This window comes from Hyphomicrobium sp. 01T421, assembly GCF_056398805.1.
This window is the reverse complement of record NZ_JBFTQC010000001.1, coordinates 1979166-2036348: the sequence shown is the minus strand read 5'-3', so window position 1 is coordinate 2036348 and position 57183 is coordinate 1979166. Positions and strand designations below refer to the sequence as shown.

Sequence of the window (57183 nt, the reverse complement as noted above, 5' to 3'; positions counted from 1 at the left end):
ATATAGGGGCCGCGTATTTTCAAACTCCGCGAAACTCCGTCCGCGCATTCGTTCAGCTTCTGTCGACATTGGAGCAGAATCCTTCCGTCGGTTGGTCCGATCTCATCGACAAGACTACGGTTGAAAAGGAAACCGCACCGGCCGAAGGAGAAGCTGACGATGAACTCACCTCCATCCGCCTCTGACACTTCTTCTTTCGAGAAGCTGCATCCCGAAGTCCAACGTTGGATATGGGACAACGGCTGGACCGAACTTAGAGATATCCAGTCTCAAGCGATCCAGTGTCTATTGGGCAATGACAGCGATGTGATCCTCGCCGCGACTACGGCCGCTGGCAAAACAGAGGCAGCATTTCTGCCGATTCTGAGCCAGATCGTTTCGCTTAGGTGCGAAAGTTTCTCGGTCTTTTACATCAGCCCACTCAAAGCTCTCATCAACGATCAGTTTAGGCGCCTCGAGTCGCTTTGTGAGAGCCTCGACCTTCCCGTCATCAAGTGGCACGGGGATGCGTCCGCGGCGGCCAAGGAGCGCGCTCAGAAAAATCCAAGGGGTATCGTCCTGATCACTCCTGAATCGCTTGAATCGCTTCTCGTGCGGCGGGGCCCGCACATACGTCGCCTAGTCCAGGACATGAAATACATCGTCATTGACGAACTTCACGCGTTCCTTGGTTCGGAACGGGGCGTTCACCTTGCGTCGTTGATGAAGCGTCTCGACGCGCAAGTCGGCCGGTCAATCCGCAAGGTCGGTCTATCCGCTACGATTGGCGATTTTGCTGAAGCGAAGAGATTTCTAAACCCGGTCTCTCCAGATGAGGTGAATCTGATCCATAGTACGGTGGGCAATCCGGAGCTAAAACTGCAGGTGCGGGGATATCGCGAGCCTGATCCGAACTGGGAAAATAACAAGCCCGAAACCGATCGCCTTAGCTCGGCGAAGTCGAGGATAGTGGGCCACCTTCATGACGTTCTGCGGGGTAAAAAGAACCTCATTTTCGGATCGAGCAGAAAGGTCGTCGAATACATAGCAGATGCCCTCTTGCAACTAAGCGAGCAGAGGAAGGTACCCAACGAGTTTTTCCCTCACCATGGAAGTCTCTCGAAAACGTTGCGTGAAGATTTAGAGAGTCGCTTAAAGGAAGGAGAGTTGCCAACATCGGCCGTAGCTACGACCACGTTAGAGCTGGGCATTGATATAGGTTCCGTCTCCTCAGTAGCTCAGATTGGACCGCCCGCATCGATTGCGAGCTTGCGGCAGAGGATTGGAAGGAGCGGCAGGCGAGCAGGCGAAGCGTCTGTACTTCGAATTTATGTCGAAGAGCCCGATCGACCGCTGGAAGATAACCCGTTCGAGCGGCTACGCTTGGGCATTGTGCAATCCATCGCCGCTATCAATCTTCTCCAGGCGCAGTGGATCGAACCAGGTTCAAACAGTGGGCAGCACTTCTCCACGCTCTTGCATCAAACATTGGCTGCCATAAGAGAGCGCGGTGGCGCACGCGCGGATGAGCTATTCTCTCTTCTTTGCGGACCCGGGCCTTTTGCGCAGGTGAGCAAAGGGGAATACGTGACGTTGTTAAAAGCAATGAAAGATACAAGTCCTTCATTGATTGAGCAGTCGCCAGATGGCCTTATTATGCTCGGGCGCCTAGGTGAGATCATCACCGATAGATTTGATTTCTACGCAGTCTTTATGGCCGATGAAGAATTTCGGATCGTTAGCGATCAGAGGACGCTCGGAACGCTGCCAATCCTGAATCCGCTCCGTGAGGGCGATTATGTCATTTTCGCCGGTCGTCGCTGGATTGTCCTTGGCGTCGATGATCGAGCAAAGGTCGTCACAGTGAAAGCAGCTCCTGCCGGCCGTATACCTATCTTTCCGCCACAGGAAGGGCATCCGCTTCACGATCGCTTGGTTGCCGAGATGCGATCGGTATATCAGACCGATACAAACTATTCCTTCCTGGACACTACAGCGAAGGTTCTTTTGCAGGAGGGAAGGGAAGCCTACCGCGCTCTGGAACTGAATGCCCAGAGATTGCTGAATATAGGCGATACCGTGTTCATGTTCTTGTGGCGTGGAACTATGGCCACCGAAACTATGAAATTAGCTCTAGCCATGCACGATATTCGTACGAAGACCTGCAGCATCGGTTTGATGGCAGAACATTGCGAGCGCCAAAAATTCGAGATGGCACTCTCCAGAATTTTCGAATGTCCCCCTAGCGCACACGAATTGGCATTATTTGCTCAACCGCTACGTCGCCAAAAGTATGATGAGTATTTGCCTGACACTTTGCTCCAAGGGGCGTTTGCTAGAAACCAAGTAGACCAACCCTTCCTTACGTCATTGAGAGCCATTCCTGCGCCGAGGACTTAGTGCGCCCTCTTTAGTTGCCTTACGCCAGTCCCACGGCATTTCAAATTCGCCCCGCCAAATCCCGACTTTCCGAAAGTGTGCGTCGTTCTGCTGGGCAGCGTAGGCGCCATTCGAGTACCGAGGGAAATCAACGGCCATGCCCGTTTTCACAAGCCAAACACCTACGTCCTCACTTTTGACAGTGCATTTTGCAACTGTACGACCAAAGGAATCTTTATACTGGACGGCGCATTCTACTTTTTCCCCATCGAGGCGCTTCTTAAGCGCTTCTGTCGCCTCGGCACCGCAGTCCCACCCTTGGGTCCCGATAAAACACCGCTGAGAGCTTTCAACCGCGTCAACGCCCCAAACGCGAATTCGCGTCCCATCCAGATCGAAGGTGTCACCATCGACGACCACCGCCGAACCTGTGAGAGTCCGCGCCTCCACTGCTGATGTCGTGACGGGTGCCCACTGCTGAGGTTGTTCAGCTTCCAAAGTTGTGGGTGAGCGACGAACTCGAATTTCAATCCGTCTGCGCTTTTCGGCCGGAGCGTGCGAGTTGGCTGTGGAAATCTTGTCGCCGATATCAATCAATTGGGCTCCCGACAGGGGCAAGACTGAGAGACCCTTGAGCCGCTCGTCCTCTGTTAAGGCCTTCACGACCGATACAGCGCGTGCCAATCCTAATCCCGCATTGTCAGATGGGACAAGCTTGTCAGTTGACGTGCCTGATACGAAAGGCGCAAGCGACTTATCCAAATTCGAATATTTGGGAAGCAGCGATTGTTCATCGGTGTGTCCAACGACTTCAACAACATTAACGTCATATTCTTTGATGATCTGAACCAACCGATCAATAACCGTTCCAGATAAGGCCGACTTGAAATCGGGGGAGAGGTCCGCGCTGCCAGAGGCGAACGTGTATTTGTCAGCTTCACTGAGGATGATAATCGGAGGCCAATTGTGTTTCCCCTTGTTTGGCCCGGTGGGCTCCACGCCCTGAGTGCTAGATTTCTCAGTGCCGTCGGGGCCGGCCGAAGATGCTAAGATCTTTTCTTTTTCCGCTTCTGCAATGCCACGCTCAAGAATTGCGGGCGGGTCATTCGGGTCAATCTTCGATGCCTTGCTCAGGATGTTCTTCAGCCGCTCGCTGAGGACGGGATTCTCTTTCAGTTGAACTTCGAGTTTGGTGTTCTCGCTTTGAAGCGCAGCTATTTGTTTCTCTAATTCAATCTTTGTGGCAATCGCGACGTCTAATTTCTTTTCAGCGCCGCTGTCAGCACCTGACTTGGTGAAGACCTCTTTCAGAGCGTCTCTCTCTGCCGTTGTCTTAATATTCGCGTCTTGAAGACCGACAATCTGTGAGCTTAGCGCTAAAAGTAGCAGGAACAGCAGCAGCAGCAGCACTTCGGCCAGAGTCAGCCCGAGCACAAGGCCGCGACGATGTTCAAGATCGTTTGCAACTCCGCGCCGCATCGGTTCTTCCTCTAGGAACCAAAAAACCAGAAACGCCGTCGCCGGTTGGCGCGATGCGCAACATCCTCGATAACGTTGCCCAATCTCTTGAGCAAAGCCTCTAAGGATACTGCGAATTCCCCCAATTGTTCGTTCAAGCGCTCGTTTGGAAGAGACATTCCAGCGGCGCGATCACTGATTGTCTTGACGCTGCGCGACAGTGAGTTTGTTGCCTCTTCCATTGATGAGGCATGTCGACGATTGGTGTCGAGAGAGTCATCACCAAATTTCTTCAGATCTTGTTCGAAAGTCACGAGTGCCTCGACCTGTTTTTGGGTAGCTTTAACGCATTCCTGCTGAGTTTCCGTCATCGATTGGAGCAGTGTCGTGCGAAATACTTCAAACTCACGGATTGTCATTCCGAGCTGAGCTTTAAGTTCTGAAGCCGTGGTGGCAAGGTCTCTTCGGGCCGCTTCCTCAACGTCGTCTAGTTCGCTGCGCATTTGCAGGAAGACCACACGACCAACGATTCCGGTTATAGTAGTCCACAGAGCAATGCCGAAACTGGCCACCAGATCGTCGACCTTCACGCCCCCGCGAAATTGCATCAAGGCCGCTGATAGGCTGGCCAGTGTAAAGATAAAGCCTAAGTAGTAGAAGTTGTCTCCTAAGCGGTCGGGCCGCAGCCTGACTTGAGTAATTTGCATTGCAACCAGCCCATAGAGGAGCATTAGGGTCACGGCGAGAAGTGATATCTGATCGGATCGAAGGTCTATTGTTGCTTCGCCCCCAAACTTGTGGGTTTTGAGCCAGAGGATCGCTCCAAAGCCCAGCACGGCGACGACGAGAAACAAGCCCTTGTCCGGCATATCATCTACGAAACGCCGACGAGGCAATCTGCGCTCAGCCATCTCTAACGTTTGGGCAGGATTGGTGTGTGCCGACCCTACAGATGAGGGCGCTGGTTGCGAGTGATCAGCAATTTCAGACACAATCTTTCCCTCAAATTTTCAAAATGCGTTGATGTGGGTGGCGACGCCGCCAGACGAATTGATGAGTTGTTCCCAGAATTCCTGATGACCTCTACTCTGGATCGGCCTGCCATTACGCTTCGCGTCGCGCAGTAAATATAGGACGTCTGTCTCTGCCCCTTTTAGTTGAGGGCGTAGTCGCGCCCAGTCTGGAGTCTTAGATAGCGCTTCGTAATTTGAATCCGCGCGAAATTGCGAATAGGCGGGGCTGTGTTGGATCATGTCTGAGATAAGTGTTAGGTGCAGCGGAATTTGTCCGACATCGCTGCTGCCGAATGAAGTGATCGACGCTGCGCGAATGCTCTCGATTATCGGCGATGTTGGCAAGACTGAAGCGTGTAGAAGACTTTCAATAGAAGCATCGATCTGTGCGGCGAATTTTTCATCATAGGTTCGTTTAATGCGCTCGGGGTTGTCGATAAGCTCGTTAGCCTCTTCCGGTTTCCCAGGAGCGCAAAGAGATAGTTTGGGCTTGAGTTCGTCCGTCGTATTACCCTCGAAAGTATAGATATCGAAGCGGGTTCCGAAGGCTGCATGCTTTTTTATGCTGCCGAGTTGATCGCGGATCACCTGAGCTTGCTGGGGGGTGATCGGGTCGCTTTGGTCAATCATTATGACATGTATCGCCCTCGGAGCTGTAACGGGGCAATTGTCAGGACCGAGCGCCACTTTGGTAGCTTTTACCCACCACGAGAGGGCGCCAAGTCCAGCAATGAGCGCGACGCCAAGCATCATGAGCAAGATGCCCCTGATGCGATCTTGAGACTCTTTTTTTACCCGACGTCTTCTGCTCGCCACGTCATGACTCCGTCATTTGTGTCGGGTGCGGATACGCTTTGATCAGGGCCTCATACTCGCTGCTTATCGCCTCGGAGAGGCGCTTCAATTCAGCCAGCGCGACGGAGCTATTTGTTGGCTCTTGCTTAGCTTCGCTCAACGCGACCACGACTTCGGATTTGGTTAGAAAGTCGTAGGGTAATCGCCAATTCTGATCGAAATGGGCGGGGGGGGCGGACGACCGTGCCTGTATATTCGCCTGCCGATACTTGGCCAGTAGCAGCCGCGCCGCTCCCTCAACACCGGCTTCATATGCTCGAAACTGTTCGAGCATTGTTGTTCGCTGAGCGCGGATATTTGCGGCTGCTTGGGGGAACATCGGAATCCGTTGAATGCCATCGCTCAGCCGGGAAATGATCTCTTCCCGAGCATCTTCTAAGTCTTCGAACAGCAATGAATGTTCGTCGCTGTAAGCGTCACGGGATTGAGTGAAGCGACGTGTCACAGACCCATAGCCGGGGAATGGGTCGTCAAATGTGAAGCCCTTAAATATGGCTAACAGTGCGAACAGCATTCCCAACGCGAAAAGATAGACCGAGTTAAGATCGTGGATGGAAAGTGGGCTGTGCACGAATGTTTGCCATGCCACTCGTGCCGCCTCATCCTCGTTTATCGAGCTTGCAGTTGCCTCGCGAAGATGCGCTGCGAAGCCGTGTAGCGCTGTAAGCAACGCGATGCCGCCAACTAAGGTGATGAAGCCGAAGATCTTCAGAATAAAGTTATTGTGCTTAATCCACCGAGCTGGCCAAAGCCCCAAAGCAAACGCCGAGGTGACGTTTACAAGCGAAATTCCGATCGCTGTGCCGATGCCGCCGATGAGGCCGTAGTCGCTTCCCTTGGCAAAGAAAATGCCGTTTAGCCCAGTCTCTAAGGCTAGCAGCACAAACAACAGACCGAAACTCGTCCAGCGATTAGAGGGCGCCCGGGATGGGCGAGATAGTCGGTGCCGCGTTTTGAACTCTTTCAATTCTTGACGCGCCGCGAGAAAATGTTCTCGCAGCGGTCCAAGTTCTGCTTCGGCTTGATGGCTTATCGCTCTAAGATTTGTTATTGAGTCCTTTGCCTGCAATTGTAATCGAGTAAATTCGGCCTCAATCGAATAGGTCTCGAGTCTGACGGCGTACGACCGAAGATGATTTAGCAGATCGCCAGAATGCCAACCCCATTCGCTTTCGAGTTTTTGGACGACGGACTGTTCAACATCATCGAAGCTTTCGGTTTCGGTGCGAGGAATATTTTGTTTGCCATTCTTCTCGCCACGCTCGGTGAGTTCCAGCGTTTTTGCGATTTGATCAATATCGATAGGTCGCAGAAATCCTGGGACAATACCAGTCGGTCCCGAGCCCTCACCACTATTTTTCATGACCTCCCCCCGGAGTAATGGACCTCACCAAACTACAAAACACGCTACCGGTCTAGACTGGGAGCGGACGGCCGACATAACACGGCAAATAGCAATAGAAAAATTCTGGGGAGATTGGCGCTTGGAAAGCTCGGACCCGTCGAAACTCCGAGATTGGTAATTGGGATTGACCTCACCACTCGTGTGCCAATCGAGCATCGCCGTAGGGCAAAAGTCAGCCAGAAGAAACCGAAGACAAAGACCGCTCGAACAAAGCCCACGAAAGGAAGACATGAGAGGTAGGCAAATCAAAAATCAACTTGCTCGCAAGATCCCCTAATCCATGCGACCATCGGTTATGGGATTTCCGACCGTCTCCGAACACAACCGTACCAGGCTCTACCACTACCAGCCGTTCCACGAGGCCCACCTCAGGCGCTTACTCGTGGGCCATCGACTACACTTCTCCGATCCGCGATCCTTCAATGATCCGTGGGATTGCAAGCCCTATTTCCGGGTGGATCATCTCTCAGAGCCGAAGGAGCGGGAACGTCTTATCGAGTGGTATAAGGACGTCACGCGGAGGCATGGTCCCCGACTGCCGGAAGCGGAGATCGAACGGCGGGCCGCTCACTTCCGGGCGCATCCGGCGGAGCTGGCCGCAAAAGTGAGGGAATCCTCGCGGGCGATGGAGGAGGGCATCGGGGAGCAATATCGCATTTATTGCCTGACACCGCATCCGGATCACGAGTTGATGTGGGCTCACTATGCCAGAAGCCATACCGGCGTCTGCCTCGAGTTCGATGCGGCACACCCGATGATCTCGGTTGCGCAGGCGGTACGATATTCCAAGGACTATCCGGCCTTCGACATGGTGGCGTCTGAAGATCCCGCCGAAGTAGTCGCTCCTCTTTTCAGCAAGTCGGCGGCCTGGGCCTACGAGGATGAATATCGGCTTGTGTCCCAAGAACGCGCGCATGCCAGGGTCGGCGAGACGATCATCACCGACGCCGGTGATTGCAAGCTGCCTGCCGGCGTGTTGAAAGCAGTGATCGTCGGCTGCCTCGCTGATGAAGCCACGCACTCTGCAGTTCGCAATCTGGTTGCTGAGGGCGGTCGCGACGTGGTTGTGAAGCAAGTTGAGCGCGCCCGCGACCGGTACCAGCTGATCGTTGTCGAAAAACCAGGTGAAGCGATGATCGAGGAACACTCTTTTCCAGACTTGAAAGCCTTGCAGGCGGGCAATTACCGGCTGTTTCCAGCGGCCTTGGAAGATAGTCCGCATGTTTTTTTCCACGCAACCCACGCACGGAACTACGATGCCATCGTCAGCCAAGGTTTCGCCCTGCCGCAAAAAACCAGGGAAAATCCTTTTCCAGCCGTTTCATTTGCCAAGGAAAGCACGTGGTCGCTGACGTGGAGCATGAGCAAGCGCGCAAAGGAACCCGGCGATTGGGTTGTGCTGGCAGTGCGCTATGACCATCCCGAGCGCCTTGATGATCAGGGCATTGACGTTCACGATAGAAGTCTCAATCCGCAGCCTCAAATAATCGGGGTATGCCGGATACCCTCAAGTTACGTTCACAGGTGACCGCTCCAGAACGTTGTGGTGACCTATTTAGCCACTGAGGTGTCCGAGGCGTTGGAGAAGTGAATCGCTACAGTGGAGAATTCGCTTCCCTCATCGGCGGAACATGCCATGTCGCAACTTTTCCTAAGCGATGCCGAGCTGACTCTCCGGCGCGTCGCATGTTCCGCCAATTTTCTTTTTTGTTGCGTAGGAGATCAGTTGCGCAACGCAACATGACAACTCAGATTTTCAAGCAGGAAATGTGAGAGGCACGCTATGTCAGAGGAATCCTGCAAGTGCGCCGAGGTTACGAAGGCTCTTGAGGCCGACATGACGGTAGAAAACTACGTGCGTTTGCGCCGTGGCAATCCAGATGTGGTCATCGACGTAAAGATGGCAGACTTCTTGGAGTTCCTTACGACCACCACGCACTTGATGATTTCGAGCTTGATTGTTTCCTCTCTCGAGATAGGCCCTCTTGGTGGCTTCGTCGGTGATGTCCTGTTCGCCGGGAACGCAATGAAATTGGACGCGCGTCGGACGGTCGCCATGGTCTAAACCGATTGTCGACACCCTGTGAGAAGTGCCAGTAATGTTCCAACGGGCGAAATACCAAGGATCAACTTTTTACCCCTTCTTCGCTCTTGAGCTTGGCTTCTTTGCTGCGAGTGCGGCGCTATGTTGGTTGGCTGATAGCGCCGCGTTTATCTTTTTGAATAGCGCTTCGGCGCGATCAGCGACCCCTGGGGGCAAATCGCTTACGGTTGCCCACTTAGCGAACTCACGCATCATTTCGCGAAGAACTTTTTTCTTGTCGAGCTGCTGCCCAAACCGAGCTTTTAATACATGCTCAACACGCTTGCTGATCAACGTGCTGCCATCTTGAGGGAGATCGTCATCGGCAATGGCGACGCCGTAGGCGCGGTTGACCAGTCCCCTAAAAAAATTGTCAGGGAAAAGGTCTTCAATGGCAGCATCGGTTTTCGTGATCCCCGCCGCATCCCCCAACAAAAGTATTGGCAAGCTGTCTCCCGAGGATTCGGATATTTCTTTGAGGTATAGATCTTCAATCTTCTTCTTAGCCGCCAATCCTTCTGCATCTTGGTCAAGCAAAACGCCGCCCGGCCACTTATTGCCGATCAAGAATGCCGCGTACATCGGTGTTTTAGAGGCCGTTTCAGCAGGCCAAAGATAAATCTCGCTTGAGAGACCTTGTCGCCCGGCAGCCTTCAGCAAGGCGCTCAGTTTGTCCAGAATTAGGAGGTCGCCGCCGCCCTCAACGATTAGGTTCTTCCGGTCACCAAGCAGGCCAGTAAGATCACCTCTGAGGCCAAGTCGTGCCTCGATAACGGCCATGGGTCTGCGCTGATTGCTCACCACGCCGTTTAGCACCGTTGCATGGTGATCGCGTGACTCGACAATTCGTATCCGCTCGGGGTTGGCTGGATCGACCATCGACGAAAGGTGAGTGGTGTAGAGAACTTGGTTCGTCCCGCTTGCGGCCAACTCATCAAAAACCTGGAGCAAGTCTGATTGCCCATCCAAGTGAAGATGGATGCCGGGTTCTTCAAGCAGCAAAATGCAGTTCTTGTATTCGCCTTGCGTGGCGTAGGTGAAATTCCAGGCAAAAGCCACGTGCCAACGGAAGCCGGTGGACCGGTTCTTGAGAGGCACCGGCATTCCCATACCGTCGTCGGTCACGAAGATGTTCAACGTCGTGCCATCAATCTCAATATCGAAGGTGACTTTCTTCTGCGTCCACAGCTTCTGGAATTGCTGGGTCAGATAGAAAGAGGCTTGCTTCTTGTTGTACGTTCGGAGCGTTCTACCGCGCTGCGACTCTCCGAGCTTCACAAACTCCTGGAGGTCCACTGCCGCAAGTCGGAGCACGACAATAATTGACTGCTCTTGCTGGTTAAGCACCGCCCAATCTCCATTGGGATTTCCGTTGAAGAACTTCTGAACGAGGGCTGGAAGCTCAGTGGTAGTCTCAATCGTCTCATAGTCACGCACGTAGACGAACTTGGGGAGGTTGCTATTGAGCCATGCTTCGGCACGCGCAAGATCAAGCGAAGACGTGCCTAGCAACCGGTATGTGCGGTTTTGATCATAGGACCTTGAGACGGTGACACTCACTTCGTCGGGAAGCGTGAGGGGCTCCGGCGGGGGGGCACCCTCAGCAGGTGGTTCCGCTTTCGGAGCCGCAGCTTCGTAGAGGGAGCTAATCTCTTCGGTGTCGAGGGCGAACGCCGCCTCGCAAACCTTGGCCTTGCTTCCGGTTGCCTTCTCGCCAAACAGGTCTACGGGCCAATCTTCATCGATATCGAATTTGATGTCGGGCTTGAATGGATTGATCCGGTATAGCGCCTCGAACAGGTTGCTCTTACCGGCCTCGTTCTGGCCAACGAACGCCGTAACATCCTCAACGTCGATGGGTCCCGAGTCGTGAATGTTCCTGTAGTTCTTTACCTGGAAGCATTTCAAACGCATTGCTCTTCCCCCGCGCTGATTCGTCAGCACGAGTTTACCTCAGCGCTGGATTTATTAACGGTTGGGGAGGGCGGTGCCCACAACCACCGCGCTTGCTGCAGCGATGGTGTTTTAGGACGGACCTTACGCGCGCACGCGGGATGTCGCGTCTATCTTCCCCAGCAGAAGTGGCTGCTATCTCTCCAACTTCAGGGCTATCTGGAGAACATGCGAGCATCGCTCTCTTCGAGGCGCCGCTCTTGGGGTCGCGACCAGCGTGAGCAGGAATGGAAGATTCTACCGACGAGTCTCCTGTCGGCTTCTGTCCAGTCCCGTCGTTTTCAAGCGCCATTAATATTGGCGTAGAGGATGGCGCGTAGGCCAAGAATCAACTTCTAAGTATTTGATTTTATTGACATTATGGCGGAGAGGGAGGGATTCGAACCCCCGGTACCCTTGCGAGTACTCCGCATTTCGAGTGCGGCGCGATCGACCACTCTGCCACCTCTCCGGAAGCCGCGGCGCCAAACGGCGAAGTGGGCTTGTAGCTTCGCTTTTCCCTCTGCGCAAGCGGCTCAGAGAGCCGCATCCCAAATGAAGTCGAGCGTCCGGGTCGCAGGGCCGGTCGCCTCGTATCCGCGCGCCAGCAGACGCCCCGCCTTGGCATCAGCAACCATCGCGAGACGCGTCTTCTCGTTCAACACCGGCGGAACGAGCCATCCGAACTCGGCATCGAACAGAGTTTCGGTTTCCCTCATGAGGTTTGCGCGCTCGCAACTGCCTTCGCCGCGCGACGTGCCCCGCCAGCCCGGCGTATGCCAGTGATTGGCGGCTACCGCGTCGTCATCTCGCACGCGCGCCGCGTCCTCGGTGCGCTCGATGACGACCGTGTCGTCCGGCGCGATACCGGCAAGCGTGAAGATCGCCGGCGTCGAGATCGGCTGGTCGCGCAGCATCTGCCGTGCCTCGCCGAAATCCCGGGCCTCCTCCGCAACCTTCCGTAAAAGATGAGCGGGCGTCGGGTGGGGCATCTTCCAAACGCGGCTGCGGTTTGCAGCCCAATCCAAATAAAAAAGTCCCGTCGGATCCCGCATAGGCGCCTGATTGAGAGCGGCCGAAAAACGGCCGGGCGCCATGACTTGTAGAACCCCGGTATAGCCGGGCCACGTCACGACGGCGAACGGCCCGCCCAGAGCACCCGTAACCTTGGCGCAAACGAGATTGCTGCCGAGGCCAGGCGTTTTCCAGTCCAGCACCCGAATAAGCCGCGCCGAGCCACGATCCGGCGACGGCGCCGCGCGACAGGTGCACCCCCACTCGTAGTTGATCGAAAAGAAATACGCGCCCGGTCGCCCGAGCAGCCCCGCGATCGCGTCGATCTCTTCGAGATGCTTGTTGTTCCAGCGCACGAGCCACGCCCGGGAAACCCTGTCGAGGCCGGCGAGAAGCCGCCTTGGATACCGCCGGGTGGCGATGTCGAGGAGCGCGTGCGTCTTACCCGGAGACGCGCGAAGCGTCGCAAGCGGAAAATCCGGCCCGGTTTCAATGACCGGAATCTGCGGTAGCGCAGCTAGTTCAGCTAGCGTTCCGGAAGCCCTAGCTGGAACTGCCATAACCGTTCCGTCTTACCCTCGAGTTGCCGACAAATTGACCATAAAGTGGGTATGCTCTTTACGAATTACGACGGCATTTCCGTTCGTTGGGCGCACGGCCGAAACGCCGGATGGCAATTGACAATCAGCCTCACTTCGACAATAAACCGCCCCTACTGTGGGCAGGCAAATTGCCCGCGTTGAACGCGCTGCCCGAGGCTCCAGCTAGCTCTGACTAGCATTCCCTTGAAAGTCCACCGTTTTACGGTGGCGCCATAGGGCGCGGTAACAGGCCTAAAAGGCCGAAAGGACGAAGCCATGTACGCTGTCATCAAGACAGGCGGCAAGCAATACCGCGTTTCCAAGGACGATGTCGTTACGATCGAGCGCGTATCGGGCGACGCCGGTGCCAAGGTCGAGTTCGACCAGGTGCTGATGGTCGGCTCGGGCGCAGATGTCACCATCGGTGCACCGGTCGTATCGGGTGCCAAGGTCATCGCCGAGCTCGTGAAGCAATCCCGCGGACCGAAGCTGATCGCTTTCAAGAAGCGCCGCCGCAAAAACTCTCGCCGGAAGAAGGGCCATCGTCAGGACCTTTCTGTCGTGCGTATCACCGACATCACAGGCGCGTAACGAGCCGCCGCTCCATTCGAGGACTTTGAAATGGCACAAAAGAAAGCAGGCGGTTCGACACGTAACGGCCGCGATTCCGAAAGCAAACGCCTCGGCATCAAACGTTACGGTGGCGAGTACGTCATTCCGGGCAACATCCTTTGCCGCCAGCGCGGAACGCAGTGGCATCCGGGCGCCGGCGTCGGCATGGGAACCGACCACACCATCTTCGCCGTCGAAGAAGGCACGGTCGAATTCGCGACCAAGCGAAACGGCCGCATCTATATCTCGGTCAAACCCGCCAAGCCGATCGCGGCGGAATAATCCTAGCTGCACTTGGCGGCCGGGCTTCGCGTAAGCGGAGCCGCCAAGTGCACAGAAAATTCAACGACGAAGGGGATGGCTTTGCCGTCCCCTTTTGCCTTTTTGGGCTCGCGCTCATATCGTGATCTGAATTTCATGCATTAGCCGAGACCATGAAAACCGCACGCCTCCGTCTCAGGGCCGTCGTTGATGGTGACGCCGCCCGCATCGCCGTGCTCGCTGGCGACTGGGACGTGGCGAGCATGACCGGCCGCATTCCCTATCCCTACAGCGAAGACGCCGCTCTCGAGTGGGTTAACGGCCTCGCCGAGCGCGAAGAAGTGTTCGGCATCGAACTGGACGGCGAATTGATCGGCATCTGCGGCTTCACAGCCGAAGCCAATGGTGACGCAGAGCTTGGCTATTGGCTCGGCAAGGCCTATTGGGGTCAAGGCTACGCAACGGAAGCCGCTCGCGCGGTCATGGCCTACGGTTTCGCTAAGGCTGGCGTTCGCCGCTTCGTATGCAAGCATCTGACGGACAACGGGGCATCGGCGCGCGTCATTCGCAAGCTGGGCTTCAGACTGTCAGGCTCGGCAACCGGTTGGTGCGAAGCGCGCCAGTGCGAGCTACCTGCACTCTCATACGAGCGCCGTCGTCCCTGGACTATGGCCATTAGAGCTTTGGCAACATGAAATTTCTCGATCAGGCGAAAGTCTACATACGGTCCGGAGCGGGCGGCAACGGTTGCATCGCCTTCCGGCGTGAGAAGTTCATCGAGTTCGGTGGACCGAACGGCGGCGACGGCGGCAAGGGCGGCGACGTCTACGTCGAGTGCGTGCAAAACCTGAACACGCTCATCGATTATCGCTACCAGCAGCACTTCTTCGCCGAGAATGGAACTCCCGGCATGGGCCAGAACCGTTCGGGACCGAACGGCAAGGACTGCACCATCAAGGTTCCGCCCGGCACGCAGGTTTTTGCCGAGGATGGCGAAACGCTGCTCGCCGACATGACGACGCCCGGCCAGCGCGTGCGCCTTGCAAAAGGCGGCAACGGCGGCTTCGGCAACGCCTATTTCAAAAGCGCGACGAACCAGGCTCCGCGCCACGCCAACCCCGGCCAGCCTCCCGAAGAGATGACGATCTGGCTGAAACTGAAGCTCATCGCCGATGCCGGGCTCGTCGGCCTCCCGAACGCGGGCAAATCGACATTCCTTGCGGCCGTATCGGCAGCGAAGCCGAAAATCGCCGACTACCCGTTCACGACGCTGCACCCGAACCTCGGCGTGGTACGCGCAGGCGACGTCGATTTCGTTCTTGCAGACATCCCAGGCCTGATTGAAGGCGCGCACGACGGCGCCGGTCTCGGCGATCGTTTTCTCGGCCACGTCGAACGTTGCCGCGTTCTTCTGCACTTGGTGGACGTCACCTCCGAAGACGTCGCCGCCGATTACAAAACCATCCGCCGCGAACTCAAGGCGTATGGCAACGGCATCGAGAAAAAGAAAGAGATCGTCGCGCTGTCGAAATGCGATGCGGTCGACGAAGCGACATTGCTCGAGCGCCGCGACATTCTGAAAAAAGCGTCACGCAAAACGCCGCTGATACTCTCGGCTGTCTCCGGCCTAGGCGTGAAGGAAGCGCTTTACGCGATCACGCGCGAAGTTTCACGTGCAGACACGGCAGAAGAAGACACCGACGCCGAAGCGCCCGGCCCCTGGCAGCCGTAACGTGGCAGCCGTAAATCGCAGCTGATTGTACTGGATCACTTGCCGGAGGCGCGCAACTCGCTCACAATTAACGTACTTCTAGCCCGCCCCCCAATAAATAAAGCATCCAGGAAAACCAAAGTATGACCCATTCGGCGAGATTCCCAGTATGGACCTGGGCAATTCCAGTCTTGGGTCTTCTGTTTTTCGTTGTGGCGACTGCGACGGGATATGGCGACGACTTCGCGACTCACACGCTCGGCATAGTCGAAACCATAATTCTCGTCCCGTTGCTCGTCGGCGCGGTGTTCGCGGCCGTCTATCATGCCGAAGAAGTCGCGCACATCTTGGGCGAGCCTCTGGGTACGCTCGTCCTGACCATCGCTGTCACAGTCATCGAATTGGCGCTCATCGTTGCCTTGATGATGACCGGCAAGGCGACGCCGACGCTCGTGCGAGAAACCGTTTTCGCCGTCGTCATGATTGTCACGACCGGCCTCGTTGGCCTCTGCATCGTCGTTGGGGGAATTCGCTACCGCCAGCAGAGGTTCGATGTGACGTCGGCGAAGATCTATCTCGCCATGCTCATCGTTTTGACGACGTTGACGCTCGTCCTGCCGAATTACACCATAACGGCGCCAGGCAATCTTTATTCGGACAGCCAGCTGGTTTTCATCAGCATCATGACGATCGCGCTCTATATGGTTTTCCTCTACACACAGACCGTCCTGCACAGAGGTTACTTCGTCGGCGACCACATAGAAGAAAAAGAGGGTGCCGCGTCGCCCAAGCGCCAACAAACCAAGCTCGCACTCGCAGCGCTCCTGTTATGTGTTGCATTGGCCGCCGTCGTGTTGCTGGCCAAGCTCTTCGCAGTCGTGATCGACTTCGGCGTGTCGAGATCCCACGCTCCGGCAAGCATCAGCGGCGTCATCATCGCGTTGATCGTTTTGACTCCGGAATCGATATCCGCAGTCAAATCCGCGCGAAGGGACGAACTGCAGAAGAGCATCAACCTCGCGCTCGGATCATCCTTGGCAACCATCGGGCTGACGATCCCGGCCATCGCGGCAGCGAACCTCTTCATTCACAAGCCGCTTGTTCTCGGCCTCGATATGGACGACGTCGTGCTCCTCGTCATGGCGCTGGCGACGAGCATGCTGACGTTTGGAACAGGCCGGACCAACGTGCTCTTCGGCTTCCTTCACCTCGTGATATTCGGCACCTTTCTTTTCCTGTCGTTCGTCCCATAACGCCGGACTGGCCTTTCGGGCGGGCGATTGGTAAAAATTCTCCTGGCATTGCGGGTATGCGGTGCCCGCCCCTTGCCGGAATGCCCGCATTTGAAGATAAGCAGGCAGCCCACCCGCTTTCCCGGCGCCTTTTTTCGAGATGGAAATGGTCTCCACGTCAGCCTCCGATGCCACGACGCGCACCGCGCGCCCTGAATGGGCGAGCGCTCGGCGCATCGTGGTCAAGATCGGCTCGGCCCTGCTGACCGATCGCGAAACGGGGCGCATCAAATCCGCTTGGCTGAACTCCCTGATGGACGACGTCGCCCAGCTCGCGAAGGCGGGCAAGGAAATCGTCCTCGTCTCATCGGGCTCGATCGCCCTCGGACGCCATGCGCTGAAGCTTCCCAAGGGCGTGCTCGAACTCGAACAGAGCCAAGCCGCGGCGGCCGTCGGCCAGATCAGTCTCGCCCACGCCTATCAGGAACTCGCCGCCGCGCGCGGCCTGACGGCGGCCCAGGTTCTGCTGACGCTCGGCGACACTGAGGAACGCCAGCGCTATTTGAACGCCCGCAACACCATCGAAGTGCTGCTCGCGTTGAAGGCCATTCCCGTCGTCAACGAAAACGATACGGTCGCGACGGCGGAAATCCGCTACGGCGACAATGACCGGCTGTCGGCACGCGTCGCCTCGATGGTGTCCGCCGATTGCCTCGTCCTGCTGTCCGACATCGACGGCCTCTATACCGCGCCTCCGAACGACGACCCCAGCGCTGAACACATCCCCCTCGTCACCGAGATTACCCCGGAGATCGAGGCGATGGCTGGCGACGCCGGAACGGAGCTGTCCAAAGGCGGCATGAAGACCAAGATCACCGCCGGCAAGATCGCGCTGGCCGCCGGCACCCACATGGTCATCACCACGGGCAAAATCTACCATCCGCTGGGCGCCATTTCCGAAGGCGCGCGCGTCACGTGGTTCATCGCGAAATCCGATCCGGTCACCGCGAAGAAGCGCTGGATCTCGGGCCAACTGGTGCCGAACGGCCAAATCTTTCTCGATGCGGGCGCCGAGAAAGCGCTGCTGACGGGCAAAAGCCTCCTGCCGGCCGGCGTAACCCGGATCGATGGCACGTTCGGCCGTGGCGATGCCGTCATCATCCGCTCGGCCGACGGACGCGAGCTCGGCCGGGGCCTTGTCGCCTATGCGGCGGACGAAGCTCGGCGTATCATAGGCAAACGATCCGGTGAGATCGCCGCAATCCTCGGTTACGAGGGGCGCGACACGCTCATCCACCGGGACGATATGGCGTTGACGAGGACTTGAAGATGAACAGACCGGAGCGCATCGAGAACGATACGGCCGCGTTGATGCGCGGCATCGGAGAAGCCGCGAAGGCAGCTAGCCGCCGCCTCGGCATCGCCACGCCGGAAGAAAAGAACAAAGCCCTCAAAGCCGCCGCCAAGGCGCTGCGCGCAGCGACGCCCAAAATTCTCGAAGCCAACGCCCGGGATATCGAAGCGGCGAAAGCTGCCGGCCGGCCAGACTCTTTCGTCGACCGTCTTCTTCTCAATGAAAAGCGCGTCGATGGCATCGCCAAAGCGCTCGAGGAAATCGCCGAGCTGCCCGACCCCGTCGGCACCGTGCTAGCCGAGTGGACGCGGCCGAACGGCCTGAAATTCCAGCGCGTGCGCGTTCCCCTGGGAACGATCGGCATCATCTACGAAAGCCGCCCGAACGTAACGGCCGACGCCGGCGCGCTTTCGTTGAAAGCGGGCAACGCGTCGATCCTGCGCGGCGGCTCGGAAAGCCATCATTCGAGCGTGGCCATTCACGCCTGCCTCGTCGAAGGACTTCGCGCTGCCGGGCTTCCCGAAGCCTCCATTCAGCTCGTCCCGACGACAGACCGCGAAGCCGTCGGCGCGATGCTGCGCGGCCTCGACGGCGCCATCGACGTGATCGTTCCCCGCGGCGGCAAAAGCTTGGTGCAACGCGTTCAGGACGAAGCGCGCGTGCCGGTCTTCGCGCATCTCGAAGGCATCTGTCACACCTACGTCGACGAAGCCGCAAACATGACGATCGCGCTGCCGATCGTCGTCAACGCCAAGATGCGCCGTACCGGCGTTTGCGGGGCGACCGAGTGCCTGCTCATCGACAAGAACGCCAAGAGCGATTTCGTGACGCCCCTGGTCAAGGCGCTGTTGGACGAGGGATGCGAAGTGCGCGGCGACGCGGTCGCCCAGAAGGCCGACCCGCGCGTCAAAGCGGCATCCGCCGACGATTACGGTAAGGAATTCCTCGAACCGATCATCGCCGTGAAAATGGTCGATGGCGTCGACGAAGCAATCGACCACATCGCGCGCTACGGCTCGCAGCATACCGACGCCATCATCACCGAGGCCGAGGCAACCGCCGAACGCTTCCTCGATCGCGTGGACTCGGCCATCGTCCTCGTCAACGCCTCGACCCAGTTCGCCGACGGCGGTGAATTCGGCTTTGGCGGCGAGATCGGTATCGCGACCGGCAAGATGCACGCACGCGGCCCCGTCGGCGTCGAGCAATTGACGAGCTTCAAGTACAAAGTACGCGGCAACGGCCAGATCCGGCCGAAGTGATGAACCGCGGAGAGGCACGTCGCCATTGACGCGAAAGATACCGCTGCAAAGCTTCGGCTCCCTTCGCGTCAACACCCCTTTCTGTCTTCCGGGGCAACGCATTGGCGTAATGGGGGGTACGTTCAACCCTCCCCATGACGGTCACCGCATCGCCGCCGAAGCGGCCATGAAGCGGCTGAAGCTCGATCAGGTCTGGTGGCTCATAACGCCGGGCAACCCTCTGAAATCGCCCAACGGACTTTCCCCGCTCGCCGACCGCATGGGCCTTGTCCGCAAATTCGCCCACGGACCGAAAATGAAGATTACGGGCTTCGAGCGCGAACTCGGTACCCGCTACACCGCCGGGACACTATCGTTTCTGAAGCGGCGCTACCCCGCCGTGCGTTTCGTCTGGATTATGGGCGCCGACAATCTCGCCTATTTCGACCGCTGGCAGCACTGGCGCCACATCGCAGAGATCATGCCGATAGCAATCGTCGATCGGCCGAACTGGCGCCACGCCGCCCTATCCTCACCCGCCGCCCGGGCGCTCGAGCGCTATCGCGTGCCGGAATCCGAAGCAGCGACCCTGGCCGACCGGCATCCCCCTGCCTGGATGCTGCTGACCATCCGGCTTTCCGGGCTTTCCTCGACCGCTTTGCGCACGGCGAACCCCGCCGAGCTCGGAGCCAAATAGTTAAACCTTTGACTTATATGACACTTCCATGACTTCCCCGTTTCCGATTGCGGCCCGTCGCGACGCCCATTAATATCGGGCCTGCTCCGGATAGTCCGGACATGCGGGACCAACCAGCAAAGGACGTTCGCCGCTTGATTCGAACCACAACCGAGGCCGCTCGTAAGAGCACCTCATCCGCCTCGTCCGCCGCTCCGGCGCCGGACTCGGCCGCCCTGCTCGATGATGTCGTCCGTTGGCTTGACGACGCAAAGGCAGAGGAGATCGTGTCCCTCCCCCTCAAAGGCAAATCCGCATTGGGCGATTTCATGGTCGTCGCATCGGGCCGTAATGACCGGCACGTGGGCGCCATCGCCGAACAGCTGCGGGAAAAGCTCAAGGCGCGCGGCGAAGCCCGCGTCAGAGTAGAAGGCTTGGGCGCCTGCGACTGGGTCCTGATCGACACGGGCGACGTGATCGTCCACGTCTTCCGGCCCGAGGTGCGCGAATTCTATAACCTCGAAAAGATGTGGCAGGCGGAGATCCCGCCGGACGCATCGCGCGGCGACTCCTCGCAGCACTGATTGCGCGGAATTGCACCACCTGAAACAGACGCGGCCGAACACCTTCGGCCGCGAGGCGGTTGATTGATGCGCATCGCGATCTCGGCGATCGGGAAACTGAAGGACGCCGAGGAACGCGCCATCGTCGAGCGCTATGCCAAACGCCTCAACGGCACGGGCAAATCGCTCGGCCTGGGCCCCATCGAAATCCGTGAATTCTCGGAAAGCCGCGCGGCTGGCGTCGACGAGCGCAAGCGCGATGAAGCGGCCCGCCTCCTGCGGGAGATCGGCCCGGGCGACCTCACAATCGCGCTCGACCCGTTGGGACGCTCTTTCACCAGCGAAGCCTTTGCAGCCCTCATCCGCGAGACACGCGATGGCGGCGCGAAGACGTGCAACTTCCTCATCGGAGGACCGGACGGCCACGGCGATGGAGCACTAGCCGCTGCGGCCGTAAAGCTCTCCCTCGGCTCCCTGACCCTGCCGCACGGCCTTGCACGCGTCGTCCTCGTGGAGCAGCTTTACCGCGCCGCGACGATCCTTTCCGGACATCCCTACCATCGAGCGTGAGGGGTAATGGCTGCCGAGCGAAGAAAAGCGCCGACGATCGAAAGCGGTCCGATCATCAAATACAGCTTTCCTCCGCTGAGCCCGGCAGGCGCGCGCTTGCTGATCCTCGGCACGCTTCCCGGAGAAGAATCCCTCCGCCTGCAGCGGTACTACGGACATCCGAGAAATCATTTTTGSCCGCTCATCGCCGCCCTTTCCAATAAGCCTCTGCCTCCCCTGTATGAGGACCGCCTCGTGCTCTTGGAAATCAATCGATGGGCGATTTGGGATGTTCTCGAAGGCGCCGAGCGCATCGGCAGCGCGGATGCCGCAATACGCAATCCGACAGCGAACGCATTCGCCAACTACTTCGCAGCCAACCCGGGGATTGAGGCGATTGCTTTCAATGGACAGAAGGCCCGCGATTTATTCCGCCGCTTCGTCCTCAAACCCGGCATCGTCGCGCAAGGCGATTTCGATTTGATCGAACTGCCGTCGTCGAGCCCGCTCTACACGAAAACGCTCGACGAAAAGCTCGCCGTCTGGCGATCGAAGCTCGCAGCCCACATAGCCGGCAGTCGTCAGGAATTCCGCGTAAAATAATCGATTGCGAACTGCGGCAGCAGCCGGCGCATGGCGGCGGCGAGATACGTCGGCGTCGTGACGTAATAGTGCCGCTGCGGCCGCGCACTTTCGACGGCGTGAATAAGCCGCTTGGTCACCGCCTCGGGCTCGAGCTTGAAAGTCATCTTTCCGCCCGCCTTCATGGCATCGATACGCGCCTGGTAAACGTCGCGATGGGGCGAGTTCTCGATATCGACGGTTGCGAGCAGCCGCGCGAGCGCATGTTCCACGAACCGCGAACGGATCGGCCCCGGCTCGATAAGTGAAACCGAAATCCCCGAACCTTCGAGCTCCAGCCGTAACGACGCCGTCAACGCTTCAAGCGCGAATTTCGATGCGCAGTAGGCGCCGCGATAGGGAGCGACGACCATGCCGAGCACGGATGAGCAATTGACGATACGGCCCGCACCGTTCTTGCGCATCGCCGGGATAAGGCGGCGGGTCAAATCGTGCGTGCCGATCACGTTGACCTCGAATTGCTCACGCAGAAGCTTCGGCGTCAGATCCTCGATCGCGCCTGGCTGAGCGTACGCCGCATTGTTGAAAAGCGCGTCGAGCTTGCCCCGCGTCATCTCCAGCGCGCTGATGGCGCACGTCGCAATCGACTGGGAATCCGCGAGTTCGAGAGGCAGAACTTCGACGCCGAGGAAATTCTTCAACCGGGCGAGGTCTTCGGATTTGCGAGCCGTTGCGATCACGCGCCAGCCGCGCTCGCGCATCGTCCGCGCCGCGTCGAGGCCGATACCGGAAGAGCATCCGGTGATGAGAATAGAGCGCGCCATTGGGCTCCGGTGTTGCGGCGACAGCCGCCCGCTCGCACTATTTCTTGAACTTCACGAGCACGTGCCCGTCGTCGGCCTTCAGTGTCAGCATATCACCTTCGACGACGAAGGAGCGCGCCGCTTCAAGCGCCGTGAAGTATTGCGTTTCGATCTCGGATTTGCCTTCGCACATCATCTTCGTCGCAGCCAACGGCCCAATCTGGATCGCATCGTCCTCGATGGAAATGGGGCCGCTGAAGCGGTTGCACCCGCCGGTGCCGGAAACCTTGTCCGTTGTGTAATCGAGCGTCAGACCGTCGACAGGTTTGCCGCCGAGTTCAGTCACGACCCAGCTCGCAGCGAGCGGACCGTCCTCATCGTCTTCGGCGAGAACGGGCCCGCTCATCGCCAAGGCGAGCGCGCCGACAACGATCGCCTGCATGAACCGCATGAGCGTTCCCCCCTTAGGGTTCTAGTTGGCGCCTTCGAGCAGACGCCGTGTAATCACCTGCGCCTGAATTTCAGCAGCGCCCTCGAAGATATTCAAGATGCGGGAATCGCAGAGCACGCGGCTGATCGGGTATTCGAGCGCGAAACCGTTGCCGCCGTGGATCTGCAGAGCGTTGTCGGCGTTCGCCCAGGCGACGCGCGCGCCGAGCAGTTTCGCCATACCCGCTTCGAGATCGCAGCGCCGGCCGGCATCCTTCTGCCGCGCCGAAAAATACGTGAGCTGCCGGGCGATCATCGTCTCGACGGCCATCATGACGACCTTGTTCCGGACCCGCGGGAACGAATAGATCGGCTTGCCGAACTGCACGCGGTCGAGCGCATACTTGAGGCCGAGGTCCATCGCGCATTGAGCGACGCCGACAGCGCGCGCAGCCGTCTGGATGCGCGCACCCTCGAAGGTAATCATCAACTGCTTGAACCCTTGCCCCTCGACGCCGCCGAGCAGGCTTTCGGCCGGCACTTCGAAGTTATCGAAGGAAATGTCGAATTCCTTCATGCCGCGGTAGCCGAGAACTTCGATCTCGCCGCCCGTCATGCCTTTGGCCGGAAATGGATCGGCATCGGTTCCGCGCGGCTTCTCGGCGAGGAACATCGAGAGACCCTTGTAGCCGGGCTCGTTCGGATTGGTGCGCGTCAGAACCGTCATGACGTCGGCGCGGACCGGATGCGTGATCCACGTCTTCTGCCCGGTGATCTTATAGACATCGCCGTCCTTCACCGCCCGCGTCTTGAGCGACGCGAGATCGGAGCCGGTATTCGGCTCGGTGAAAACCGCCGTCGGCAGCAACTCGCCCGAGGCGATCTTGGGGAGATACTTTTCCTTCTGCTCTGGCGTGCCGTTGTGGAGGATTAGCTCGCCCGCGATCTCTGCGCGCGTGCCGAGCGAACCGACGCCGATGTAACCGCGCGACAGCTCTTCCGACGCGACGCACATCGATTCCTTGCCCAGCGCCATGCCGCCGTACTCTTCCGGAAGCGACAAACCGAAGACGCCGAGCTCGGCGAGCTTCGCGATGACTTCGAGCGGAATGTATTCGTTCTTGAGATGCCATTCGTGGGCGTGCGGATAAACTTCGTCGAGACAGAAACGGCGCATCAGATCCTGGATCTGCGCGTGCGTCTCGTCGAGACCCGTGTCGCCGAACGTCATCGCGTCGGGCTGTGCTGCTATCAGCTCTCCAAGACGCGCCTTGACCGTTTCCGAACCGCCTTCGGCAACCAGGTCGGCAACGGAATCCTCGAAACGGCGAAGATCGGCTTTCGGCACGCCCAGCGCCTCGGGCCGTATGATTTCGAGCTGGCTCATAGGGATGCCGCTTGCCAATTGCGCGGCGTATTCGCCGAAGGCCGCGAAGAGCAACAGCTGCTCGAATTCGCCGAAGCGCCATTCTCCTTCTAGGCGGGCCGCCCAGTCGTGCATCTGGCGAAGACCCTCGACGGTCGTCGCCAGCCACGCGAGCCCGTGCGCCGCGTGCTGCGCTTCGTCGATGCCGCCCGCTTCCTGAATCTTGATCCGGACCCCGGCCTTGGCGGCCTGCAGAATCTTATCCGCGCCGCCGACGGCCTCCCCGCACCGCTCGATGAGCTTCGCGGCTCCTCCAGCAAGGATGCTAGCTCCAGCCTTCATCGGCGTGACGGACATGCGTTTCTCCTGAGGAATGCCAAGGCATGAGACCAAGGCATGGGGAAGGTATTTTGCCTACCCTTGCGGTGCTCCGCGACCAATTCGCCGGTCGGGAAGGATTAGTCAACTGGTCCCGGTCCCGAACAAACGCTCCGCGACCTATTTGCGCGAATATCGCCCGCGGCAGCCGCCGGGAACGACAGCGAACTCAACAAAGTTCCGGCCGTTTACTAGATCTATGAATGAGAGCGGACCTGCGTGCAAATTGCCGCCCTCGGCCGGAGCGGTGAGGTCCGGAGTGGACCTAGGAGCGCTGAAACACTAGGTTCCCCGCCACAAAACTTAAAAAGCCTGAAAAGCCTGGGGAGAGAAGGCCACTCATGAAGCGCATGCGAAGATTGTTCGAAGCTCTCTATCGGGTTTACGAGCATTCGGGCTTCGCGATGGCCGGTGCGATCGCGTTTTCGTTCGTCGTTTCAATCTTCCCCTTCTGCATCTTTCTCGGCGCCCTCTCCGGTATTTTTGGAGGCCGCGAACTCGCGCAGGACGCGATCAATCAATTGTTTGCCATCCTGCCGGAGCCGGTTGCCAAAGGCATCGCCCCACAGATCGAAGCGGTCATGGGATCGCAGCGGATCGACCTTCTGACGGCCTCCGCGTTTCTGGCCCTCTTCTTCGCGACGAGCGCCGTCGAAACACTGCGCACGGCTTTGAATGGCGCCTACCGCGTCCGCGAGAAGCGCCCCTACGCGCTCTGCCTGCTAATCAGCATGCTATTCGTCTTCGTCAACGCGATATCGACGCTCGTGATCACCTGGGTCATCGTGGTGGGCCCAAGCATCTTCGGACCGGCCATCGTCGAAGACTTTTCCGCCGGATGGGTGAGAACGCTTATCGACTCGATCAGCTTTGGACCCGGCATTCGCTACTGCGTCGCCGGCGCCGTGATGGCGGCTCAGCTCCTAGCGCTCCATCTGTGGCTGGTAGCAGGGAAGCGGCGCGTCATGGATGTATTGCCGGGCATACTGCTGACGATCGCTCTCTGGCTCGCGCTCGCCGGACTCTGGTCCTACTACATCAAAATCAGCAACTATTCGCTGTTTTACGCCGGCCTCTCGCAGCTGATGATCGCGCTGATCTTCTTCCAGTTCACCGCGATAACCATTCTTCTCGGCGCTGAATTCAATCGCGGCATCTTGGAAATGAAACGCATGCGCCGCGAGGCGGCAGAGCGCGAGGCGCTTCGCCTCAGCACGATGGGCGGCACGTAAAGCACGGCGCCCTGAAAGACACGAATGTTATGGGAGACAATGTCGTCCTCCCTCGCCTTTGACCGGCGAAGGAGGACGAAACGATTCATTGCGGCTTCGGCCCAGCTTCAATGACGTCTTCGAGAGTCCGGAGCCCCGTCGTTGGAGCCGATACCAGCACCGCCATGTTGCCCGGCTTGTGCTCGTTCCGGTACATCCGCATGTGCGCCTTCGGAATCTGCTCCCACGAGAACACTTCCGACATGCACGGATCGATGCGGCGCTCGACGACAAGCTTGTTGGCCTGCGACGCCTGGGCGAGGTTGGCAAAGTGCGAACCCTGCACGCGCTTCTGGTGCATCCAGAGGTAACGCGCGTCCATCGTCAGGTTGTAGCCGGTCGTGCCGGCGCAAATGACAACCATGCCGCCGCGCTTCACGACCTGCACGGAAACCGGAATGGTCGTCTCACCCGGGTGTTCAAAGACACAGTCAACGTTGACGCCCTTGCCCGTCGTCTCCCAGATCGCTGCGCCGAACTTGCGCATCTCCTTCAGCCACTCGTGATACTCGGGCGAGTTCACCTTCGGCAGCTGTCCCCAACACTTGAACTTCTTGCGATTGATCACACCCTTGGCGCCGAGCTGGCGAACGAAGTCGAACTTGTCGTCCTCCGACACGACGCCGATCGCGTTGGCGCCAGAGGTCGCGCAGAGCTGGACCGCGAAGGCTCCGAGGCCGCCGGCTGCACCCCACACGAGCACGTTATGGCCGGGCCTAAGCACGTGCGGGCGATGGCCGAAGAGCATGCGGTAGGCTGTTGCGAGCGTCAGCGTATAGCAGGCGCTCTCTTCCCAGGTCAGATGCTTCGGCCGCTCGAGAAGCTGCCGGTCCTGGACGCGGCAGAACTGCGCGAACGAGCCATCCGGCGTCTCGTAACCCCAGATCCGCTGCGAAGGCGAGAACATCGGGTCGCCGCCGTTGCATTCCTCGTCGTCGCCGTCGTCCTGGTTGCAATGGATGACGACCTCGTCGCCGACTTTCCAGCGCTTCACCTTTGAGCCGACGGCCCAAACGATGCCGGACGCGTCCGACCCTGCAATGTGATAGGGATTCTTGTGGACGTTGAACATCGAAACGGGGGTGCCGAGAGAGGCCCAGACGCCGTTGTAGTTGACGCCGGCCGCCATCACGAGGACGAGCACGTCGTGGCTGTCTAGTTCCCACGTCGGAACGACTTCGACCTGCATCGCCGTTTCCGGCAGACCCTCGCGCTCCTTGCGGATGGTCCATGCATACATGTTCTTCGGAACGTGCCCGAGCGGCGGGATTTCCCCGATCTCGTAGAGGTCTTTCTTAATACCGGCCGTTGCCGACTGAGCATCGGCCACGTCGCTTTTTGCTGCCAAGTTCTGGCTCGACATTGGTGTTGCGTCTCCCGACCATTTCCCCGCGACGAGGGCCGTTATGGCTCATCTTCTTCGCGTTTACGCCCCAACTTCGCTTGGGGACCGCAGTATGAAGCACGTTTTTGCGCTGCAATGAAGAGGGTTAGTCCCCCGTTAATTCCAGCTCAATTCCTCTTTAACGAGAGACGGTTATCGTCACCGCTTCGTTTTGCCCGATTTGGGCCGGTTGGAGCGCGGTAAATGCAAGACCTGTTATGGCAGATCAAGAATACCGACTCCTTCACCATCTACACGACGCTCATATTTGTCGCGATCGTCGCCGGGTTCATCCGCGAAATCGTGGGCTCCTCCGGACTAGCCTTGCTCTCGGCCCCTTTGCTGATGATCGGCGGCTTCCTAGGCCCGGCTTTTTTCAACCGGCAAATGATCGCGCTTTCATACGATAAGAACGCCAACGTCGTCACTGCGACAGCATTGGGCATTCTCGCGATGCTCCTCGTCATCCTGCTGAGCAAGTGGCTTCTGACCCTCCTCAACGAACATCGCGTCAGCCGGATCAAACCCGTTTCGATCCCGAGCCGGGCCCCCCGCTTGCGGCGCTAGCCAACCACAGGTCTGCCGAGCCCCTCCCCAGCCTCGCTGCGCCAAAGCGCGGCGAACTGCCGGTTTTGCCTTTTCACGGGCTTCGGCTACGGTAAATCCTTCCGCCAACACAATTTGAACCGAGCCTAGGGGCGCCCTTTCGATGTCGGACACCAAGACTCTCCACGCGAAAACCAAAGCGGCAAAAACCCCGCGCGACAAGCCCTGGCTGATCCGCACCTACGCCGGCCACTCGACGGCGGAAAAATCGAACGAACTCTATAAGAAGAACCTCTCGAAGGGGCAGACCGGCCTCTCGATCGCCTTCGATCTGCCGACCCAGACGGGTTACGATTCAGATCACGAGCTTGCCCGTGGCGAGGTCGGAAAGGTCGGCGTCCCGGTTTCCCACATCGGCGATATGCTCACCCTGCTCGACGGCATTCCGCTCGACCAGATGAACACGTCGATGACGATCAACGCGACGGCCGCTTGGCTCCTCTCGCTCTATATTGCCGTCGCCGATCAGACGGGCGCTTCACGCGACAAGCTCACCGGCACCATTCAGAACGACATCATCAAGGAATATCTGTCGCGCGGCACCTACGTGTTCCCGCCCGAGCCGTCGCTCCGCCTGATCAAGGACACGATCGTCTTTTCGACCAGGAACGTCCCGAAGTGGAACCCGACGAACGTCTGCTCCTATCATTTGCAGGAAGCGGGCGCGACGCCGGTTCAGGAACTTGCATACGCGCTTGCAACGTCCATTGCCGTTCTCGACACCGTGAAAGCCTCGGGCGAAGTACCGCCGGAAGAGTTCGGCAACGTCGTCGGCCGCATTTCCTTTTTCGTCAACGCGGGCATGCGTTTCGTCACCGAATTGTGCAAAATGCGCGCATTCGGCGAGCTTTGGGACGAGATCACGCGCGAGCGCTACGGCGTGACGGACGCGAAGCATCGGATGTTCCGCTACGGCGTGCAGGTCAACTCGCTCGGCCTGACCGAGCCGCAAGCTGAAAATAACGTCTATCGCATTCTCATTGAAATGCTGGCCGTGACGCTGTCGAAAAATGCGCGCGCCCGCGCCGTGCAGTTGCCGGCCTGGAACGAGGCGCTCGGCCTTCCGCGGCCGTGGGATCAGCAGTGGTCGCTCCGCATGCAGCAGATCGTCGCCTACGAGACGGACCTGCTCGAGTACGGCGATATCTTCGACGGCTCCGCCGAGGTCGCAAAAAAGGTCGCGGCATTGAAGGAAGAAGCCAAGGCCGAACTCGCCACCATCGAGAAAATGGGCGGCGCCATCGCTTCGATCGACTACATGAAGCGCCGCCTCGTCGAAAGCAACACGGCGAGACTGTCCGACATCGAGAGCGGCGATCTTATCGTCGTCGGCGTCAACAAATTCACCGAGACCGAGCCTTCACCGCTGTCGGGCGGCACCGACGCTATCATGGTCGTTGATCCGGCGATGGAAGCCGAGCAGATCGGCAGACTGAAGGCATGGCGCGAAAGCCGCGACTCCAAAAAGGCCGCCGCAGCCCTCACCGAAGTCGAGCGCGCCGCGAAAGAAGGCCGGAACATCATGGATAGCTCGATCGAGGCCGCCAAAGCCGGTGTCACGACCGGCGAATGGGGCACGGCGCTGCGCAAAATCTTCGGCGAGTATCGCGCGCCGACCGGCGTCGCCCAGGCGGCCGTCGCCCGCGACAGCACACAGCTGGAGGCCGTACGCGCCAGCGTCAACGAAGTGTCCGACCGCCTCGGCCGGCGTATCAAGTTCCTCGTCGGCAAGCCCGGCCTCGACGGCCATTCCAATGGCGCCGAGCAGATCGCCGTCCGCGCTCGCGATGCCGGTATGGAGGTCGTCTATGAAGGCATCCGCCTGACGCCCGGCCAGATCGTACGTGCAGCCGTCGATGAAGGCGTCCACGTCGTGGGCCTGTCGATCCTGTCGGGCTCTCACGTGCCGCTCGTGAAGGACGTCATGGAGCGGATGCGCAAGGAAGGGCTCGATGACGTTCCCGTCGTCGTTGGCGGCATCATCCCGCCGGAGGACGCCAAGACGTTGAAAGCCTTCGGGGTCGCGGCCGTCTACACGCCCAAAGACTTCCAGCTGAACGACATCATGGCCGACATCGTGAAGCTCGTGGACCGCTACGCCAAGGCAGCCTGACGACAAGAGGCAGCCTGACGATAGCTTGCATGCGTCGGCTGGATCTCGTTACGCTCGGCCGATGAAAATTTGGGTCGTTTTATTCCTTCTGCTGGTTGCGGCGGGCATCGCCTGGGGTGTCGCCCGCGATATCTTCTCGCGTCCGCGGGGAACCGTCGTCGGCACCGTTACGGCCGTCGATTTCGGGAATCCCCTGCCGAAATGGTATCCTCCGACGCCCCCGCACTACACCGCGCGCCTTGCCGATGGCAGCTTGATCACTGTCTCTGCTAAAATCCCGCTGAACATTCCGGTCGGAGGCCCCATAACCATCACGGAACTGATGACACCCTGGGGACAGGTCTGGTACAGGCAGCGCGATTAGGGGAGGGCGGCCTTTGCGCGAAGAAACTCGAAAGCGGCTCGAAAGAGCACTCTGGATCGACCGCGCGAAAAAGCTCGGAATCGCCCTCGCGGTCGTCGGGGCAATAGGACTGGCATTCGGCTACGAAACGCTCGATCTCGCGGTCTCGAACACCGATGTCCAGGGAACCGTAACCGACATCGAGCCCTTGGTCTCCAAGCAGAACTCGGCCGATGGCGAAAACGTCATCGTCAAGCTCGACGCTGGACAGCTCGTCCGGGTGCTCGCCTATAAGTCGCGCGGCATCAAGATCGGCGACCATATCCAGGTCGTGGCGCACCACCACGCGACAGGCCGCGTCACTCATACCCTCAAATAATATCTTCGCGCGTTGACGCCGCCGCCTGGGCCGTTATATGTCGCCGCTTAGCTCGGTCCATCCGGGCGCTTGCCTCAGTGGCGGAACGGTAGACGCGGTAGACTCAAAATCTGCTATCCATCGGGTGTGGGGGTTCGAATCCCTCCTGGGGCACCAACCAATTAAAAAAAAATCAATAAGATCATCTGCTTAGTAAAAATTAAGCGGTGACGGTCCACCCTATAGCCCACCTTTCTAACGTCGGTGGGATCGACCGCCTTAACATCGGTATCTTTTTTCTCTTTTCGACGCTGTGTGAACCATCCTCGTGCAATGTCTTGGAGTGTCCCGCGGAACTCTCAGCCTTCGACCGACTAAGAGGTTTGCTAACACGCATTAGAAGAAGTCTGAGAAAGCAAATCCGTGGCTCAGCCGGACACAATGGACGGGGCCCGGCGCCCCCCCACGCATCAGAAGGTGCTTGCAGGAGACTCCGGCGTCGCCTCGGCCGTCGCAGGGAGCACTCCGACACGGATAACATCATAACGGCGAGCGGCGCGATCCGGTCGCGAGGCCAGATCAGCCAGTCCGTCATGCTCTTCTTTCCTGTCATGGCTCTATTTCGACACCGGCGTTGGTGTGGAAGAAGCAGGGGCGATTTTTACCCTCGCGATGCGATCCGCCAGTTCGACGGCTTTTGATAACCGCGCCTGATCTTTCCGGAGCGCTTCGAGCCGATGAGTGAGCCCGGCCCGGATGCACGCCCGCATTGAGAATGCAGCCATAACCATTCAATAAACAGTACGCTGTTGAGCGGTACGTTCCGCGCGGCAACAACAATCGCCGATGCATCATCCAACCGTTTCGGGTGCCGGCTCAGGCGACAGTTCGGCGAGCTTTCCGGAGCGGCCGTTTTGGTCATCAGCATTAGGTGGCGGAGGCTTTTTTGCTATGATGTTCGGCCACACGTCCGAGTACTGCCGATTGAGAGAGAGCCAGGCTTCGGTTGCTTGCGGCTCGGCATCCGAAAAGATCGCGTTGGCCGGGCATTCGGGCGCGCACACGCCGCAATCGATGCACTCATCGGGATGAATGACAAGCATGTTCGCTCCCTCGTAGAAGCAGTCGACAGGACACACTTCCACGCAGTCTGTGTACTTGCACTTGATGCAGTTCTCGGTAACGACGTATGTCATCGATGGCACACCTCGTAGAGCTACTTCACGGCCTCGATCTTACCGCAGGCGAGTGGAATGGTGACCTGAGCCGGTACTCCGGGAAGAGACTTCGCGCCGTCAGGAAGCTTCGTATCGCTTGGCACGGTGTGGACAATGATGACGCGCTCGGCGAGTTTCAGCCCGCCGGCGTGGAACTTCTCATGCAGTGCGTGTTCGAGCTGGGCCACGTCGTCCACATGCTCGTAGTGCGATTTCCCGCTGCTGTCCGCGACAGGATACGTGTCGCTGGGAATTTCCAGGGTTGCGGGGTGAGCATGGAATGGGAGCATCGTCACGCCGGAGACGGGCTCGGTCTCGAGCAAATCGATGTAGCCGTCGCCATTGGTATCTTGCTGCAACGTCGCGCATGTCGCGTTCCTGTCATCGCCGAAACCATGGAAATGCTGCAGGTGCGCCATGCCGGGCGGTAGGCCGTGCAGATCGATCGTCGTCTTCAGTTTGCCGTCAATAATCTCAAAGGTCGCGGTGCCGCTCGCGGATGTGCCGAGCTTCTCGCTGTTGAGCGGCGTGAGCTTCGCGACGAAGCGTTCGGTGGCGTCCGCTGGCGAGGAACCCGCGAATACCACGGCGGCGAGAGCCGCAACGACGCTCGACTTCAGGGCTTGATTGTAGGTCACAGCGCTTTCTCCATAAGGCAGGTTTTCCTGTGGCGCTCGGAATCCGCGGTTGGGTTGGGAGCATCGGTAAGCGAACGATTGACATCTCGATGGAAGGCGATGCCGAGCTTCAGAGATTCCGCAATTCGCTCGGCGCGATCAATGAAAAGCGCGGCGGCAGACGGAGGGCAAACCTTGCCGGCAGCTTCACGAAACAGGTCGAGCCAGCGGGAGAAATGTGCCTCGCTAATGTCGGGTAAGGCTGAATGGATTGGGATCGGTTTACCCTTATAGCGACCGCTCATCAGCGTGATGGAGGACCAGAAATCGCGCATCTTATTCAGGTGCGGCTCCCAATCGGCCACTCTTGCTGCGAATACTGGACCAATGAAGGTGTCGCGCTGCACGCTGCCGTAGAATTCAGTGACGAGCTTGCCGATCATCTCGTCGTCCACGCCGGCTGGCACGCCAAGGGCTCGGATGTCTGGTTGTTTGGACATTGGCGTCTCGTCTTTTTGGCTGTGCCGAGTGTCGGCGGAATGAACGCTGCGGAGAGGCAGTGTGCAGCGTTCACGCGCGGCGGTTTAGAAAGCATGCGGCTTGTAGTGATTGCTGGGCGTCCGGTCGGATGTGCCGTCCGGCGTCTTTGCGATCTCCGTTCCGACAGCACCCGTAGCGGAGGCGCCAGGAGCGCGATCCGGATCCGGGTTGCCCGGCGTGCGATCGGAGGTCTTGTTAGGCGCGTAAGCAGGCGTTGTCTCTTTGCTGGATGCGGTTGTGTCAGCGTAAGCTGGCGCGATTCCCGCCAGCGCAACGGCGGTTCCTATGATCAAGAATCTCAACATTGCTTATCTCCCAATGGATAATTATTTAAGATGTACTTCAGATGCATCTTTTAACAATCGCGCGTCAACAAAAGATGCTATCAAGGGACATCAACAATTGGTGAGGCCTCGATATGCAGCTGACTCGCTTCTCGGATTACGCGCTTCGCGTGCTGATGTTCACGCACGCCGCCGAAGGGCGCGTTGTAACAATCGAGGAGATGGCCCGCGCGTATGGCATTTCACGCACGCATCTGATGAAGGTCGTGAACGCCCTGACGCGCAGCGGTTACCTCGAACCCGTGCGCGGACGCTCGGGAGGGGTCCGGCTCGGCAAGCCCGCGGGCGATATCGTATTGGGTGATGTCGTGCGCGCGACGGAGCCGGACTTCACGCTTGTCGAATGTTTTGGAACCAGCAATCAGTGCGTCATTACTCAACGCTGCAAGCTGCAGCGCGTGCTGCGCAATGCCCTAAAAGCCTTCCTTGGCGAGCTCGACCAGCACACGCTGGCGAGTATCGCGCTTCGTCCCCGGGATTTTCCCGGCTTGCTCACTTCCGCCGAGTAAGCGGCGGAAAGCAGGGCACGGACTTGACCGATGTCCGCATCGGTTGACAGCGGATCCCGAGTGGCCGACCTTTAGCTGAACATCCTGGCATCGGCTGTTTGGCATGCCGTCCGCACACGGTGTGACAGCATTCGCGCCTCCGCATACGGACGGATAGTCAGCGTCATCCTCGAGACGTTCTTCATACACTAACGTCGAAATAACTGGCGGCGGCTGGGACCGACATGGTTCGAGGAAAGTTGCCGAACAACTCTCCGACCGATGGCCGCTTTCTCTGCTTAGTACTCATTCGAGTGAGAGGCCGAGACAACGTCATTTGGGAAAAAACCTCTGTATGAAATTTGTTCGATTTTGCTGCCCCTAATTTGGGGCGCAACAACTCGTCTGTCAGCTTTCGCCGTATAAGGGGAAGATAGGCTGCGAATTACGATTTCTGTTTTTGACCCAAAGCGGATCTCGCATTTCGAGCCGATCGGCTCTCGACGACTTCCGTTCCGCCGAGAAAGCGGACCTTTCTTCATCCGCCGTCACCCACGTTATGTGCGCCGCGATTACGTCTGCATCGCCATCGAAAGCCGACGACCTCCAAATGACGCCAAGTGCCTATAGCGCTCGGCATCCGTCCAAGGTTGAAGTCCTGCCCGCCTTCCGCAGCACCACTCTTCGCACATAATCCCGGTAGGCCATGCAAGAGTGAACGGCGGCACGTTTTTGCTGCTGAGTTGCCTTCCGTTGGCTGTGTATATGTTCGCTCGTTTTGGCCGGGTCGTACCTCGGTTGACACCGAGTGCCGCCTACTTGGTTTCAATGCTGATCGGTGCCGCGACTGTGTTTCTCGTCGCCCATGAGCCGGTCAGCTACGTTATCGCCACGGTCACGATTGTTCTGCTGCTCGCCGGTTACGGTGTCGGGCGCCTTCCAGGGTTGGGACGTGCAGCGAGATATATCGAAACAATCTGCCTTAGCTTGACGGCGTTTCTGCTGATGCTCCCAACCGTCACGGAAACCCTGCGCCGTGTTCCGGACGGCCATCCGCTCGTTACTGACTTGAACTCGCCACTCCTCCTCGGGTCACAAGCCAGTCTTCTCGTTGTGCTCATCATTGGCTTGGCGGCTCAGATCGCCTACTTGCGCAAGCAGCGGTAAATCCGGTGCTTCATGATAGCGGAGCGAAGAAATTGATGGAGATCTGCGCCGAAACCACTGCTGCTTTCATCCAGAACCGCGTCGGCGCACCCAAGAAAAGCCGGCCACGAAAACAGCTCTACCGAAGCCTTTTGCAGAACGGCGCTGCGCCCATAATCGCGGAACGGGCGCGGCTCAGCCGCCGCGGCTCACCACCAGCGCCCTCGGCCATAGAAGCCGCCGCCGCCAAGCAGCAAGACAATGAGCACGATGATTAGAAGCGTATTGGTGTCCATTGTAGGTCCTCCTGGGAGCTGCTGGCACAGTGAAGCGTCACACGGTCCCATAAGTTCCGGCGTTTCTATCTCCCTGGAGGTGGGTGAGGAGCCGCTCGCCCGCTGGCGGGGGCCAATCACGATCAGAGTCGCTTCGGCTCGCTTTCGCTCATGAAGTTTGCGGTCCCCGCTTGAATGTCGGAAGCCACTTACCATCTGCCATCCATACGGATGGTATATGGATGGTCTGATATGGCGAAGGATAATGTCCGTGAGTTGAGACCCCGGGGGCCGGATTCCGAGAAGATAACAATCAATCTCGGTTACGTGGATCTCGGGCAGATCGATCTATTGGTCGACGAAGGTTTCTATTCAAACAGAACCGATTTCATACGCACTGCCATTCGCAACCAGATCGAGCGGCACGCCGAAGTTGTCAACAAAGCCGTGACGCGGCAATCGCTTGATCTCGGACTACGACTGCTCAACCGCCAGGAGCTTGAGACCACGCGCGCAGCCGGTCAGCAACTCGAGCTCAGAGTCCTCGGCCTTCTGACCATAGCGCCCGACGTTTCGGCGAAGTTAGCACGTGCGACGATCGCATCGCTCACAGTACTTGGGGCGCTCCACGCAAGCGCGGAAGTCAAGGCCGCTCTGGCCGACCGCATCCGATAGCGAACCATCCATCCACGTTCACGCGCCTTCCAGCGGCAACCAAATGGAGCCCTCTCAATATGAAGACATTCGATCTTGGGAAAATGCGGGAAGCTACCCGCCTTACCAGAGCGGGTCGCTTGAACGATGCGCTCGCGTTGCTGCAAACCGCCACGAGGAGCCCGACAACGGCCCAAGGGTCGGCCCCCGGAATAATCGACGGTGAGATCGTTCCTAACCAAGAACTCCCGCAAAAACTTTCGGCCGCTGTTCCGGAACTTCTCCGGTCATTCGATGGGGCAACCCTGCCAGGGGTACAGCGTCACGCGCTGCGCACTGCCGACATCGCTCCCGAAGGAGGTCGCTACATCAGTGGTTCGTTTTCAAACTCGGACGGAACGCGTTCTTACAAACTTTATATTCCAACCAGTCGCAATTCCGGCCCAAGGCCGTTGATCGTGATGCTGCACGGGTGCACGCAGTCGGCGGATGACTTTGCGGCGGGCACCCGCATGAACTTCACCGCCGAGGAGCACGAGTGTTTTGTCGTGTACCCCGAGCAGCCGCAAGCGGCCAACGCTTCGAAATGTTGGAATTGGTTCAGGCCAGGCGATCAGGCACGCGGCAAAGGTGAACCATCGTTGATCGCCGGAATCACGCGCCAGGTCGTCGAGGAGCACGACATCGATCAGGCGCGTATCTATGTCGCCGGATTATCAGCGGGAGGCGCTGCCGCGGCGATTATGGGAGAGGCCTATCCTGACCTCTATGCTGCTGTTGGTGTGCATTCAGGGCTCGCCTGTGGCTCAGCCAACGACGTCGCGTCGGCGTTCAACGCAATGCGCGGAGCAGGAAGGAATACGGGCAATGGTGCCCCTCCTGCGGCGAAGCCGACGATTGTTTTCCACGGCGACAGGGACGCGACAGTCCACCCTTCCAACGGCGCGAAAGTGATTGCTCGTGTAGCTGAGAATATGAATTCTCAGGTGCGGACGGAGCGGAAGACTGCATCTCAAGGGTATAGCTTTTCGCATTCCGTGCATCGCGACGCGTCTGGGCTCAACGTTCTTGAATTGTGGGAACTCCATGGCGCGGGACATACTTGGTCAGGCGGCAGTCTAGCGGGCTCATTCACCAGCGAAGAGGGGCCGGATGCCTCAAAGGAGACGTTGCGCTTCTTTCTTCAACACCGTCGAGCGCTGCCGTGATCAGCGCGGACTTTTCGCTCTACCTTCAACCTCATTCATCAGCTGCCGATCTCCTTAACACCGAGGGGCGAAAGTCCGTGGCCGCCTTCTGGGCCCTCAACGATCCACCTGTTTAAGCGAGCGAAAGCCAGAACAGCCGGCAGGTTTTGAACTGGAAGAATATCGACTGAAGGCTTTCCGAGCCCGTAAAGAGCCCTGAGATAGGCGCGCGTTTGTTTCTCAATTTCTTCCATAAGTCAGGGCAACCCTTCGATCAACTGGGTGCTAATCCTCGCAGGTCCCGGACGAGAGGGCACCCGCTCGGAATAGGTTAGATTGCTACGCGTACCAATGCGTTGCTGTCGCGGTCAGAAACCGGCAAAATGACCGCGTCCATCGATCCCTATTGCGGCCGGTTGCCACCGAGCGCGTGCATCAACAGAACGGATCGCACGCGAATTATGTTCCCGGACTTGGAAAACGATCTCAAGCCAAGGATCACGCGGCTGACACAGTCTGGAGGCCGCTCGATCGCTCCGAGCTGCTGCAAAAGAGCTAAAGGAGCGTTTCAGTACCGGCGCGGATGGACTCAAAGGTCCATATTGCCACTGCTGAAAGCTCTTCGGTGTTGAGGCCTGATACGTTGCCGGTCGACACTACGACGGTCGCGAGGAGTCCCGAAAGCGCGGGCGATCTGCAGCTTCCACAGTTGGGTTTACGCACCGCCAAGCTGCGTCGAAAGCCTTCTTCAGGTGTTTTACGTCGCTTGAGCTAAACGCTCCTGTTTGTAGGATTCGACGCGCGCGCATGCCAGACTCTCCCATAGCACGGGAAGTATGCGAGCGATCACACCGGCGTCCGTCTAAATGGAATTTTGCAAAAATATTGCCGTCGATGCGACCACTCGCGCCTTAAACTTAGAGCGTCAGCCATCGAACAATTTGATCTCGGTCAAGATGTCAAAGCTTCTTGAGGCCCGGCCCTCGCAAATTGGATGTGCACGGACTTGTATTGTGTCGCACATCGACGATTGATACAGAATTGTGACCTAATGGGTGCGCGCTGACGCGTTTGCAATCGCGGCGTTTGCTATTGTCGCCGTTGGAATTGAGCGCGACTAGCGGATTTGCCGACCGCAGGCTGGATGGCAGCGACTTCGCTATCGAAGCGCCGGAGAGATCGAATGGCTTGCTGTAGCGATGATGCGAGAGCCAGTGCCGTTCGGACGGCTTCAATGGCTCGACCGAAATAGCATCGATGACACGATGGGCAATATATACTCGCATCAGAAGGAGACACTTCAATGCCCAACTCTACCAGTCATCAAGGCGCTCAGCTGATCGCGAGAGTGACCATTCTTGAGCGCGTCGTGGGCCTCATGTTGCGCGACGGCATGCTCGAGGCGGGCAAGGGCGCGACGGACATCCTCACTTTCGGCGAGGACGTCAAAAAATACTTTCATGGCCGTACAGCGGAGGGTTCAACGGATCGCGAACTCAACGATGCTGCGGATCGTTTCTTTTCGGCGATTGCATCAGATATCGGCAGCCAAGATAGCCAATAATCGCCCGGGGGTTAATCCGCTTCCGAAAGCATGCTGCGCATAGCTTCGATTATTGCGTTCTCGCTATAGGGTTTTGGGAAAAATTTAGCCCCGACGGGCATGTGGCTCTGCTCAACGACAGTCCGGCCCGACACTACGATCAACTTTACTGGAGGCCGTAGGTCCCTGATGTAATGAGATAGCTTTAAACCATCAATCGAACCAGGCATTTCGACGTCGGTGAACACAAGATGGATTTCGGGGCGCGCTTCGAGAACCCGAATAGCTTCGTCCGCGCTACTCGCCTCGATCACCTCAAAACCAGCGGTTTCCAGAAATTCGAGAGCAGCGATTCGAATAATCGGGTGATCCTCGACCACCAAAACAACGTTCTTATGAATTGGCATATATTATCCGGTGAGGACGAAGCTGATATTCAATCGCTGAGCGTTGAAGCAGGAATCCTCTGCTAAGCAGTCGGTAGCGCCTCCCTGCGTTTGGCAAGCGGCTCGTCGTAAACAATACGAACCGAGGTTCCGGGTTTTATATCGCGCACGATAATTTTGCCTCCGAGCTGCTTGGCGAGCGGCTCGACGATTCCTGTACCGAGCCCCGGCTTGGCTTTGTCGGAACCCGTCGCCATGCCAATCCCGTCGTCCACAACGGATAGAGCCGATTTCGCTCCATCGGACCGGAAATCGACGCTAATCTTGCCGTGTCGGTTGCCTGGGAAGGCGTGTTTAAGAGCATTGATCACCAGTTCGGTGATGATCAGACCAAAGCTCACCGACGTTTGCATTGACGACACTGTCATCGATGGTCGCCACGATCGACAGATCGGTTGGGGTCTTGGATCATCGATGCACCAAGGCTTTCGCAAAGTTGCACGAATAGGGCCGAAGCGACGCGCCTCCGAGGTTCGACGCCGCGAGGTGCCGCTGAACTTCCGCGATCGACATGACGCGATCGTGCGCATTTTGAAGCTGCCCCCTCGCTTCCTCGGACTGCACCTTGCGAGCACGGCATCAGCACGCTCGCGATGATCTGGAGACTGTTGGCGACGCGGTGCTGGATTTCCTGGAGAAGAATCGCCTTCTCTCGGATGAGATCATCTTTTTCCCGAGACTCTGCAGACCAGGAATGCCGGCGGCATCAATCTGAAATGTCCGGCAGAACGATGCGCTCGCAGCGATTACGTTCAGATCCCCAGAAAGGAAGAGCAGCGGCTCGTTGGAGGAAGCGATGACAGCGAGAGTGCTGGCTGCTTCAACGTGCTGAGAGGTAACAGACGCCATCGTATGGCCCTCAAGGGCGGAGGCTCGCGGCGCGAAAGCCATCACTCGACAGCACTTCGCTCTAACAAGAGCCTGCTGTTGGCCCCAATGCAATAGGGCTGGGGCCAACATGATCTCAAAACTTGGTGTGTTTAATCGCGACAGACGCGACGGTGGTGCCGGTAATAGCAATCCCGGTAGTCATCGGACTCGTCACCAATGTAAACGCCGGAGCCGTAGCCAAATCTATAGCCGCTGCCATCGCGCCAATGACTGCCGTGGCCACGATTGCCGCCATTCCAGTTGCCTGCCATACCATGCGAACTATGGCCCATGCCTGCGCTACGTCCCGTTCCGCTTGAGCGACCCGCGCCCCCGCTAGAATGACCCATGCCGCTAGCTCCACCGCCGTCCGCATGAGGGCCGGCGTTGGCCGTGATGGTGAATACACTCAGCGCAAGACCAGGGTCAGCGCCATTAAGGCACTTGAATTGACCTTCATTTGTTTCCTCGGAAATTTCGCTCAGCACATGCTGGCGTTGCGGTCTGAGCAAAATAGCTCGACTGTTAGGAATGATACTCCCCGGTGGCCGATTAATCCGAACCTAATCATTCGTGACCGGTAACTTACCCGGTGCTTAGATTAAGCGGGTGCAGGGAGATTGGGAGCGGCGACCATGTTTTGAGGCTCGCCTGTGTCCCTCTTTAACGCGAGGGCTCTATCCGACCGAAGCTGACATTGACCGGGCCTATCATCCGATCCCGAGAGACGACGCCTGAAGGGGTTTCACTCGTCGCCGCTGCTGCATTTGCGTCGAGTTGTTTAACTCGGCCCCGATTCGCACAGCAGTCCGCTCTCCGAGCATTCCGCCACGAAATACCTAGCTTGCCAGTTTGGCCGAAGGCGTCGGATTGGCGCTGGCATTTTGGGCTTCTGCCTAATTAGGCCATTAGGCCGATGTGGCTTCAATGCAGCGGGGCCGTCCGTCATTGTTTTCGCAGTGCGCGAGGACGCTGGAAATCCCCACTCGGTATGCTCTACGTGATTGCTACGTGTGGGGATTAATCCGTGCTTTTGCGCTCTATGCGCGGACAGTGGAGAATTCATGCTGCGCCGTCTGCCCTTGGCTTTCATGACCTGCCTGCTTGCATTCAACTCTCAGCAAGCAGGCGCTCAAGAATTGCAGTCTCTACGCACTCCAAATTTCAACTGGACCGGAGCCTATATAGGCGCTCATGCCGGTTGGCAGGCCATCAAGTCCGAAGGATTTGGTGATCTCTTTTTTCTGGATGATGCGACCCGCATTTCGGACGACGGTTGGTTGGCTGGTGGGCAGATTGGCTTCAATAAGCAGGTCGGTCATGTGGTCATAGGCTTTGAGCTTTCAGGGTCGTGGGATAACGCGAACGAAAACTCGAACTGCTTTGAGAACAATCCGGATGTTGACGAGTTCACGGGACACTTAATTCTATTGCATCATGTGGCCAATTTTCGTTGCCGCAGCAGTCTCAACTGGACCATGCAGGGATTGGGAAAGATCGGATACGCGATCGACGACGGAAGACTGCTTCCTTACGCAATTGGTGGGGTCGCCCTAAGTGGTTTTGGCATGAACTTTGGCAGGGACATGAGCGATGAGCTTCCGGGTCTCGTCGAGAGTTCGCACTTCGGGTACACGGCAGAGCAAAATTTAGTCGGTGCCGTTTTTGGAGGCGGGGTGCAATACGCCGTCGGACACAGCGTTTCCATCGGTGTTGAATACCTACATGCCGATTATGGCCGACAGGGTTATCGAGGCAATGGGCACGCTACGGAAGACGTTGGTGGCATCGAAACCTCCCTCGATTTTCTCGCGTCAGGCCACGAGGATCTCCGAGCTGACGAAGTGCGTGCGGTTTTCAATTACAATTTTTCCGAGCGATGATCTGGCCGCTACGGCTAGTTTTGCGGCCCGATATCCTGGCCAGTATGCGCAGTGAGAACGTTTCGGCCCGACGATGTGATGTTGTACCTTGTCTCAATTTTACTCAGCTCAGTGGCTTTGAGATAGCTCATCGCCTCAAGCACATCATATTGCGCGCGGTCGCGGCCATGCCTGACTGTTTGCACGCCGCCGAACAACGCCAACTCGGTTAAAAGTCGAAACTGGTTTGGCATCAGTTCAAGACTATTCGACATTTTTAGATGTTCCTATCAGGAAAGAACGCGTCGCCAAAACGGGTTTTGGCCTGACACGTGAGGGCTTCGATGTGCCGTATTATCCCCGCGACGGCGAATATCTCAGCAGGTAGGCACTCCCAAATTGCCGCTCAATTGGCTTGCGTTGTTATGTATTTTCATAACGAGCATTCAAATCGCTCAATCGCGAAAGCCTTCAACTTGTTTACGTCGGATTGCCCGGTCCTTGCGTACCCTAAAATGAGCACCGCCACTGCTTCGCATTTCTTTTGATCTTCGCTTACGCCAAGCTCCTCGCACGCCAAATTCAATGCAGCTTGCAACGTATTAATGTTGGCATTGTCGTAGCTGCCGCCACGATTTCTCATCGTGGTCCCGTACTGACGTGCGTGAATGCACAGCTGATCAAAATGGCCATCACGACCGCTAACTTTCCACTTGTCACGGTTCACGCGATTCCTACTGCGTCACCTCATGCGCCACAGGCTTGGTAAGGTTTTCCATCGCGTCCAGAGAAACCGCCGCTTCAAGGTCGAGTGGATCAATTGTAATGACTTGTCTGGCAGCTTGGCCAAACCCCTTTGCGGGCGCTTCAATCGTCGTCGATACACGTCGATAGGCGATGAAGGACAATCCTTCGATAAGCTCTTCGAGCGTCTCGACGATGTAAGTTCCAGCATCGAGCTTCTCGTCGATGCCCGCCAGCGAAAAAGGACGAAGAAACGTAACAGATGTCCGCGTTGTTCGCTCGTGCACGACAGCCTCCCGCAAATGTTTTTATCCTGTCCGCCGCCCCTGGCGAGTGCCGCTAGGAGCGACGTGTCGGCAGCTACGCAGAAACTAAAGCTGCCGGCCGTTGGCGAAGGTGTCGACGTCCTTTTGGGCTTGGGCTCTGTCCAGCTGGTACTTGGACTGAACCTGAGACACGAGGTCGTCCTTGGTTTTGAGCGCCGTCACATCAGACGCGCTGAACTTCGACCACTTGGCCGCGATTTCAGAGCGCATACCGATGCACGCCGTTGCGCTAGCAGCGTTCTCGGACATATCAAATCTCCTAAACAAATTCACAGAATAAGAATGATCATAACGACTTGCTCGCAATCATCATTGCGAGATTCCTAAGGTAACATAGTGTCAAAAATAAGTTTTGTCGTGTAATTACCAAATAAACATCAGTTAAAGAACATCAACTATACTTCACAATATTCGAACAACATAAAGCTCGCGTTGCTGTACAGAAGTTATCCTCCACTGTTTTTCATGGCAACTCCAAAATCTAATCTTTGAAATACGCTCGCGTCTGGCTTTTTGCTATCCGCGCCGCCTGCGTTTCTTCCGCGCCTTTTCAACTCCCCGCTTCCTCGCTCCCTTCCGGCGCGTCTCCCGTGCTTCAACATTCGCGCAAGGCAACGGCTCTCCACTCTCGTGATGTTGTTCGCCGATGCGGACGTTCTGGCGGGCGATTTCGTGCTCGACGGTTATGCCCCCGAGGGCAGCTATTTTGCGAATAACGTCGATTAATTCCATGCGGTGATCCTTCAAAAAGAAAGAGGTCGGGAATGAACCTCCCGACCTCCAATCAAACTCGCCAGTTACGCTTAGCGATTAGCTGCCGTGATAGGCATGAGGGTGGAACGCTTACGCCAACGAGTTTCTGAGTTATCGAGACAACTCTCTTCGCCACCTCGACAAGAAACGCGAAATGGAAATTCCTAACCTCGACCTCGCCATCTGCTGGCCAACACCATCGGTAATCACGCGCACAACATCGAGCGCTTGGTGTCCGAAGTGTCTAACAACGCGCGAGAATATCTACCGTAGGCTCACCAACCGACTGCCGAAACGGTGAGAGGTATTCGACCGCTAAGACTCGGCGGAAAACACTGCCGCAGATTGCTCGACGATGATGTACCTATGCGCGGTGATTGCCTTTAAATATGCAGCGCGCAGGTTCGCGAACTCACCACTCTTCATGTGTTGCCACGGACCTTTTTGCCGAACATTTTCTGGCAGGTCGTCGAAGGTAGCTTCCTCGAAAACGAGGTGGATGGATTTGTCTTTCATCGAACGGCGAATGGAATAGCGCATTATATACGGTAGCACGGAGGTTCAACGCCGTCCGTATTAATAGAAAGGACGGAACATCGGCACCGTTCTTTCGTAGCTTATCACATGGCAAAATGACAGTTACGCAGTGCGAACGCCGTCTCGGCCGTTGCGCCAACCTCGCAACGCATGCGCTCGATACAAGTTTGTATGGGTTCCGCCTCATTTGCGCGTACGAAACTTATCGACCCACACTGAAGTTCTGACACCGCAACCTCAAACCAAAAGAGGACGGACAACCATGAAGTTTCTTACAAAGCTCGCTCTCGCCGGCGCTAGCGCGCTCGCTCTCACTGCTGCCGCTGCATCAGCCGAAATCGTTTGCAATGGTGAAGGTGAATGCTGGCATGCAAAGGAGCACGCCGAATACAAACCCGAATTTGGCGTGCGCGTTCATGCCGATGATTGGAAGTGGAAGGAGAACGAGCACAACAAGTGGCGCGAGCATGAAGGTCGCGGCTATTGGCGTAACGGGATTTGGATCGACATCCACTAGAAGAGGCAGAATATCCGAGTTCAATAATTAGTTGATCTATTTTCCAAATGCCGAGCGTCAGCCTAAAGTTTCTGAACTTTTGACGCGCAGCGCCCTGGTCCGTGTTCCGTCCAGCCAGGGCGTTTATCTACGCGATCCGCAAGCGGCTTGAACTGCTCAGCCAAGCCTGATCGGCTCGGAAACCCGACGCTATCGACTTCAATTGAGGCGTTCACCGGCGCGGCTTCTTTGTCGATCGCTTGCCCGCCGGCTGGTCGATGGCATCGTTGGCGGCGCGCATAGCCTCCTCGTAGAAATCATCGAGGCGCGTGCTGTTGTCGCGCGCATACTTGTGAGAGGACCTTTTCGATAGAGAAACGCTTTCTCTGCCGTTCGCCGACTTTACGCGGCCGCCGCGCCTCGGTCGCCGCGTACATCTGCAAGGTAATCGCTGATATCGTCTTCGAAGCGTGATTCAATGCTTTCGGACAGGCTCTGAAACAGCACCCACCTTTTGCATCTAGGTGGATGATGCGATCGAGATGGCTGAGAAGATCGACATCTAGCCGCCTTACTCGGGCAGAGTACGGGGGGCTCCCCCTAACCAGGACCGCGTCAGAAGCGTTTGCGATCGTCCGACGGGTCAGGCAGACCACTCGAAAGCGGTCATAGTTGCGACTGGCTCGGGCGAGGACAGTTCAGCACAGCCAACAGTCGGCTTTTGGGATCGACCGCCGATCGGCCAGCAGCTGTTCGCATTCTGTCGCGATGGTCTGAAAGCCGCCGTCAGTCTATTGGCGCTCTGGGCCATAAGGGGAAATGAGTCCCTCTTTACGTCCTTACGACGGCATGGAAATCGGGAAGAAAGAAGGGGCCTCAAGCGGGAGCCTCGGCGAACGTGACGTCGTCAGGAGCGGGCGGATGACGAGCGTCACCTCCTTTACAGATTATGAATTCTGCCGCCTCAGGGCCGGAAACTACAGCGCAGCGGCTTCGGTGCCGATCTCTGAGTAGTTTCCGAAGATACCGGCTAAAGCGACCACCAGCTAGGTTGGCTACCGCACCGCTACATTGGTGCCATCAATCCAGTTGCGATGTTCTCAATAGGTAAGCGCCTTGACGATCGAGTTTGCGCAAAGAGTGCCGGTGCCGCGGCCGTGGGGCGTTGTCGGCGGAACGTTTCCGATCACGACCGGTGACAACGGTGCCGCCATTGGCGAGATCAGGTATGAACGCCCTGGCAAACCGGCATCAGACCCCTCATTACTGCTCAAAGTGCTGCTCACCAGCCAGCCGCTCTCCATCCAGGTCCACCCCGACGACGCCTACGCGCAGTCGATTGGACTGCCGAGCGGCAAGACCGAAGCATGGTATGTCGTGAGCGCGGCCCCGGGAGCCAAGGTTGCGCTCGGTCTCAACCGGCTAATGACACCGGAGTATTTTCGTGAATCGGTCGAAGATGGCTCGATCTCAACGATAGTCGCGTGGCGGGCGGTCTCGACGGGTGACGTCGTGTCTGTGCCTGCCGGCACCATTCACGCGATCGGCGCTGACCTCATTATTGCAGAGATCCAACAACGCAGCGATACCACGTACCGCATTTTCGATTATGGCCGTAGGCGCGAGCTGCATATCGAAAGCGCGATCGCGGTTGCCAATACAGGACCGGTAGTCCTCCAAGCGCAACCGATCCCACTCACGGATGAACGGACGCTCCTTGTCTCCAACTCTCACTTTGTCTTCGAGAAGATTCGCTTGGCGCCAGGCACAAAGTGGTGGCTCGAAGCCGCACGGGAGACTTGGCTTCTCGTCCTGAGCGGCGGGGCGAGCATCGGATCATTTGATGTTGCCACCGGTGACGCCATTTTTGCTCAATCGGACCGTGTCAACGTCCACGTGGGACCCGAGGGCTTTGTCGCTCTATTGGCCTACTCCGGCGGTCCGCTCCCCCACGTCCTGCAGCGCATCGCGCAGCCCGGCCCGACGGCTTTCGCCGAGATAATGCAGAAGCCGTCTTCATTCATCGCCGCAACGACCGGCCATAACGACGAACGCAAGGAAAGCATCTGATGAAGTCACTCCGACGCGTCGCTTTCATCGGCAATTATCTTCCGCGACGCTGCGGCATTGCAACCTTCACGCACGATCTACATAGCGCGGTAACGAACGCCCGACCGGACCTCGAAACCCCCGTGGTTGCCATGACCGATCCCGGGGGCACCTACGAATTTCCGCAAGCCGTCCGATTCCAAATTCGCGACGATATGATGGTCGACTATGTTGGCGCGGCAGAATTCCTGAATAGAGCAGAAATCGAAGTCGTCTCACTTCAACACGAGTACGGCATTTTCGGCGGCGATGCCGGTGGCAATATTACCGGACTCCTTTCCCGTCTCGAGATGCCGATCGTCACCACGCTTCACACCGTTCTCGCCCTACCGACGCCCGCTCAGCGCGACGTTCTGAATCGCGTCATCGACGCTTCCGCGAAAATCATCGTTATGGCGGAAAAAGGCGGTGAAATGCTTCGTGCCGTCCACGGCGTTCCATCCGGCAAGATAGATGTCATACCGCACGGGATACCCGATGCCCCATTCCTTGATACGCATCACTCCAAAACGAAACTGGGTTTTGCAGGCAAGACCGTTATCCTGACGTTCGGTCTTCTGTCGCCAAGCAAGGGCATTGAGACAATGCTTGATGCTATGCCGGGCATCATCAATTCCTGCCCTAGCGCCGTTTACGTGATTTTGGGCGCAACCCACCCCAATCTTGTCCGCGATCATGGTGAGGCTTATCGCCAGGGCCTTATGGCGCGCGCTCGCGAACTCGGCATCGAAGATCACGTCGTGTTCTTCAACCAGTTCGTCGAGCAAAGCACCCTGCTCGAATTCATTTCGATGTGCGACGTCTACGTGACCCCCTATCTCAATGAAGCTCAGATGACATCGGGCACGCTCGCTTACAGTTTCGGGCTTGGAAAAGCGGTCGTGTCGACGCCTTATTGGCACGCCGAGGAGCTGCTCGGTGATGGGCGGGGGGTTCTGGTTCCTTTCGGAGATGCCAACGCTATGGGTGCGGAGATTTCCGGGCTTCTGACTAATGACGTCCGCCGGTACGCGATGCGCAAGCGGGCTTATGCCGCAAGCCGATCGATGACGTGGGCTGAGACGGCCAAGCGCTACAATTCGAACTTCGATGCTGCGCGCGGCTACCCGCCTGCAACCGTGCTCACCCCAAATCGGATGACGACCGATCCCGCGCAGCACGCAATACCGGACGTCAAGATCGGCCATTTCTTATCGCTTTGCGATAGTACTGGAATGCTCCAGCACGCCGTCCATTCGGTGGCGGATCGCGCTCACGGCTATTGCGTCGACGACAACGCCCGCGCTTTGCTGCTCTCGAACGCGCTTGTGCGCGCCGGCGACGCGAAGCTACCCGTACTGCTTACGGCGCGCTTTGCGGCCTTCATCCAACACGCGTGGAACCCGGACAAATGTCGGTTCCGAAACTTCATGAGTTTCGACCGTCGGTGGCTGGAAGATATGGGCTCGGAGGATAGCCACGGGCGCACGCTTTGGGCGTTGGGTGAATGCGCTCGGAACGACATAGATCTACTTCGAAAAAAATGGGCGACCGTGCTCTTCAGAACTGCTCTTCCGGTTGTTGAAGGCTTCTCATCACCCCGAGCCTGGGCCTTCTCACTCCTAGGGCTCGACGCTTACTGCGCCGCGGTGGTCGGCGACATCTCCGCCGAACGCATGCGCCGGCAACTAGCTGATCGGCTGACTTCCATGCTGGCAGCGGCAACGAACGAGCCCGATGGATGGCCCTGGTTCGAAAGCGTACTCGCTTACGACAACGCGCGCCTTCCTCAGGCATTGATCCAAACCGGCTCAGCGACCCAGACGTCGTCCTACGTTGAAGCCGGCCTGCGGTCCCTCCGTTGGCTTATGGCTATTCAAAAATCCCCCTCGGGCTACTTCAGGCCAGTCGGATCCGATAGTTTCGGGCGGGTGCGCCAAATGCCTGAAGCGTTTGATCAGCAGCCCGTCGAAGCCGCCGCGTCTGTTTCTGCTTGCATTGCGGCGGCACGCGTCGATGGCAGCAGTGAATGGCCCATAGATGCGATGCGAGCGTTCAATTGGTTCCTAGGAGAGAACGACCTGCAGACATCCCTGATTGATCCCAATACGGGCGGATGCTCCGACGGTCTGCACCCAGATCGAGCCAACGAGAACAAGGGCGCGGAGTCCGCGCTGTCGTATCTTCTTGCGCTTGCCGAGATTAGGGAGTTCAACCGCATCGCTATGATGGACCGGCTGAGACCCACACCCAAATTGGTTTCCTCCCCCGTAAGTCGCCCAACGCCATCGCGAACGAGTCCAGGGGGCCATATTGTCACAATCACAATTCCTGAACCGCCAGATCTTGCATCTCCGTCCCGACCCGGCGCGAGTCGTCGTCCGACCGTTCAAGCCGGCGACTGAACCAAGGGATTTAAACCCTACCGATAAGACCCGGGCCAACCATATCGTCGATAGAGTGCTTCGACTGGAGGCCGAGGTTGCCGCGAGACAGCTGACAGAGGTTCTCGAAAACTTCGAAGGTCGCCACAAAAATCTACTTGAGATCTTCGAAGCGCGCGCCGCAGAGATGGAAGAGGCGTTGACCCCGCACGCCGTATTGAACAGGACGCAGCGTTGCCTGATCGGGGCCTATTTTCTCCATGAGTATTCCTTTGAAGCGTCAGCCCTATTCAATCCGAGCATCGTGCGGCACCCCGATCAGTCCGGTGCTCCGGAAGGCGGCTGTCGATTTATCCTGAGCCTCCGTGCCGTCGGCGAGGGGCATATTTCATCGCTGACCTTCCGATCAGGAAGTATTGGCGTTGACGGCAGCGTCACCGTGGATCCAACCGCGCGCCTCGCATGTGTTCCGAGAGTCGACCGTCGCACGTCAGGACCCAGCGGCGACAGTGTGGAAGTCATTTTTCGCGCAGAGGATGACCTCAGCGAGCGTGTTATATTTCCGATTACCGATGCTCAGTCGAATGGCATTGAGGATGCCCGCTTCGTCGAGTTCGACGATCAAGGACAAACCACGTTTTACGCGACCTACACGGCTTATAGTGGCAGGGCGATCCGCTCCGAATTGCTTGAAACGAAAAATTTCCAAAGGTTTCGCATGACGCCGCTTGCCGGTTCGGCGGCGCGCAACAAAGGCATGGCTTTATTCCCGCGAAAAATAGATGGCCGCTACGCGATGATTGCGAGGCAGGACAACGAGAACCTGTATCTCATCTATTCAGACGACCTTTACACGTGGGAGGGGGGTGATCCGATCCTTAAACCGGAGCATCCTTGGGAATTCGTGCAGATCGGCAGTTGCGGATCGCCGATCGAGCTTGATGACTGTTGGCTTCTTCTCACACACGGCGTGGGGCCCGTCCGGAAGTATTCGATCGGGGCAGTTCTCCTCGACAAGAAAGATCCTTCCAAAGTCCTCGCCCGTTCGCGTGAACCTCTTGTGCACCCGGAGCCGGCGGAGCGTGAAGGCTATGTGCCCAACGTCGTCTACACATGTGGCGCCATGCGTAGCGGTGATCAGATCGTGTTGCCTTATGCGATCTCGGATACTTTCTCCAATTTCGCGACGATAAAGATCGACGATCTAAGAAAGGCGATATTGGGGGAATAGGAGCCAAGTTGGGCCCACGAAATGTCCAAACTCAAAGGACCATGGAGGGATTCGCGTAGCTATGACGATATGGGCTGAAAGATACTTTCCCGGCGGTCTCTGGAGCACGGAGGTGGAAGCAGGATTTCTTCGGCTTTGGCAAAGTCTAGGCTCGCCGGCCGACATGATGCTTGTCAGCGTCGTGAATGACCGCCTCGTCCCGAGGCTAATTGCCAGTCTGCCTTCGAAGGACGCGCTGAATGCTCTCAATGGCTTTCAGTTAATGTCCAGAGATCAACTGCCAAAGAGGGCGTCCCTACTGGCCGGGGACCCACGGCAATTCGAAGCCGTGTTCGAGTATGACGTTATCGGACAGTAGAGCCCAAAGCAAAGCGCTAGAGCTAGCCCCCAAAAGCAGTTTTGCGGCTAAAACGCTAGTCGCCAGCAGGTCTGGCTTCGTCGTCCCCGATTGCACGATCTGCATCAGTTCGGAGAATCGTTGCTATCCCGCAAGCTGAGCAAGGCCGCACCCACACAGGAGCAGGAGTTAGCCGATCGGCCGCCGCCGCTTGTGCGGGATCCGACAAAACCCGCTACGCTGCGTGAGCGAAAGCCGATCACTTTCGCTAGCAGCCGACCGGCATTGTTAGGCGACGGACCGCGCCGTCCTCGCTGCCGCAAGCGCCAAGCGCGCTAATGCCGGCAGCGACTTCGCGCCCGTTCGCGTCATGATCTCCGCCCGATGGTTCTCGACGGTGCGCTGACTGATGCCGAGATCCGCTGCGATGTTCTTGCTGGGATGACCTGCGAGTACGAGATCCATAATCTGGCGTTGCCGCGGTGTAAGGCCCGCGATGTGGCTTGCTGCGGACTCCTGCCAAGCGACCAGTTTGTTTGAATTCCTTGATTGCTCGAGCGCGCGTTCGATGCTGTCCAACAGATCACCGCGGCCGATCGGCTTCTCAATGAAATCGGAAGCGCCCGCTTTCATGGCTTGAACCGCGATCTGCACGTCGCTATCGCCCGTCATCATGATTGCCGGGAGTTGTTGGCCCGCTTGATGAAGCCGCGATAGCAATTCCAGTCCGCTCATCCCGGGCAGGTAAGCGTCCACCAGGAGGCACGCTTCGCCACCTGCACGATAGGACTTGAGAAACGCTTCACAAGTTGCAAAATCCTCGACCACCCGTCCTTCGTCTTCGAGCACGCTGCGAATGGCATCTCGGACGTTTCCGTCATCATCGACTACAAAAATTACTGGCGCCAACGCGCTGCTAGCCGCTGTGTCAGCATTCCGTGCAAGCGCGAGTGTGTGGGGACGCGACGCCGGTAGGAGACGCTGAATGACGTTGGTCAATTCTTGCACATTCACAGGCTTATTCAATTGCACGCAGTTGGCGCGGGCGATATCGCGCATGGTCTCGGTCGAAATGTCCCCGGTGAGAATGATGACCGGTGTTTCGAGATCGAATTTTTTGCGCAGTGCGGCTGCCACCTGAAGCCCATTGAGGCCATTCGGGAGATTGAAGTCGGTAAGGATGAGGTCGGGCCGGATCGCCGCCTGCTCCAGCATTGCTTGCGCGGTGACGCCGTCTGGCGCCGATACCGCGCGATGGCCTTCGCCCTCTAATAGAAGTTCGAAGAGTTGGCGTAGTTCCGGATCGTCCTCGACGACGAGGATATCGCTGATGCTGTGGGCGGCGTCCGCAATTTCATGCGCAGTTTCCGGCCGCTGGGAGGACAGCGGCACTTGGCCTCCGATCCGTCGCATATCGATGTCGACAGTGAAGACCGATCCCTTGCCGGGCACGGAGCGCACACTAACCTGATGGCCAAGCAAGCGCCCCAACCGCTGCACGATGGAGAGACCGAGGCCCAGGCCGCGGCTGCGCTCGCGCGCGGCGTTGTCGAGCTGATGGAACTCGCCGAATATCGCTTGGTAGTCCTTCTCGGGAATTCCGATCCCTGTGTCCCAGACCTCAATCGTCAGCCGGTCTTTGTGCCGGCGGCAGCCAAGCAGCACCTTGCCGCTTCCGGTGTACTTCAAAGCGTTGCCTAGGAGATTGCGGACCATCTGCTCGAGGAGGCGCGGATCGCTGTCTATCGGCACTGCACACGAGACAACGCGAAATTCAATTTTTCCGGCCTTCGCATGATAGGTGAATTCATCCCTCAGTCGGTTCAGAAGATCGTTGATTGGAAATCTGACGACTTCGCCACGAACGACGCCAGCCTCGATCTGATTGATGTCGAGTAGCGCATTTAGCATGCCCGACATGGCAGCCAAGGTCTCTTCGATCCGTCCAACAAGTTTCTGCGCTTTCTCGCCTTCGACGATCTTGACCAATAGACCCTGGATCAGCGCGAGAGATTGGAGCGGCTGACGCAATTCGTGGCTTGCCACGGCCAGAAACCGTGACTTTGCAAGATTGGCCGATTCAGCTTGCTGCTTTGCTGCTTCCAGCGCTTTCGACGTTTCTTTGCGGTCGGTCACGTTTGCAAAAGTGATGACGACACCTTCGATACCATTGTCCTGGGTGCGGTACGGCAGAACCCGTCTGCCAAACCAATCGCCATTGTTGGCTTCGATTTCCCGCTCGACGGGCATGAGAGTTTGCAGGACCGCTTGTGCGTCCGCCAGAAGGAAGCGATCGGAAGCGAGCGAACTAAGGTCGGCGAGCGGCCGGCCAATGTCGCCAGGAATGACATTGAACAGGGACTTCGTCGCCGGGGTAAAAAAGCGGATGTTGAGTTGGGTATCGAGAAAAAGGGTCGCGACATCGGTGCTGTACAAAATATTCTGCAAATCATTGGATGTCGTACGTTGCCGCTCCAGCGTCTCCTGCAGCTGACTGTTAAGGGCGGTCAGTTCCTCGTTCAGTGACTGCAATTCCTCTTTGGACGTCAGCAGCTCTTCATTGGTCGACTGAAATTCTTCATTGACGGAAAGCGCCTCCTCGTTGATCGCCTTCTGCTCTTCGCCTGAAATCTCGAGGTTGTGAATCGCGCCTTCAAGTTCCGTTCGCGTCGCCTCGAGTTCCTCCTCAAGCTCCTTGACCCGCGATACGTCTTCGGGGGGTAATCGTCGGCTTTCTTTGCTTTTCTGCAGTGGCTGATCGATGAAGCAAATCAGCAGCAAGTCTTCGCCATCGCTCAATGTTGGCTGCACTGCAATGCTGAAAGGCTGCGCATCATCATTTCCGCCGATGCGGCCTCCGGGGACAACGATGCGTGCATTTTCTTGAATGGCTCGTTGAATGGCCGAGCGTAGCTTCGTGCGCATGCCTTCGCGGGCCATGGTGAGCAGATCGTGCATCGGGCGCCCCGATGCCACTTTCAGGTAGCGGTCAGTCGGCCCGAGATAATAGAGGCACTCGTACTTGCGATTGATCAGGACCGCGGCAGGGGTATATGTTTCCATGACCAACTGCTTACAAAGGGCGGCCAAGGCGGCTTCGTGCGAGGGTGCAGGATCCGGAGCCGATCGCGAGGGCACTCGTGCGGTGCCTCCAATAATCCCCGAAAATCCGAAATCTCCCTGACGGGTTCGACCGGCGTGCCGATAAAGCCGAGCCGCCTTCGAGACCACCGCGAAGCGGCCATCGGCTTTTCCGACTGTCTCGGAGCTACCCAGAAGAAGCAGCCCGCCCTCGCTCAGCGCGAAATGGAAAGCCGAGATAGCCTTTGCCTGGGCCTCTGTCTGCAAATAGATGAGCAGATTGCGGCAGGACACAAAATCAATGCGCGAGAACGGCGGATCGGCCAGCACATCCTGCACGGTGAAGACCACCGTCGCTCGTAGCGCCGGCAATACCCGGTAGCTGTGATCCTCTTTTGAAAAAAAGCGAGCGAGTCGTTCCGGCGATACGTCAGCCTGAATGGACTCGGGATAAAGGCCCTCGCGGGCGCTCGCAACCGCATCAGGATCGACGTCGGACGCAAAAACCTGGAGTTTGATATTTCGATGCGATGCCGCGATGCCTTCAAGGAAGAGCATGGCAAGGGAGTACGTTTCTTCTCCGGTGCTGCTGCCGGCGATCCAGACGCGCAGCGGCTGATCGACGGGATGGCCTCGGATCAATTCTGGTATCGTTGTGTCAGCTATTAACTTGAAGACCTCCGAGTCGCGAAAAAAGCTCGTTACATTGATCAGTAGGTCCTTGGCCAGGAGTTCGAGCTCGTTTGTATCGCCTAGCAGAGTTTCGAGATACTTCTTCATACCACTGGGCTCGATCGAGGACATCGCCATGCGCCGCTCGATCCGGCGCTGCAGCGTCCCTCTCTTGTACAGCGTGAAATCGTGATCAGTTTTCGCGCGCAGTAGATCGATGATTTCGGATAGACAGTCAGGTTCGGCGTCCCTCGACGCGGTGTCGCCCTCTGCCTGTGCAATCGAGATCTGTTCGGCGTGACTGAACAAGGCGCCAGCGATCTCCGCGACCGGCAGGATGAAATCGACCACCCCCGTTAGGATCGCGTTGCGTGGCATGCCATCATAGCCGGCTTCGTCCGGGTTCTGGGCAATCACCAACCCGCCGTTTTCTTTGACGGCCTTGAGCCCAAGGCTACCGTCAGCCCCTGTCCCGGAAAGAATAACGCAGACAGCAAGTGCACCAAAATCATTGGCCATTGAATGAAGAAGAAAGTCGAAGGGCAACCGCGCACCGTGCCGTGCCTGCGGTTGCGATACATGCAACACTCCCTCGCCGACAGAGAGATAAGTGCCGGGAGCAATAACATAGAGATGATCGCGCTCGATCGGCATTCCCTCTGTTGCTTGCCGGACCGTCATGGACGTGGACCCCGACAACAAGTCGACCATCATGCTTTCGTGTGTCGGATCGAGATGCTGAACGAGGATAAAGGCCATTCCGTCGGTGGCGGGAAGCGCGCCGACAAGCTTCCTGCAGGCATCGAGACCGCCGGCAGACGCGCCTATGCCGACAACAGGAAAATCGAAAAAGCCAGAGGGTGGACCGCGCGCCGCAACTGCACCGGTGCTCGTCGGCGCACCGGTTGCTTTGATTTGACGGGGTCGATCGATCGGCATGGCGCAAATGTCCTCGAGAGGCTTGCCCCCCGACAAGTCGCCTGACCGCATAGTATCACGGCCTGCTCTTCGCAGAATGTTAATCAGCGCGCGAAATACGCATTATCGCGTCACGCCATCGCTCGCGCCGTCATAGCACCGACGCCTAAGTAGTTTCCGCCCCTCATCGCGGCAGACTTTTTTCCGATAAGGTTGCTGCCTTCGAGGCTCGCGCGAAGTCCATGGTCACGCACAAGGACCAACAATGACAAGAATAATGCATCTTAAGACACAACATCGAGACCGCAGTTCGGCGCCTATGAAGCCGGTCACCATGCAGAACGTACTCGCGATCAGGACGCCTCCGGACGCTCCGATGACCACGACGCGCCAGGGAGAATCAGAACTACTCGATCGCATTCGGACTTGGATCAATGAAGGTGGTGGGGGAGGTGACGTACAATGAGACCGCTCCGGGTGCTTCTCGTCGAGGACGAAGTGATGATCGCGATGCTGTTTGCGGAGGTACTGGAGGATATGGGCCACAATGTCTGTGCTATGGAGAGTACCGAGGCCGATGCCGTCGCCGCGGCGGCGAAATTCAATCCAGACTTGATCATCGCCGATGCCAAGCTGCGGAACGGCAGCGGAGTTACGGCCATCGCGACAATACTTCTTAAGGGGCACGTGCCGCACATGTTCGTCAGCGGCGATGTTTCAGGCGTCCGCGCTGCAAGGCCCGATGCCATTGTGATTCAGAAGCCGTTTTTTGCCTCCGATTTGGCTCGGGCGGTGGAACTCGCGATGGACGCCCAAGCGGCGGCCTGAGCGGACTATCGAGAATACTATGATGGGTGCGAACCTGGCTAGCCAGCCCTCAGGCGGTGCTATTTGTTTCTATTGGGTCTGACGAGACGGCCCACGAGCGACACTTTGGACGAGAGTGCCGGCATCGACAATAATCACCACCAGCGGCCTCGCCCGTAAAAKCCGCCGCCGCCGAAAACAACCAGAAGGATAAGGATGATGAGTAGGGTATTGGTATCCACCGAAATCTCCTTGGCAGCACCAAGTCGCACAGCAGTGCCACTCCTAGTTGCTGCGCCGGGTAAGCATCGACAGATGAAAAATGTTCCGTAAACAAAGCGAAGGAAGCGAGCGTTGCTTACTCGGCCTAGACCGCTAGCCGACAATCGATCTCGATAGGTATTTTCCGATTCTATTTTGCTCTAGGAGCATCGCAACATTTCTGCATGAGGGATCCCTTAACTGCGCATCCTCCCAAACGCCGATGGTTCAGTAGGCATGACGTTACGTTCATCCCGGACTATCGGCGCATGGCGTCGGGCATGCATGGCTTCGACAGGCGCATGTGGCGCGATTCCTTCCGGGATGCCAACGTAGCTCGAGGCATTCGGCGTTCGCACCGAGAGCTCGGTACATTGTTATCGGCGTGATGCCCGGTGGGCTCGGGAGCGGTTGATCGGGCAACGGGACATCTTCTGGTTCTGATTCTGGATATGACGGCTCCTCATCGGGATTGAAGGATGGGTCGAGTGGATCGTTGGGATTTGGTGGTCGGCCAAAGTCGGCAAGCGTTCTCATTTTTCCACTCTGTCCAGTTTCCAATGGCAACGCGAGACCAAGCCAGGACCAATCGGTGCCGCGTGTCTTGGGTATCCAAAAAAGGGGGCTCGCTACTGGGGTTATGCATCGCCCCGCGATACGATCGACGGGACAGGGATCTCTGGAAGTCGCGCACATACGTGCACGTAACGTCCGCGCGGGCCAGCTTCGGAATCTACTTAGCGGCTGTCGGGCTAGTAAAATTGACCAACATCTTCACCAGATAATGCGCATCGACCCGGTTTCCATCGCGGGCAACTATTAGCGTGC

53 protein-coding genes, 2 tRNA genes and 1 pseudogene (1 of these 56 cut by a window edge) are annotated in these 57183 nt (G+C 57.8%); 32 read left to right on the top strand and 24 right to left on the bottom strand.

Annotated elements, in window-relative coordinates:
- Both AC1DK3_RS09320 and AC1DK3_RS09315 read left to right on the top strand, forming a co-directional pair.
- Positions 1-185: the 3' end of an ATP-binding protein gene (locus AC1DK3_RS09320; RefSeq protein WP_477191937.1), read on the top strand. 1120 nt of this gene lie to the left of the window's left edge; the window shows 185 of its 1305 coding nt (coding positions 1121-1305); the start codon falls outside the window, past its left edge; its stop codon occupies positions 183-185.
- Positions 160-2379 (top strand): DEAD/DEAH box helicase, encoded by a 2220-nt coding sequence (locus AC1DK3_RS09315; protein WP_477191936.1) that lies wholly within the window; start codon positions 160-162, stop codon positions 2377-2379. The genes AC1DK3_RS09320 and AC1DK3_RS09315 overlap by 26 nt, the downstream gene beginning before the upstream one ends.
- Here AC1DK3_RS09315 and AC1DK3_RS09310 read toward each other — a convergent pair.
- From AC1DK3_RS09310 to AC1DK3_RS09295, 4 genes are all read right to left on the bottom strand, one after another.
- Entirely contained in the window at positions 2347-3837 is a 1491-nt protein-coding gene (locus tag AC1DK3_RS09310; RefSeq protein WP_477191935.1) for a thermonuclease family protein, read from the bottom strand. The two genes, AC1DK3_RS09315 and AC1DK3_RS09310, sit on opposite strands and share 33 nt — an antisense overlap.
- A gap of 11 nt (positions 3838-3848) precedes the next feature.
- Complete coding sequence (locus AC1DK3_RS09305) at positions 3849-4808, bottom strand: hypothetical protein (RefSeq protein ID WP_477191934.1); 960 nt, start codon at positions 4806-4808, stop codon at positions 3849-3851.
- An 18-nt stretch (positions 4809-4826) separates the two neighbouring features.
- On the bottom strand, positions 4827-5582 hold the full coding sequence (locus AC1DK3_RS09300) for a hypothetical protein (protein WP_477191933.1): 756 nt from the start codon (positions 5580-5582) through the stop codon (positions 4827-4829).
- 64 nt (positions 5583-5646) lie between these two features.
- On the bottom strand, positions 5647-7047 hold the full coding sequence (locus tag AC1DK3_RS09295; protein WP_477191932.1) for a hypothetical protein: 1401 nt from the start codon (positions 7045-7047) through the stop codon (positions 5647-5649).
- A 337-nt stretch (positions 7048-7384) separates the two neighbouring features.
- On the opposite strand from AC1DK3_RS09295, the gene AC1DK3_RS09290 reads away from it, so the two are divergent.
- Both AC1DK3_RS09290 and AC1DK3_RS09285 read left to right on the top strand, forming a co-directional pair.
- A complete protein-coding gene (locus AC1DK3_RS09290) occupies positions 7385-8617 on the top strand; it encodes a DUF2971 domain-containing protein (protein ID WP_477191931.1) in 1233 nt (410 codons plus the stop codon).
- A gap of 255 nt (positions 8618-8872) precedes the next feature.
- Positions 8873-9154: a hypothetical protein gene (locus AC1DK3_RS09285; RefSeq protein WP_477191930.1), complete on the top strand. Its 282-nt coding sequence runs from the start codon at positions 8873-8875 to the stop codon at positions 9152-9154.
- A 69-nt stretch (positions 9155-9223) separates the two neighbouring features.
- Here AC1DK3_RS09285 and AC1DK3_RS09280 read toward each other — a convergent pair whose 3' ends face one another.
- The 3 genes from AC1DK3_RS09280 to AC1DK3_RS09270 form a co-directional block, all read right to left on the bottom strand.
- Positions 9224-11116, bottom strand: a complete 1893-nt coding sequence (locus AC1DK3_RS09280) for an ATP-dependent nuclease (RefSeq protein WP_477191929.1) — start codon at positions 11114-11116, stop codon at positions 9224-9226.
- A 370-nt stretch (positions 11117-11486) separates the two neighbouring features.
- Positions 11487-11576, bottom strand: a tRNA-Ser gene (locus AC1DK3_RS09275).
- A 64-nt stretch (positions 11577-11640) separates the two neighbouring features.
- Positions 11641-12678 (bottom strand): C45 family peptidase, encoded by a 1038-nt coding sequence (locus AC1DK3_RS09270; RefSeq protein ID WP_477191928.1) that lies wholly within the window; start codon positions 12676-12678, stop codon positions 11641-11643.
- 297 nt (positions 12679-12975) lie between these two features.
- On the opposite strand from AC1DK3_RS09270, the gene rplU reads away from it, so the two are divergent.
- The 11 genes from rplU to AC1DK3_RS09215 all read left to right on the top strand — a co-directional run bounded on the left by rplU (position 12976) and on the right by AC1DK3_RS09215 (position 21501).
- Positions 12976-13290: a 50S ribosomal protein L21 gene (rplU, locus tag AC1DK3_RS09265; protein WP_092866026.1), complete on the top strand. Its 315-nt coding sequence runs from the start codon at positions 12976-12978 to the stop codon at positions 13288-13290.
- A 30-nt stretch (positions 13291-13320) separates the two neighbouring features.
- Complete coding sequence (rpmA, locus tag AC1DK3_RS09260) at positions 13321-13593, top strand: 50S ribosomal protein L27 (protein WP_045837380.1); 273 nt, start codon at positions 13321-13323, stop codon at positions 13591-13593.
- A gap of 152 nt (positions 13594-13745) precedes the next feature.
- A complete protein-coding gene (locus AC1DK3_RS09255; protein WP_477191927.1) occupies positions 13746-14267 on the top strand; it encodes a GNAT family N-acetyltransferase in 522 nt (173 codons plus the stop codon).
- Positions 14264-15304 carry a GTPase ObgE gene (obgE, locus tag AC1DK3_RS09250; protein WP_477191926.1) on the top strand — a complete coding sequence of 347 codons (1041 nt, stop codon included), beginning with the start codon at positions 14264-14266 and terminating at the stop codon, positions 15302-15304. The genes AC1DK3_RS09255 and obgE overlap by 4 nt, the downstream gene beginning before the upstream one ends.
- Before the next feature lie 122 nt (positions 15305-15426).
- Positions 15427-16536: a calcium:cation antiporter gene (locus AC1DK3_RS09245; protein WP_477191925.1), complete on the top strand. Its 1110-nt coding sequence runs from the start codon at positions 15427-15429 to the stop codon at positions 16534-16536.
- A gap of 145 nt (positions 16537-16681) precedes the next feature.
- Positions 16682-17842, top strand: coding sequence for a glutamate 5-kinase (gene proB / locus AC1DK3_RS09240; RefSeq protein ID WP_477191924.1), 1161 nt, complete (start codon positions 16682-16684; stop codon positions 17840-17842).
- 2 nt (positions 17843-17844) lie between these two features.
- Positions 17845-19131 (top strand): glutamate-5-semialdehyde dehydrogenase, encoded by a 1287-nt coding sequence (locus tag AC1DK3_RS09235; RefSeq protein WP_477191923.1) that lies wholly within the window; start codon positions 17845-17847, stop codon positions 19129-19131.
- A 43-nt stretch (positions 19132-19174) separates the two neighbouring features.
- Positions 19175-19807, top strand: coding sequence for a nicotinate-nucleotide adenylyltransferase (locus AC1DK3_RS09230; protein WP_477192896.1), 633 nt, complete (start codon positions 19175-19177; stop codon positions 19805-19807).
- Between the two features lie 101 nt (positions 19808-19908).
- Positions 19909-20370 carry a ribosome silencing factor gene (rsfS, locus tag AC1DK3_RS09225; protein ID WP_092862712.1) on the top strand — a complete coding sequence of 154 codons (462 nt, stop codon included), beginning with the start codon at positions 19909-19911 and terminating at the stop codon, positions 20368-20370.
- Between the two features lie 66 nt (positions 20371-20436).
- Positions 20437-20919: a 23S rRNA (pseudouridine(1915)-N(3))-methyltransferase RlmH gene (gene rlmH / locus AC1DK3_RS09220; protein ID WP_477191922.1), complete on the top strand. Its 483-nt coding sequence runs from the start codon at positions 20437-20439 to the stop codon at positions 20917-20919.
- Positions 20920-20925: 6 nt separating this feature from the next.
- Positions 20926-21501 carry a DNA-deoxyinosine glycosylase gene (locus tag AC1DK3_RS09215; protein WP_477191921.1) on the top strand — a complete coding sequence of 192 codons (576 nt, stop codon included), beginning with the start codon at positions 20926-20928 and terminating at the stop codon, positions 21499-21501.
- Here AC1DK3_RS09215 and AC1DK3_RS09210 read toward each other — a convergent pair.
- Genes AC1DK3_RS09210 through AC1DK3_RS09200 form a run of 3 tightly spaced genes read right to left on the bottom strand, consistent with a single transcriptional unit; the run spans position 21480 to position 24435 of the window.
- The gene (locus tag AC1DK3_RS09210) at positions 21480-22304 is read right to left on the bottom strand and encodes an SDR family NAD(P)-dependent oxidoreductase (protein ID WP_477191920.1); all 825 of its coding nucleotides are present in this window, start codon (positions 22302-22304) and stop codon (positions 21480-21482) included. The two genes, AC1DK3_RS09215 and AC1DK3_RS09210, sit on opposite strands and share 22 nt — an antisense overlap.
- Before the next feature lie 37 nt (positions 22305-22341).
- Positions 22342-22734: an META domain-containing protein gene (locus tag AC1DK3_RS09205; RefSeq protein ID WP_477191919.1), complete on the bottom strand. Its 393-nt coding sequence runs from the start codon at positions 22732-22734 to the stop codon at positions 22342-22344.
- 21 nt (positions 22735-22755) lie between these two features.
- Entirely contained in the window at positions 22756-24435 is a 1680-nt protein-coding gene (locus AC1DK3_RS09200) for an acyl-CoA dehydrogenase family protein (protein WP_477191918.1), read from the bottom strand.
- Between the two features lie 362 nt (positions 24436-24797).
- Between AC1DK3_RS09200 and AC1DK3_RS09195 the strand changes: the two genes are divergently transcribed.
- Positions 24798-25688, top strand: a complete 891-nt coding sequence (locus AC1DK3_RS09195; RefSeq protein ID WP_477191917.1) for a YihY/virulence factor BrkB family protein — start codon at positions 24798-24800, stop codon at positions 25686-25688.
- Positions 25689-25773: 85 nt separating this feature from the next.
- On the opposite strand, the gene ccrA is transcribed toward AC1DK3_RS09195, so the two are convergent.
- Complete coding sequence (gene ccrA / locus AC1DK3_RS09190) at positions 25774-27090, bottom strand: crotonyl-CoA carboxylase/reductase (RefSeq protein ID WP_477191916.1); 1317 nt, start codon at positions 27088-27090, stop codon at positions 25774-25776.
- A gap of 225 nt (positions 27091-27315) precedes the next feature.
- Between ccrA and AC1DK3_RS09185 the strand changes: the two genes are divergently transcribed.
- The 5 genes from AC1DK3_RS09185 (at position 27316) to AC1DK3_RS09165 (ending at position 30708) form a co-directional block, all read left to right on the top strand.
- Positions 27316-27678 (top strand): hypothetical protein, encoded by a 363-nt coding sequence (locus AC1DK3_RS09185; RefSeq protein WP_477191915.1) that lies wholly within the window; start codon positions 27316-27318, stop codon positions 27676-27678.
- 142 nt (positions 27679-27820) lie between these two features.
- Positions 27821-29830 carry a methylmalonyl-CoA mutase family protein gene (locus tag AC1DK3_RS09180; RefSeq protein ID WP_477191914.1) on the top strand — a complete coding sequence of 670 codons (2010 nt, stop codon included), beginning with the start codon at positions 27821-27823 and terminating at the stop codon, positions 29828-29830.
- A gap of 61 nt (positions 29831-29891) precedes the next feature.
- The gene (locus AC1DK3_RS09175; RefSeq protein WP_477191913.1) at positions 29892-30194 is read left to right on the top strand and encodes a hypothetical protein; all 303 of its coding nucleotides are present in this window, start codon (positions 29892-29894) and stop codon (positions 30192-30194) included.
- A 13-nt stretch (positions 30195-30207) separates the two neighbouring features.
- Positions 30208-30552, top strand: coding sequence for a hypothetical protein (locus AC1DK3_RS09170; RefSeq protein ID WP_339081347.1), 345 nt, complete (start codon positions 30208-30210; stop codon positions 30550-30552).
- A 71-nt stretch (positions 30553-30623) separates the two neighbouring features.
- A tRNA-Leu gene (locus AC1DK3_RS09165) sits at positions 30624-30708 on the top strand.
- A gap of 674 nt (positions 30709-31382) precedes the next feature.
- Here AC1DK3_RS09165 and fdxA read toward each other — a convergent pair.
- The 4 genes from fdxA to AC1DK3_RS09145 form a co-directional block, all read right to left on the bottom strand.
- Positions 31383-31727: a ferredoxin FdxA gene (fdxA, locus tag AC1DK3_RS09160; RefSeq protein WP_477191912.1), complete on the bottom strand. Its 345-nt coding sequence runs from the start codon at positions 31725-31727 to the stop codon at positions 31383-31385.
- Positions 31728-31747: 20 nt separating this feature from the next.
- Positions 31748-32386, bottom strand: a complete 639-nt coding sequence (locus tag AC1DK3_RS09155) for a hypothetical protein (protein ID WP_477191911.1) — start codon at positions 32384-32386, stop codon at positions 31748-31750.
- A complete protein-coding gene (locus AC1DK3_RS09150; protein ID WP_477191910.1) occupies positions 32383-32808 on the bottom strand; it encodes a group III truncated hemoglobin in 426 nt (141 codons plus the stop codon). The genes AC1DK3_RS09155 and AC1DK3_RS09150 overlap by 4 nt, the downstream gene beginning before the upstream one ends.
- Positions 32809-32949: 141 nt before the next feature.
- Positions 32950-33210, bottom strand: a complete 261-nt coding sequence (locus AC1DK3_RS09145; protein WP_477191909.1) for a hypothetical protein — start codon at positions 33208-33210, stop codon at positions 32950-32952.
- A gap of 113 nt (positions 33211-33323) precedes the next feature.
- Here AC1DK3_RS09145 and AC1DK3_RS09140 point away from each other — a divergent pair, with 113 nt between their 5' ends.
- From AC1DK3_RS09140 to AC1DK3_RS09120, 5 genes are all read left to right on the top strand, one after another.
- Positions 33324-33758 (top strand): Rrf2 family transcriptional regulator, encoded by a 435-nt coding sequence (locus tag AC1DK3_RS09140; protein ID WP_477191908.1) that lies wholly within the window; start codon positions 33324-33326, stop codon positions 33756-33758.
- A gap of 672 nt (positions 33759-34430) precedes the next feature.
- Positions 34431-34904 carry a hypothetical protein gene (locus AC1DK3_RS09135; RefSeq protein WP_477192895.1) on the top strand — a complete coding sequence of 158 codons (474 nt, stop codon included), beginning with the start codon at positions 34431-34433 and terminating at the stop codon, positions 34902-34904.
- 506 nt (positions 34905-35410) lie between these two features.
- Positions 35411-35833: a CopG family transcriptional regulator gene (locus AC1DK3_RS09130; protein WP_477191907.1), complete on the top strand. Its 423-nt coding sequence runs from the start codon at positions 35411-35413 to the stop codon at positions 35831-35833.
- Between the two features lie 59 nt (positions 35834-35892).
- The gene (locus tag AC1DK3_RS09125; RefSeq protein ID WP_477191906.1) at positions 35893-37020 is read left to right on the top strand and encodes an extracellular catalytic domain type 1 short-chain-length polyhydroxyalkanoate depolymerase; all 1128 of its coding nucleotides are present in this window, start codon (positions 35893-35895) and stop codon (positions 37018-37020) included.
- A 1282-nt stretch (positions 37021-38302) separates the two neighbouring features.
- The gene (locus tag AC1DK3_RS09120; RefSeq protein WP_477191905.1) at positions 38303-38563 is read left to right on the top strand and encodes a hypothetical protein; all 261 of its coding nucleotides are present in this window, start codon (positions 38303-38305) and stop codon (positions 38561-38563) included.
- 11 nt (positions 38564-38574) lie between these two features.
- Here AC1DK3_RS09120 and AC1DK3_RS09115 read toward each other — a convergent pair whose 3' ends face one another.
- The 3 genes and pseudogenes from AC1DK3_RS09115 to AC1DK3_RS09105 all read right to left on the bottom strand — a co-directional run bounded on the left by AC1DK3_RS09115 (position 38575) and on the right by AC1DK3_RS09105 (position 40151).
- Positions 38575-38949, bottom strand: coding sequence for a response regulator (locus AC1DK3_RS09115; protein WP_477191904.1), 375 nt, complete (start codon positions 38947-38949; stop codon positions 38575-38577).
- 62 nt (positions 38950-39011) lie between these two features.
- Positions 39012-39837, bottom strand: a pseudogene (locus tag AC1DK3_RS09110) (sensor histidine kinase).
- A gap of 131 nt (positions 39838-39968) precedes the next feature.
- Positions 39969-40151, bottom strand: a complete 183-nt coding sequence (locus tag AC1DK3_RS09105) for a hypothetical protein (protein WP_477191903.1) — start codon at positions 40149-40151, stop codon at positions 39969-39971.
- Positions 40152-40922: 771 nt separating this feature from the next.
- Here AC1DK3_RS09105 and AC1DK3_RS09100 point away from each other — a divergent pair.
- Complete coding sequence (locus AC1DK3_RS09100; protein ID WP_477191902.1) at positions 40923-41741, top strand: outer membrane protein; 819 nt, start codon at positions 40923-40925, stop codon at positions 41739-41741.
- A gap of 14 nt (positions 41742-41755) precedes the next feature.
- Here the strand turns inward: AC1DK3_RS09100 and AC1DK3_RS09095 are convergent, their stop codons facing one another.
- The 5 genes from AC1DK3_RS09095 to AC1DK3_RS09075 all read right to left on the bottom strand — a co-directional run bounded on the left by AC1DK3_RS09095 (position 41756) and on the right by AC1DK3_RS09075 (position 44083).
- On the bottom strand, positions 41756-41995 hold the full coding sequence (locus AC1DK3_RS09095; RefSeq protein ID WP_477191901.1) for a hypothetical protein: 240 nt from the start codon (positions 41993-41995) through the stop codon (positions 41756-41758).
- A gap of 158 nt (positions 41996-42153) precedes the next feature.
- Positions 42154-42447: a hypothetical protein gene (locus AC1DK3_RS09090; RefSeq protein ID WP_477191900.1), complete on the bottom strand. Its 294-nt coding sequence runs from the start codon at positions 42445-42447 to the stop codon at positions 42154-42156.
- A 7-nt stretch (positions 42448-42454) separates the two neighbouring features.
- The gene (locus AC1DK3_RS09085; protein ID WP_477191899.1) at positions 42455-42751 is read right to left on the bottom strand and encodes a hypothetical protein; all 297 of its coding nucleotides are present in this window, start codon (positions 42749-42751) and stop codon (positions 42455-42457) included.
- Positions 42752-42835: 84 nt separating this feature from the next.
- Positions 42836-43039, bottom strand: coding sequence for a hypothetical protein (locus tag AC1DK3_RS09080; protein WP_477191898.1), 204 nt, complete (start codon positions 43037-43039; stop codon positions 42836-42838).
- Positions 43040-43858: 819 nt separating this feature from the next.
- A complete protein-coding gene (locus AC1DK3_RS09075; protein WP_477191897.1) occupies positions 43859-44083 on the bottom strand; it encodes a hypothetical protein in 225 nt (74 codons plus the stop codon).
- A gap of 259 nt (positions 44084-44342) precedes the next feature.
- Here AC1DK3_RS09075 and AC1DK3_RS09070 point away from each other — a divergent pair, with 259 nt between their 5' ends.
- The 4 genes from AC1DK3_RS09070 to AC1DK3_RS09055 all read left to right on the top strand — a co-directional run bounded on the left by AC1DK3_RS09070 (position 44343) and on the right by AC1DK3_RS09055 (position 50279).
- A complete protein-coding gene (locus AC1DK3_RS09070; protein ID WP_477191896.1) occupies positions 44343-44597 on the top strand; it encodes a hypothetical protein in 255 nt (84 codons plus the stop codon).
- Between the two features lie 1095 nt (positions 44598-45692).
- Positions 45693-46646, top strand: a complete 954-nt coding sequence (locus AC1DK3_RS09065) for a class I mannose-6-phosphate isomerase (protein WP_477191895.1) — start codon at positions 45693-45695, stop codon at positions 46644-46646.
- Positions 46646-49069, top strand: a complete 2424-nt coding sequence (locus tag AC1DK3_RS09060) for a glycosyltransferase family 4 protein (RefSeq protein ID WP_477191894.1) — start codon at positions 46646-46648, stop codon at positions 49067-49069. The genes AC1DK3_RS09065 and AC1DK3_RS09060 overlap by 1 nt, the downstream gene beginning before the upstream one ends.
- Positions 48978-50279 (top strand): glycoside hydrolase family 130 protein, encoded by a 1302-nt coding sequence (locus AC1DK3_RS09055; protein WP_477191893.1) that lies wholly within the window; start codon positions 48978-48980, stop codon positions 50277-50279. Before AC1DK3_RS09060 ends, AC1DK3_RS09055 begins: the two co-directional genes overlap by 92 nt.
- Positions 50280-50904: 625 nt before the next feature.
- On the opposite strand, the gene AC1DK3_RS09050 is transcribed toward AC1DK3_RS09055, so the two are convergent.
- Entirely contained in the window at positions 50905-55308 is a 4404-nt protein-coding gene (locus tag AC1DK3_RS09050) for a chemotaxis protein CheB (protein ID WP_477191892.1), read from the bottom strand.
- Positions 55309-55749: 441 nt separating this feature from the next.
- On the opposite strand from AC1DK3_RS09050, the gene AC1DK3_RS09045 reads away from it, so the two are divergent.
- A complete protein-coding gene (locus tag AC1DK3_RS09045; RefSeq protein ID WP_477191891.1) occupies positions 55750-56115 on the top strand; it encodes a response regulator in 366 nt (121 codons plus the stop codon).
- Positions 56116-57183: the final 1068 nt, after the last annotated feature.

What these genes read in the sequence shown, in the direction of transcription:
- AC1DK3_RS09180 (WP_477191914.1), top strand. Translation starts at nt 27,821, where the DNA reads ATGTCGGACACCAAGACTCTCCACGCGAAAACCAAAGCGGCAAAAACC.
- AC1DK3_RS09100 (WP_477191902.1), top strand. Translation starts at nt 40,923, where the DNA reads ATGCTGCGCCGTCTGCCCTTGGCTTTCATGACCTGCCTGCTTGCATTC.
- AC1DK3_RS09140 (WP_477191908.1), top strand. Translation starts at nt 33,324, where the DNA reads ATGCAGCTGACTCGCTTCTCGGATTACGCGCTTCGCGTGCTGATGTTC.
- AC1DK3_RS09075 (WP_477191897.1), bottom strand. Translation starts at nt 44,083, where the DNA reads ATGCGCTATTCCATTCGCCGTTCGATGAAAGACAAATCCATCCACCTC.
- AC1DK3_RS09125 (WP_477191906.1), top strand. Translation starts at nt 35,893, where the DNA reads ATGAAGACATTCGATCTTGGGAAAATGCGGGAAGCTACCCGCCTTACC.
- AC1DK3_RS09195 (WP_477191917.1), top strand. Translation starts at nt 24,798, where the DNA reads ATGAAGCGCATGCGAAGATTGTTCGAAGCTCTCTATCGGGTTTACGAG.
- AC1DK3_RS09315 (WP_477191936.1), top strand. Translation starts at nt 160, where the DNA reads ATGAACTCACCTCCATCCGCCTCTGACACTTCTTCTTTCGAGAAGCTG.
- AC1DK3_RS09270 (WP_477191928.1), bottom strand. Translation starts at nt 12,678, where the DNA reads ATGGCAGTTCCAGCTAGGGCTTCCGGAACGCTAGCTGAACTAGCTGCG.
- AC1DK3_RS09115 (WP_477191904.1), bottom strand. Translation starts at nt 38,949, where the DNA reads ATGCCAATTCATAAGAACGTTGTTTTGGTGGTCGAGGATCACCCGATT.
- AC1DK3_RS09235 (WP_477191923.1), top strand. Translation starts at nt 17,845, where the DNA reads ATGAACAGACCGGAGCGCATCGAGAACGATACGGCCGCGTTGATGCGC.
- obgE (WP_477191926.1), top strand. Translation starts at nt 14,264, where the DNA reads ATGAAATTTCTCGATCAGGCGAAAGTCTACATACGGTCCGGAGCGGGC.
- AC1DK3_RS09045 (WP_477191891.1), top strand. Translation starts at nt 55,750, where the DNA reads ATGAGACCGCTCCGGGTGCTTCTCGTCGAGGACGAAGTGATGATCGCG.
- rlmH (WP_477191922.1), top strand. Translation starts at nt 20,437, where the DNA reads ATGCGCATCGCGATCTCGGCGATCGGGAAACTGAAGGACGCCGAGGAA.
- AC1DK3_RS09300 (WP_477191933.1), bottom strand. Translation starts at nt 5,582, where the DNA reads ATGATGCTTGGCGTCGCGCTCATTGCTGGACTTGGCGCCCTCTCGTGG.
- AC1DK3_RS09095 (WP_477191901.1), bottom strand. Translation starts at nt 41,995, where the DNA reads ATGTCGAATAGTCTTGAACTGATGCCAAACCAGTTTCGACTTTTAACC.
- AC1DK3_RS09150 (WP_477191910.1), bottom strand. Translation starts at nt 32,808, where the DNA reads ATGATCGGCAAGCTCGTCACTGAATTCTACGGCAGCGTGCAGCGCGAC.
- AC1DK3_RS09310 (WP_477191935.1), bottom strand. Translation starts at nt 3,837, where the DNA reads ATGCGGCGCGGAGTTGCAAACGATCTTGAACATCGTCGCGGCCTTGTG.
- AC1DK3_RS09285 (WP_477191930.1), top strand. Translation starts at nt 8,873, where the DNA reads ATGTCAGAGGAATCCTGCAAGTGCGCCGAGGTTACGAAGGCTCTTGAG.
- AC1DK3_RS09185 (WP_477191915.1), top strand. Translation starts at nt 27,316, where the DNA reads ATGCAAGACCTGTTATGGCAGATCAAGAATACCGACTCCTTCACCATC.
- AC1DK3_RS09060 (WP_477191894.1), top strand. Translation starts at nt 46,646, where the DNA reads ATGAAGTCACTCCGACGCGTCGCTTTCATCGGCAATTATCTTCCGCGA.
- AC1DK3_RS09210 (WP_477191920.1), bottom strand. Translation starts at nt 22,304, where the DNA reads ATGGCGCGCTCTATTCTCATCACCGGATGCTCTTCCGGTATCGGCCTC.
- AC1DK3_RS09205 (WP_477191919.1), bottom strand. Translation starts at nt 22,734, where the DNA reads ATGCGGTTCATGCAGGCGATCGTTGTCGGCGCGCTCGCCTTGGCGATG.
- rplU (WP_092866026.1), top strand. Translation starts at nt 12,976, where the DNA reads ATGTACGCTGTCATCAAGACAGGCGGCAAGCAATACCGCGTTTCCAAG.
- AC1DK3_RS09295 (WP_477191932.1), bottom strand. Translation starts at nt 7,047, where the DNA reads ATGAAAAATAGTGGTGAGGGCTCGGGACCGACTGGTATTGTCCCAGGA.
- rsfS (WP_092862712.1), top strand. Translation starts at nt 19,909, where the DNA reads ATGCGGGACCAACCAGCAAAGGACGTTCGCCGCTTGATTCGAACCACA.
- ccrA (WP_477191916.1), bottom strand. Translation starts at nt 27,090, where the DNA reads ATGTCGAGCCAGAACTTGGCAGCAAAAAGCGACGTGGCCGATGCTCAG.
- AC1DK3_RS09050 (WP_477191892.1), bottom strand. Translation starts at nt 55,308, where the DNA reads ATGCCGATCGATCGACCCCGTCAAATCAAAGCAACCGGTGCGCCGACG.
- AC1DK3_RS09255 (WP_477191927.1), top strand. Translation starts at nt 13,746, where the DNA reads ATGAAAACCGCACGCCTCCGTCTCAGGGCCGTCGTTGATGGTGACGCC.
- AC1DK3_RS09145 (WP_477191909.1), bottom strand. Translation starts at nt 33,210, where the DNA reads ATGTTGAGATTCTTGATCATAGGAACCGCCGTTGCGCTGGCGGGAATC.
- AC1DK3_RS09070 (WP_477191896.1), top strand. Translation starts at nt 44,343, where the DNA reads ATGAAGTTTCTTACAAAGCTCGCTCTCGCCGGCGCTAGCGCGCTCGCT.
- proB (WP_477191924.1), top strand. Translation starts at nt 16,682, where the DNA reads ATGGTCTCCACGTCAGCCTCCGATGCCACGACGCGCACCGCGCGCCCT.
- AC1DK3_RS09130 (WP_477191907.1), top strand. Translation starts at nt 35,411, where the DNA reads ATGGCGAAGGATAATGTCCGTGAGTTGAGACCCCGGGGGCCGGATTCC.
- fdxA (WP_477191912.1), bottom strand. Translation starts at nt 31,727, where the DNA reads ATGACATACGTCGTTACCGAGAACTGCATCAAGTGCAAGTACACAGAC.
- AC1DK3_RS09200 (WP_477191918.1), bottom strand. Translation starts at nt 24,435, where the DNA reads ATGTCCGTCACGCCGATGAAGGCTGGAGCTAGCATCCTTGCTGGAGGA.
- AC1DK3_RS09120 (WP_477191905.1), top strand. Translation starts at nt 38,303, where the DNA reads ATGCCCAACTCTACCAGTCATCAAGGCGCTCAGCTGATCGCGAGAGTG.
- AC1DK3_RS09290 (WP_477191931.1), top strand. Translation starts at nt 7,385, where the DNA reads ATGGGATTTCCGACCGTCTCCGAACACAACCGTACCAGGCTCTACCAC.
- AC1DK3_RS09080 (WP_477191898.1), bottom strand. Translation starts at nt 43,039, where the DNA reads ATGTCCGAGAACGCTGCTAGCGCAACGGCGTGCATCGGTATGCGCTCT.
- AC1DK3_RS09175 (WP_477191913.1), top strand. Translation starts at nt 29,892, where the DNA reads ATGAAAATTTGGGTCGTTTTATTCCTTCTGCTGGTTGCGGCGGGCATC.
- AC1DK3_RS09105 (WP_477191903.1), bottom strand. Translation starts at nt 40,151, where the DNA reads ATGGGCCATAGTTCGCATGGTATGGCAGGCAACTGGAATGGCGGCAAT.
- AC1DK3_RS09245 (WP_477191925.1), top strand. Translation starts at nt 15,427, where the DNA reads ATGACCCATTCGGCGAGATTCCCAGTATGGACCTGGGCAATTCCAGTC.
- rpmA (WP_045837380.1), top strand. Translation starts at nt 13,321, where the DNA reads ATGGCACAAAAGAAAGCAGGCGGTTCGACACGTAACGGCCGCGATTCC.